Source organism: Marinobacter azerbaijanicus, assembly GCF_030250645.1.
Taxonomy (GTDB): Bacteria; Pseudomonadota; Gammaproteobacteria; order Pseudomonadales; family Oleiphilaceae; genus Marinobacter; species Marinobacter azerbaijanicus.
The window spans coordinates 573958-631628 of record NZ_JASSVS010000002.1; the positions used below are offsets into that span (position 1 = coordinate 573958).

A 57671-nucleotide genomic window follows, 5' to 3' on the forward strand; every position below is an offset into this window, starting at 1 on the left:
TCGGACATCCCCCGACGGGCACCCCCAGGGTGTGGTTGTATGGGACGTCCAGGTTCACAACCAGAACGACGAGCTGGTTGCGAGCTACGACATCCTGACACTGGTTGCCAAGAAGCCCGAGTAACACCGGGCTGACCTGCTTTCTCCCTGTCTTGGACCCCAGGGAGAAAGTCACAGGCAAATAAAAGGGGGACAGGTTTAACGACCTGTCCCCCTTTTATTTGCGCTTTAAAACTTCAGGCAATTACATTCCCAGATACGCCTCACGGACTTTCTCGTTGCTGAGCAGTTCCCGGCCAGTGCCTTCAATCACCACTTTTCCGGTCTCAAGCACATAACCACGGTCGGCCAGCGCCAGCGCCTGGGAGGCGTTCTGCTCCACCAGGAAGATGGTTATCCCTTCCTTCTTGAGCTCCTTGACGATGTTGAAGATTTCCTCAACGATCAGGGGCGCCAGCCCCATGCTCGGCTCATCCAGCAACAGCAGCCTGGGCTTGGCCATCAGTGCGCGCCCCATGGCCAACATCTGCTGCTGGCCACCGGACAGCTCACCGGCCAGGTTATGGCGTTTCTGGCGAAGAATGGGGAACCTGGTGTACATCCGCTCGATGTCGTCCATTACCTCAGCCGTTCTGCCGCGAGTGTAAGCACCCATCAGGAGGTTGTCATGGACACTCATGTCCTTGAAAACCTGTCTGCCCTCAGGCACCTGCACAATCCCCTGAGCCACGCGCCGGTCGGTGCTTATCTTGCTCAGGTCTTTACCCTCGAAGCTTATTGATCCCCGATCCACCGGCTGAAGCCCGGAGATTGTCATCAGTAATGTGGACTTGCCCGCGCCGTTGGCACCCACCAGGGAGACAATCTCGCCACTGTTGATACGGATATCCACATCATGGAGAACCTCGATCTGGCCATAGGAGGTGACAAGTCCCTTGATGGACAGCATTTCCTCTTCTGCATGAGGAGCGGTTACCCGGTCTGCGTGCTTGAGTCCCAGCCCCCCGAACTTTTCCGGAGTGTAACTGACAATCTGGTGGCGCAGTTCCCGGAATTCTTCCCGGACCCGCTCACCAAACAGAGGGTCGTTTTCCACATCCCGCGCTTCGATAATCCGCTGCCAGTCGTCCTCGGTCAGCAGCTTCCGGGCCCGCGGAATAACCACGCCCTCTTCCTTGCGGATATGTTTGCGAAGGGCCTCCGTGAAACGTGCGAGGGCATGACTGAACTCCTCACGACCTTCCGGCCAGCGTTTTTCGCACTCCGCCAGCAGTTTACGCAACTCCACCAGCTTCTCATGCCCGACCACGTAGCCCCTGGCCAGCTTCTCCAGCAGGGGTGCCGTCTCGGGAGACTTCTCACTGAGCCGCTTGTAAAGCTCGATGTCCGTGGGAGTACTGTGGACCCGCTGGGAGAAGTGCTCAATGTAATCAAAGATCGTGGTCAGCAGCCGCTCATCCGGCCGCTGGTCGTTGAGATTCATATCACTCAGAAGCTGATCCAGCAGGTCCAGGACCCGCCACAGCGCCTGATGCTCATGAACAATAATTCGGACGGCCTGCTCGCTGCGTGACTGGGCAGGCGCCATTTCAGTGGTTTGCTCGCTCATGTGAAATGTCTCCTTGCTCAGCCACCGAGATAGGCGGCGATAACGTCCGGATTCTGACGGATTTCCTCGGGCGTGCCCTCGGCCAGAACGCGACCATAGTTAAGCACCAGCAAACGGTCGGATATTCCCATCACCAGTTTCATATCGTGTTCAACCAGCATCACGGTTATGCCCTGATCTGCAATTTTACGGATCAGGTCTTCCAACGCTGCGGTTTCGGTTGCGTTAAGACCTGCTGCCGGTTCATCCAGCAGAATGACCTTGGGTTCAGCCGCCAGGGCCCTGGCAATCTCGAGCCGCTTCAGCGCACCGTAGGACATCGCAGAGGCCTCTGCGCCCACGTACTCGCCACAGCCCACGTATTCCATTAGATCAGCTGCGCGTTTGTAGGCAGTCTTCTCGTCCCGCAGCAAAGCCGGTAACCGGAACAAGGTGGTGAACAGGCTGCTTTTGAACTGCAGGTGACGGCCGAGCATCACGTTTTCGATAGCGGTCATGTTCATGCAGATCTGCATCTGCTGAAAAGTCCGGCACATGCCCCGTTCCGCAAGCTGGTTCGGTTCCAGTTTGGTAGTATTCTCGCCATTCAGCCGGACCTCACCCTTCGTGGGGACGTAGAGGCCGGTAATCAGGTTGAACAGCGTGGTCTTGCCGGCACCGTTGGGGCCGATGACCGAATAGACCTGCCCGGCCTCAACGGCGAAACTGACGCCCTCCACAGCGTGAACGCCACCAAAGGCCTTATCCAGCCCTTTTACTTCAACCAGCGCTGTCATGCCTCACCTCCCGCTTTCTTGCGCATTCTTTTGGAAACAATTGCGGTTAGCGTGGGCAACAGGCCCTTGGGCATGAAAATCATCGTCAGCATCAGGATCAGGCCGAACATGACGGTTTCGAGTTCCTGGAAATCCGCCAGCACCTGCGGCAGGAGGGTCAGCACTGCAGCCCCCAGAATCACACCAAAGGTAGAGCCCATGCCGCCCAGAACAACCATCGTTATAAAGAGAATGGAAAACTCGAAGCTGGCCACCGCCGGGGTGATAAAGCCCAGAAAGTGGGCGTAGAGGCTGCCCATCAGGCTGGCGTAGATAGCGGAAATCACAAACACTAGGCTTTTATACTTCGCAGTGTTCACGCCAACGACACTTGCCGCGACCTCGGACCCGTGCACCGAGCGCAAGGCACGACCTATCGGTGACTCAATCAGATTGAGCGCAAACCAGACAGCCACCAGCAGTATTACGCTGGCGAAGATATACCAGGCCTCGAAACCTTCAATCTCAAGGCCGAACAGCGAGTACCGGGCAAAAGAACTCAGTTCCCAGCCGAATACCTCAAAGGCGGGTACCGGCATACCGTCCGGACCACCTGTCAACGCACGTTCGTTGTTCAGAATAATAGCGATTATGAAGCCCACAGCAAGCGTTGCCATGGACAGGTAATGCCCCTTGAGACGCAAAATCGGGCGCCCCACAACCCAGGCAATAATGCCAACCATGATGGCACCCACCAAAAGTGCCGGTACCGAGGGCCAGCCATAGGTTCCCGTTGCGATACCGGTGAAATAGGCACCAAGACCAAAGAAGCCAGCGTGACCGAGACTGATCTGGCCGGCAAAGCCAACCAGAAGGTTAAGGCCGACAACCGTGGCGGCAAGAATTGCAATCTGGGTAACCATTCCATATTGAAACGAGTTGCTCAGAAAGGCCGGAATAATAACGAGAATGAGCGCGAGGAACACCAACCCACGGAGACGCGACTGCATAAAACGGTTCAACATCAGACACGCTCCACAACTTTGGGACCAAAGAGTCCGCGGGGCATGAAGAAGAGCACCAGCAGGATCATGGAAAACGCCACCGCATCCTTGTAATCGGAGGAGATATACCCGGCCGCCATGGCTTCAACAATGCCCAGCGCAAGGCCGCCAACAACGGCACCCACACCACTGCCAAGGCCACCGATGGCCGCTGCAACAAAGCCCTTCAGGCCCAGGATGATTCCGATGTCGTAGGACGTAAAGGTAATTGGCGCGACCACGATACCGGCAACGGAGCCGAGCAGTGCAGACACCAGAAAGGCCAGCATCAGCACCATCTGTGTCCGGACGCCAACCAACCGGGCAGCCTCCTTGTTCATCGACGTCGCCAGGATGGCTTTGCCTGTCAGGGTCTTGGTGAAGAACAGCACAAGAGCCACTACCACAACGGCACCGACCCCCAGAACCCAGAGGCTCTGGCTGTTCAGAACAGCACCGAACACGCGAATGGGCTCATCGCTGCTGAAATTCTGCATCACATGGTATTCCTTGCCCCAGACAACCTGGGCAATACCACGAATAAAGATGGAAGCACCGATCGTGATAATGATCAGTGTTACTACATCCGCCTGCTTTGCCGGTGCAATGGCGAAGCGCTGAAGCGCTATGCCCAGAATCCCGGCAAGAATAATGGCAAGAACAATGGCAAGTACCATTGGTACGCCCATGGCCGTCAACGAGACAGTCGCCATGCCTCCAATCATCAGGAATTCGCCCTGGGCGAAGTTGATGACATGACTGGCGTTGTAAATAAGGGTGAAACCGAGAGCAATCAGGGCGTAAGTCGCACCGATGGTGATCCCGGTGAACAGGTACTGTAAGAATTCTGCGAGCATAGCGATGGTTCCGGTCGAACATCGGCCGGCGACTTATCCAGAAGGACCGCCGCCGGCCGCGAGACAGGTGAAAGGGATATCAGTCGATCAATTTCCATTCGCCGTTCTGGACTTCCAGAATGCGGAAGGATTCCGGATCAAGGCCGTTGTGGTCATCCGGTGACATATTGAACACACCGGTTACGCCGACATAGCCCTTGATGTTTTCCAGCGCGTTACGAACGGCTTCCGGATCGGTCGAGCCAGCTTCTTCCATGGCGCGAACCGCCAGCATCAGGCCGTCGTAGGCATAGGCACCGAAAGTAGACACCTTGGAGTCCCAGCGGGCTTCGTATTCAGCCTTGTAGTTCTGAACCACGTCTTTCTGGGGATCGTCGTCCGGCAGAGAGTCCGGCACCAGCAGCGGAGATGCAGGCAGGCGCAGGCCTTCGGCAGAGGAGCCCGCCAGCTCGAGGAAGCTGTCAGAAGCCACACCGTGAGACTGATAGAACGGGAGCTCCATACCCAACTGGTCATAGTTGCGGGTTACGATGGCCGGACCCTGACCAAAACCGAAGTTCAGTACAGCTTCCACACCCTTTGTGTTACGGATATTGGTCAACTGGGCGGTCATGTCTGTATCAGATCCGCTGTAGGTAACATCGGCCACGACTTCCATGCCCATCTTTTCAGCCACTTCCAGAGTCTGGCTACGACCGGAGCTTCCGAAACCACCTGTGCCGGAGATCAGGCCGAACTTGGTAATGCCGCGTTCCTTCATGTCGGTCAGAATGCGCTCTGCCGCCATGCGGTCGGTTTGGGGAGTCTTGAATACCCATTTCTTGACCGGGTCTGTAATAACAACCGCACCGGCCAGAGAGATGAACGGCACTTCTGCCTGCTCGATCAGTGGCACCGCTGCCATGGTGGCACCGGTGGTGCTCCCACCAACGATGATATCCACCTGATCAGAGCGAATCAGACGGCTCGCAAAGTTACGGGCGGAAGAGGCATTGCCTACGTCGTCATAGTGGATCAGCTCCAGCTGACGTCCCAGGACACCGCCTTCTTCATTAATTTTCTCGACGTACATCTCGAGTGTTTTCAACTCGGGATCGCCAAGGAAAGATGCCGGACCTGTTACTGACAGGAACGACCCGATTTTGATTGGTTCGGCTGCCTGGGCGCTCATCATCATGAGACCTGCAGCAGCTACCGCTGCGCATTTTCCTGCGCGACGCATCATAGTTTTAAGCATTGTTTTTGTTCTCCCGAATTGTGCAGGGGCTTGAGTATGTTTTTTCCTTCATCCCTGATTACTGCAATCCTTCTTCGCTCCCGGTAAAATTCGATACCATTGACGAATATCAAACGAATTTATTGTATCATAACTTTTATGTCAACCGATTTCAGGGAGCCGATCACGGCTCTCCAAGTAAAGCTGACACTGGCACAACGCGCCAGCACCGCCAGCAGAAAGACAAACCTTTACCTGACACGCAAGACCCGCATAATACGTGCAACCTGTTTCATTGATTATGATTTGCGGACCCGGAACCATGACTGCAAAAAGCCAGCTAGAACTGCTCGTCAAGAATTTTCAGAAAAAACGGCCACTTCGCGCCGGTTCTCTCATCATTACCATCTATGGCGACGCCATCGTTCCCCGCGGTGGCAATGTCTGGCTGGGCAGCCTGATGAAACTGGTAGAGCCCATGGGCATCAGCCAAAGACTGGTCCGCACTTCGGTATATCGCCTGGTTCAGGAATCCTGGTTGCAGACTGAAAAGGTGGGGCGCTGCAGTTATTACAGCCTGACTGGTCCCGGGCTGCGCCGGTTTGAGCAGGCTTTCCAGCATGTTTACAATCTTGATACAGAAGAGTGGAGCGGGGGGTGGTGCCTTGTGTACCTGAACCAGCTGGCCCCGGAACTTCGACAGAAAGTCCGGGAAGAGCTCAAATGGCTCAGTTTCGGCAGCATGGCGCCAGGTCTGATGGAGCACCCGAGATTTACCCGCAACGAATTGATTCCCATGCTGCAGGAATGGGGAGCGCTGGACGACACCATCGTCATGCAGACTATGCCCATGGAACAGAAAAGTCCCAGGGCGCTTCGTCTGCAGGTCCGTGAGAGCTGGAACCTGGACGAGCTGGGAGGTCGGTACCGGCGTTTTCTGACGCAGTTCCGTCCCCTGTGGCGCGAACTACAGTCCGAAGACACCCTCAACCCCGAGGAATGCCTGATTCTCCGGGTCCTGCTGATTCACGAGTACCGTAAAATCCTGCTTCGTGACCCTCTGCTACCCGATGAACTGTTACCGGGTGACTGGGAAGGACGAAGTGCGAAGCAGCTTTGTCGCAACCTGTACCGCAAGATCTATGTGCGGGCTGAACAGTGGCTCGACGAGACTCTGGAGAATGCTTCCGGCCCGCTGCCAGGGCCCAGCGAAAAGTTCTACAAACGCTTCGGAGGCCTTCGCGATGCAAGCACCCTCAACGAAGCCGTGTCTGAGATGGAATAACCGGTCCCCGAAGCCGGTTATTCAGGCGGCTACAAACGGGCCCCTGAAGGCTTGCCCTGGCCCCGCTGTTCCATTTTTCGCGCCAGATGCAACATCACCACACCAAGCGCCATCACAATCATGGTAAGCCAGAGCCCGTTGGTGTAGTTGCCTTCCACATCGGCAAGGTAGCCCACAACGGCGGGTGCCAGCATCTGAGCGATACCATAACTGAATGTTAGCCTGCTCATCGGCCGGGACGGATTCTCCGGGAAAACACGACCCACCATAGCCAGCATCATGCTGACAATACCGATAAAGCTGGCGCCATAAATCACGGCACTGAGCATCACGCTTGCCATTTCGGTGCTGACAATCAGCATCAGAATACTGACAGCGTTGAGGGTGTAAGCCAGGTACAGCGCCAGCCATTGCCCCCAGCGACGCGAGAACACATCCCACAGCCAGCATGCCGGCGTGGCGGCGAGACCGACAATCAGCCAGATCAACCAGCCGTGCCCCCTGAGCTGTGGCATGGCCTCCGCGATAGCCACCAGGAAAGTGGCCGTCACCACATAGCCCACACCTGCACAGAAATAGGCCAGCTGTAATATGCGAATGAAGCGACTCCGCTCACCCCCCGCCTTTTTACCTGCGGTTTGCGGCAAGGCGCAGGCCCGGTAGTCCGGCATCCAGCGCCAGGCCGGAACCAGAAGCACCAACGCCACCAGTCCGTAGATCACCCACTGCGTATCCCAGGTAAAGGCATCCTTGATCAGCTCGGCCACTACCGCCGTAAGAACAATGCCGAGCCCGATACCGGAAAAGAATACGCCCAGCTCGGATTTCTGATTGTGTTTGATCAGCCAGCTCATTAACAGGCCGGCCCCCAACAACATGCCGGCCGAGGTGCTGAGCCCGGAGATAAATCGCAGCACGAACCACAGCCACACATTGGTGGTGTACCCCATAAGAACCGTCGAAACCACTGCAACAACAAGGCCGATCTGGTACAGCCTTACCTTGAGCCCAAGATCGCTGATCCGGGTGATAAGCAGCGCTCCGGTCAGGTAGCCGGCGTAATTCACCGTTGCCAGCATCCCCACCACGGAGGTGCTCAGGCCAAGCGCGGCGACCATCTCGGGGATCATTGGCGTGTACGAGAACCGGGCAATGCCCACCATGACCACAACCGCGATCACACTGGCGACCAGCACTTTCATCGTTTCTATTGGCTTCACGGGGATTCCTTACTTCGAAGACAGGGATGGCCGTTGGTATTATCGCTACCCAAATACCGTTACCGTTTGCCGACTCAGGGCTACCAGCTCTCCGCGAGCAGTCCAGACCCCCGCATGAGTGTGGCCGTATCCGGCACTTGCCTCATCGATCGTCGCCTTGTACAGCAGCCAGTCTCCCGGCTCCAGAGCCGGCCTGGGATGCACGATATCAAGCGCCCAACTCAGGGAACTGGTTTTCACCCGTTCTTTCACATAGGGCAGGACCGCAGGCGGCCAGGCATCAACGAGGGCAATAATGTGGGCGTCTGAAAAGGTTTCCGGCGTCTTCCTGAACTGCATCCAGCCACCAAGCTCTCGACCACCTTTGCCGCTGAATGGAAGATTGCCAAATGCCCACCGCATCTCGATCTGCTGGATGAATTCCGGTGTAACGCCCGCAATATAGTCCAATCCCCTGCACTGGCCCACCGGTTTCACTTCCGGCGCCGGCAAGGCGTCAACCTGCACCTCTGAATCCCTCTCGCCTCCAAAACTGGCCATCGCCACCAGCTTTGGCTCCCCGCCCTGGACAATCCGGCCCATTACCTGGCTGACAGCCTTGCCTTCCCGCAGAATTTCGGCGTCGACGGCTGCCGGCTCATCCGGCGTTACCGGCCCCACGAACGACACCTGCATGGATCGCATGGGGCGCCCCGGAGCAACCACATGAGCCATCCGGTCAAACACCAGCGCCGCACTTACACCACCAAAAGAGGCACGCCCCTGACTCCAGGTTGACGGGATGGTGACCTCTCCATCCTGGGCGACGGTTTCCATTAATCTGTCAAAATTCATCAGCCTGCCTCATTAGCATCCTACCCGAAACAATCCGGAGATTGCCGAATATCCGCCGTGAACGCAACTGCCTGCCCGGCAACTACCTACAGCACCGCTGGTATTAGCCGTGTTAAAGATCCAAGAAACCAGTTATAATCCCCGCCACATCATGCATTGCATTGCAATGCTCTACCCTTCGAATTCCGAGTACATTAATGTCTGAATTGTCTTTTGCCGAACTCGGCCTGGATCCAGCTGTCCTTGAAGCTGTTGCCGCCGTCGGTTACGAAAAACCTTCCCCCATACAGGCCCAGACCATTCCTGCGCTGTTGGCTGGCAAGCATCTTCTGGGCGTCGCCCAGACGGGTACCGGCAAGACCGCAGCCTTTGCTCTGCCCCTGCTGAGCCGTATTGATGCTTCCCTTATGGAGCCTCAGATTCTGGTGCTGGCACCCACACGAGAACTTGCCATACAGGTGGCCGAGGCCTTTACCACCTACGCCAGCAAGTTCCGCAACTTCCATGTACTGCCGATATACGGCGGTCAGGATTTCTTCCCGCAGATCAAGGGCCTGCGCCGCGGTGCCCAGGTGATCGTGGGAACCCCCGGCCGAATGCTCGACCATCTGCGCAAAGGCACCCTGAAGCTGGACAGCCTGAAGGCGCTGGTGCTGGACGAAGCTGATGAAATGCTTCGTATGGGCTTCATCGATGACGTGGAAGCGATTCTGGCGAAAACACCGGAAAACTGTCAGCGCGCGCTGTTCTCCGCCACCATGCCGCCGCAGATCAAGAAAGTCGCCCAGACCTACCTGCGCGACGCCACGGAAGTCAAAATCGAGAGCGAAACACGCACGGTTGAGCGTATTTCCCAGTTCGTGCTGCCGGTTTATGCCGAGCGCAAGCTGGATGCCCTGACGCGGATTCTTGAAGTGGAGCCCCTGGATGCCGCCATTGTTTTTGTGCGCACCAAAGCTGAAACCACTTTGCTGGCAGAAAAACTCTCGGCCCGTGGCCACGCAGTGGCGCCACTGAATGGCGATCTGAACCAGCGTCAGCGTGAGCAGACGGTGGAAGATCTCAGGCGCGGCAAGAAAGATATTATTGTTGCGACAGACGTAGCGGCACGCGGCCTGGATGTGCCCCGTATCACTCATGTCATCAACTACGATGTGCCCTACGACACCGAAGCCTACATCCACCGTGTTGGCCGTACCGGCCGTGCCGGCCGTGAAGGCAAGGCGATTCTTCTGGTAACACCCCGTGAGCGCAGCTGGTTGCGTACGCTTGAGCGTGCCACCAACTCGCCTATGGAGTCTTACCAGCTGCCCTCGCCTGTAGAACTCAAGAAAATGCGCGAAGAGCAGTTTGAAACGCAGCTGATGGGTTTTGCAGAGGATGGCAAGCTGGCGAAGGCCATGGCCCTGCTGGATGAAATTGCCGAGCGCAACAACATGGACACGGCCATGGTTGCCGGTGCCCTGGCCTGCTGGCTGGAAGCGTCCCAGCCAGGCTCACTGCCGCTGGAGCAGCCGGAAGCCTTGCCGGAGATTTCAGCCTCTGCACCACCACGCCGTGACCGCAAGGGCGGCGGCGGTCGTCCGGGTGGCAAGCCAGGGTACAAGCCTGGCTTCAAGAAAGGCCCCAAGGGGCGTGGTGGCCCGGGCCCGAAGGGCAAACCACCTGGCAAAGGCGGCAAGCCCGCCGGTAAGCGCCCACCCCGTCAGGCCTGATCTGGCCCCTCAGGGCTTGCTCAGGCGCTGATAGACTACGAAGCTGTAGTCATATGGGTTGTTGTCGGACGCGGAGAAATCCTCCCGTCCGATTTCTTCCCACTCATCCCAGTTCACTTCCGGAAAGAACGCATCTCCCTCCACCTCAGCGTGCACCTGGGTTATGTAGATTCTGTCCACCATTGGCAGCGCTTCGGCGTAGATCTGCCCGCCACCGATAATCATGACTTCGTCCCCACCCTCGATCTCGGCCTGAGCTTCGGCTTTGACCAGTGCTTCGTCCAGTGACTTCGCGGCCACTGTCCCCGACGGCGCCTCCCATTCCGGATTCCGTGAAATCACCACGTTCATCCGCCCGGGCAATGGCCGGCCAATAGAGTCCCAGGTTTTCCGCCCCATGATGATGGGCTTGCCCATGGTCGCCTGCTTGAAGTACTTCAGATCTCCTGGCAGATACCATGGCAACTTGTTATCACGGCCGATGACCCGGTTTTGGGACATGGCTACTATCAGGGCTTTCCTCATTGGCTGTTTGTCCTCTTGCTTGGGATTGCTTGGGAGTTTTGCCGGCTCTCTGGTTTTGTGGCTGCAAGAGGGCGGGAAAGAGTGTCCAAAAAACGCCTCAAGGCATCCATGCGCGGCTTGGGCTCCGCCATCCATGGCTCCGCACATTTTTGGACACTCTTTCCCGCCCTCTCGCGATTCGACAATGCAGTTAGCTGATCCTTGATCACCGCAGGAGAGCACATTTGTTAATGCTTAAATCAGAATAGCTGCCCCAATCTGGTCTGGCCTTCCGGAAAATCGAACTCAATTGTTCGGCCGCGGGGCAGCGGGTGGGGCTTTCAGGAAATGTGCGGAGCCATGGATGGCGGAGCCCAAGCCGCACACGGACGTCTCGAGGCGTTTTCCTGAAAGCCCCACCCGCTGCCCTGCAGACTCCAGAACAACCGGGCCGGAGACCAGGCCAAAGAGTCAAACCGCAATAGGCGCCTTGATCCCAGGATAAGGCTCATACCCGTCAAACTCGAAATCCTCAAGCTCGTACTCAAAGATCGACGCGGGCTTCCGTTTGATCACAAGTTTCGGCAATGCCCGGGGCGATCTTTTCAGCTGCTCGAAGACGATATCGTCGGTCAGGTGGTTCTGGTACAGGTGGCAATCACCGAATGTGTGCACAAACTCGCCAACACCCAGATCGCATTGCTGGGCGATCATGTGGGTCAGCAGGGCATAGGACGCAATATTGAACGGCACACCCAGGAACAGATCGGCGCTGCGCTGGTAGAGCTGGCAGGAGAGTTTGCCGTCGGCGACGTAGAACTGGAACAGGCAGTGGCACGGGGCCAGCGCCATGCGGCCCTGGCGGACATTGTCCTGGGGACCGATGGATTCATCCGGGAGCTCAGCCGGGTTCCAGGCAGAGACAATCAGCCGGCGGGAGTTGGGCTTGTTACGAATCTGGTCGATCACATCGCTGATCTGGTCTACGGTGCTGCCATCCGGGCACTGCCAACTGCGCCACTGTTTGCCGTAGATAGGTCCCAGATCGCCGTTTTCCAGTGCCCACTCGTTCCAGATGGACACCTTGCGCTCTTTCAGCCAGTTGTTGTCTGTAGAGCCCTGCAGAAACCACAGCAGTTCCTGAATGATGCTGCGCAGGTGGACTTTCTTGGTGGTAACAAGAGGGAAGCCTTCCTGCAGGTTGAAACGGATCTGGCGGCCAAACACGGAGCGGGTGCCAACGCCGGTGCGGTCACCACGGTCCATGCCGTTGTCTACCACGTCTCTCATCAGGTCAAGATAGGCTTTCATTCGACGTTTCTCCGATAAGCAAAAACGATCAATCCGGCACCGGCCAGTATCATCGGGAATGACAGTACCTGCCCCATGGTGAGCCAGTCGAAGGCCAGGTACCCCAATTGCGGATCTGGTTGGCGGACGAACTCCACCAGGAAGCGGAAGACGCCGTAACACGCCAGGAACAGGCCGGACACGGCCATACGGGGCCGGGGCTTTGAGGAAAACCACCACAGAATGATGAAGAACAGCACGCCTTCGAGAGCGAACTGATAAAGCTGTGACGGGTGGCGGGCCAGGGCGTCGGGGGCGGTGCGGAATACCATGCCCCAGGGCAGATCCGTGGGCTTGCCCCAGAGCTCGCCGTTGATGAAGTTGCCAATGCGCCCGGCACCGAGGCCAACCGGCACCAGCGGTGCGACGAAATCGGCGATCTGCCAGAAGGTGCGGTCCACTTTACGGCCGAACCACCACATGGCGAACATCACGCCCAGAAGGCCGCCGTGGAAGGACATACCGCCCTCCCAGACCCGCAATAACATCAATGGGTCCGAGGCGAAGGCTCCGAAGTTGTAGAAAATCACATAGCCAAAGCGACCACCCAGTATGACCCCCAGGGCAATGTAGAACAGCATGTCGCCCATCTGGGTTTCATTGATAGGTGACCAGGGTTTGCGGGTGCGAATACGACCCAACCACCAGCCTACGAGGAAACCAACCAGATAGGTCAGGCCATACCAGTGTACTTTCAACGGCCCGATGGAGATGGCCACCGGGTCGATTTGCGGATGCTGGAGCATCAATTACCCCTCAGGTCATAGCAGAAAACGGATACCCACCACGATCAGTACCATGGCAAATATTTTTTTGAGTAGTGCTGCGTCCAGACGGTGGGCCAGGTTGGCGCCAACCCGGGCGAACAGCACACTGGTCAGGACAATACCCAGAAACGCAGGAAGGTAAATAAAACCCACACTGAGCTCCGGCAGGTGGGGGTTCTGCCAGCCAGTACCGATGTTGGTCAGTGCCCCAGCCACGGCAATGGGCAGGCCACAGGCTGCGGAGGTTCCCACAGCCTGTTGCATGCGGACGTTACACCAGCTCAGGAAAGGGACCGTCAGCGTGCCACCGCCGATACCGAAGATGGCGGATGCCCAACCGATACCAGCACCTGCTCCACCCAACCCGACAGCCCCGGGCACATCACGACCCGGCCTGGGATTGACCTCCAGCAGCATTTTAATCGCCACCAGAATGACAAACACGCCAATGATCAGCTCCAGAGCGTCTCCACTGAGCATGGAAGCTGTCCAGGCGCCTATTATCGCACCGACGACAATACCGGCAACCATGGGTCGAAAAACGTCCCAGCGAATGGCCTGATGCAGGTGATGGGACCTGATTGAGCTCCCCGAAGTGAACACGATGGTTGCCAGGGATGTGCCAACGGCGAGGTGGGCGACAATTTCATCGCTGATTCCCTGAAGGCCGAAACTGAAGATCAGCACCGGCACAATAACCAGGCCGCCACCAATTCCAAAAAGGCCAGCCATGGTGCCCGCCAGGGCGCCCAATGCCAGATAAAGACCAGTTACAGCAATCAGGGTCATACTTAGCCACACGCAGAGAACAGAACAGGCTGGTATGATACACACCGATGCCTCTTTGTTCACTCGTGATGGATGAGCCCGCCTCATGTGCCTGATTGTTTTTTCCCTCCGACAGCATCCAGACTTTCCACTGGTAGTAGCTGCAAACCGCGACGAATTTTTTCAACGCCCCACCGCCGCCATGGACTGGTGGACCAGTGAAACCGCAGGACGGGAGGTTCTTGCCGGTCGTGACCTGCTCTCAGGAGGCACCTGGCTCGCTGTCGACATTCATGGCCGGGTTTCGGCTGTTACCAATGTGCGGGAAGCTTCCCTGGTGCCAGGCCCCAGGTCCAGGGGTGAGCTGCCCCTGATGGCCCTTGCCGAAGACCCTGGAACACTCGAGCCCAGACTGCAGGAACAAAAGGACCAGTATGCTGGCTTCAATCTGGTGAGCCTGAATACCCAACACGGCTGGTATTTCAGCAATCACGACGCCAGGCCCGGACGCCACGTCCACCGGGGCACCTACGGTCTCAGCAATCACCTGCTGCAAACACCCTGGCCCAAGCTGCTCCGGCTGCGCAACTCGGTTACCGGACTGCTGGAAAGCGCAAGCGCCAGAGCGACAGAAGAATTCCATGACAACCTGATCGAGCGCCTGTATGACACCACTCCGGCTCCCGATCATGAACTGCCGGACACGGGGGTTGGTATTGAAAGGGAGCGATTTCTGTCATCCCCGTTCATCATCGGCAGCAATTACGGCACCCGCGCGACAACGATTGTAACGGTGAGCACCTCGGGCGAGATCCGGGTGACGGAGCAGGTTTGGGCGCCAGAGGGCAAAAAGGAGGAGGCCAGATCATTCTGCTGGCAGCGGCCGGCCTGAAGCTTTGATATAATCCGCGAAATCCCGCGAAGCAACCGGAGGCCCCATATGGCCGGTGAAAAAAGCACGGCGTCCATCGCCGACTTTGAAAAGTCCCTGGATGAGCTCGAGAAACTGGTTCGTGACCTGGAACAGGGCGAACTGTCCCTGGAACAGTCATTGTCGGCATTTGAACGGGGCGTCAAGCTCACACGGGAATGTCAGCAATCGCTCAAGACGGCTGAACAGCGAGTGGAGCAGTTGGTTGAAAACAGCGATGGCACCCTGGGAACCAGACCCTTTACACCGGACGAACCTGCCTGATGTCAACACCGAAAACGCGCCTGACGACGTTTCTGGAGAAGTGCCGTAACCGGATCGACGCGGATCTGGAGAAGCAGCTCTCCACCTCTGGCAACGGCTCCGATCGACTCCAGCAAGCCATGCGCTACAGCGTATTGGGCGGCGGCAAGCGCATCCGCCCGGCGCTTTGCCTCGCGGCAGCCGCAGCGGTTGGCCAGGACGAAGAAAGCGCCATTGTTCCTGCCTGTTGCCTGGAACTGATTCACGCCTACTCGCTGATTCACGATGACCTGCCAGCAATGGACGATGATGAGCTGCGCCGGGGCCGCGCCACCACGCACATCGCCTTTGACGAAGCCACCGCGATACTGGCAGGTGATGCCCTGCAGACGCTGGCATTCGGCTTGCTGGCAGAGGCACCATGGCTGGACAACCACACTCGATTGGCGATGATACGGGAACTGGCCTCCGCCAGCGGACATCTGGGCATGGTAGGTGGTCAGGCCATAGACCTCGAGTCAGTGGGCAGGAGTCTGACCATAGAACAGCTTGAGAAGATGCATCGCCACAAGACCGGCGCCCTGATTGCGGCCAGCGTACGGCTGGGCGCACTGACCGCTCCTAATGTGACGGAGAACCAGTTGCACGCCCTTACCATTTATTCACAAACCCTGGGGCTGGCATTCCAGGTTCAGGACGATCTGCTGGACGTTGAAGGCGATACTACGGTCATCGGCAAGCCCCAGGGGTCAGACGTGGCGCGAGCCAAGCCTACCTACCCCTCATTGCTCGGAACCGCCGGCGCCAGGGATTACCTGTCCCAGCTCCTGGACGCCTCTCTGGCAAGCCTGGAAGGCTTTGGCACGGAAGGTGACATACTCAGGGACATGGCCGGTTATGTCGTCGCCCGTACCCATTGATCCACAGCGGTGCTCGCATGCACACTGACCGTGAAGGACTGAAAGGGTCCGACTGGCCCGATCAGTATGAAACCGGGTGCCTTCATCCCCTATAATAGACTTCACATTTCGAAACACCCGGAAAAGACCCGAGCAGATGCAGGATACATATACTTTCAAGGAAATCCCGTCCCAACGACCGAACACGCCGTTGCTGGACAGGATCGACACTCCCGGGCAATTGCGTGAGCTGGCAGCGGATCAGTTGACCCAAGTCGCAAGGGAGCTTCGCGCGTTCCTGCTGTGGTCGGTGGGGCAGACCGGCGGCCATTTCGGGGCCGGCCTTGGCGTTCTGGAACTGACTGTCGCCCTACACTACGTATTCAATACGCCCGAAGATCGTCTGGTGTGGGATGTCGGCCACCAGGCCTATCCACACAAAATCCTCACCGGTCGTCGTGAACGCATGAACAGTATCCGCCGCAAGGGTGGGCTGGCAGGGTTCCCGAAACGGGCCGAGAGCGAATACGACACTTTCGGTGTAGGGCATTCCAGCACCTCGATCAGTGCCGCTCTGGGTATGGCGATTGCCTCGCGCCTGCAGGGGGCCGGACGCAAGAGCATTGCTGTCATCGGTGACGGCGCCATGACGGCGGGGATGGCCTTTGAAGCCCTGAATCACGCCGGCCACCTGCATGCCGACATGCTGGTGATTCTCAACGACAACGACATGTCCATCTCCCACAACGTTGGGGGGCTGTCGAACTATTTTGCCAAGTTACTGGCGAGCCGCACCTACAATCAGGTGCGCGACAGTAGCAAGCGGGTACTGCAGGGAACACCTCACCTCATGGCGCTGGCGCGCAAGACCGAGGAACACTTCAAGGGCATGATTGCTCCGGGCACTCTGTTCGAAGAGCTCGGCTTTAATTACATCGGCCCTATCGACGGTCACGACCTGCCCCTTCTGGTTGAAACCCTTGAGAATATCCGCGAGCTGGATGGCCCGCAGTTTCTTCATGTGGTAACTACCAAGGGCAAAGGCTTTGCTCCCGCCGAAGCCGACCCCATTGGCTACCATGCCATCAACAAGATTGAACCAGTGCCAGCCAGCAAACCTGAACCGGTAGCTCCCAAGCCGTCGAAACCGAAGTACGCCAATGTCTTTGGCCAGTGGCTATGTGATGCCGCAGAAGCGGACGAACGGATCGTGGGTATTACCCCGGCCATGTGCGAAGGCTCGGACCTGCTGGCATTCTCCCAACGTTTTCCGGAGCGGTATTTTGACGTCGCCATTGCCGAGCAGCACTCTGTCACCCTGGCCGCCGGCCTTGCCTGCGATGGAGCCAAGCCCGTGGTTGCCATCTACTCCACATTCCTGCAACGCGCCTACGACCAGCTGATCCACGATGTGGCCATCCAGAATCTGGACGTGCTTTTTGCGATAGATCGCGCTGGCCTGGTGGGCGAGGATGGCCCGACCCATGCAGGGGCATTTGATATCAGTTACCTGCGCTGCATCCCGAACATGATCGTGATGACACCGTCTGATGAGAATGAAACCCGCCAGCTACTGCATACCGGCATGCTCTTCGAGGGCCCTGCTGCGGTACGTTACCCGCGTGGAACCGGTCCTGGCGCCGAGATTGTGCGGGAACTGGCTCCCCTGCCCATTGGCAAGGGACGGATGGTGAAAGAGGGTTCAGGTATTGCCATCCTGAACTTCGGCACCCTGCTGACACCTGCCCTGGAAGCCGCCAGAGCCCTGGGCGCGACCGTGGCGGATATGCGATTCGTCAAACCGCTGGACGAAGAGCTTATTCTGGCACTGGCGGAGCGGCATGACTTGCTGGTGACGATCGAAGAAAACGCCATTGCCGGCGGTGCTGGCAGTGCGGTGACGGAGTTTCTGAACAGTGGCGATGTCAGCCAGCCCGTATTGCAGATCGGCCTGCCCGACACCTTCATCGACCACGGCAAACACGGCGAGCTGCTGTCGTCCTGTGGCCTGGATGCAAAGGGTATTCAGGGTGCTATTGAAACCCGCCTTGAACGAATGAAATACAATCAGTCTCTCAAGGCGGTTCAGTAGGCAGATTACAAACCTGGATCAAAGGGCGGGGTCGTCGTCCTGGTGGGTCTCAAACCAGTGACCAAGCTTGCTTTGCTTGGTATTCAGGTAATGCTCATTATGCGGGTTGCGCCCCACATGAAGCGGCACACGCTCTGCAATGTCGATGCCCAGGTCGGTCAGTGCGTCCACCTTGCGGGGATTGTTGGTCATCAATCTGAGACTGCTGATCCCCAGATGCTCCAGCATATCCCTGCACATGCTGTAGTCCCGCAGATCCGCCGCGAAGCCTAGCTGCTCGTTGGCTTCAACCGTGTCAGCCCCCTGATCCTGCAGGTTATAGGCGCGAATCTTGTTCAGCAGACCAATACCCCGGCCTTCCTGGCGCAGGTACATCAGAATGCCCCGGCCTTCGCGGGCAATGCTGCGCAGCGCTTCTTCAAGCTGGTAACCGCAATCACAACGCATGCTGTAGAGAGCGTCACCGGTCAGGCACTCCGAATGAGTGCGCGCCAGCATCGGCTCCGGGCTGTCAAGATCACCCAGCGTCAGCGCCACATGTTCCTTCCCGGTATCCGGCTCTTCGAAGCCGTGCATGTCGAAAACGCCGAAAGGGGTAGGCAACCGGCATGTCTGGATGTAACGAACGGCCACAGTGCTTCCTCGTGGTTCAGTCAATCGGGCCGCGCATTCTATCACGTGGCCACCGTCCTGGCGTAGTCTCTGCACGGTCTCTCCTCCGGTATCACTGATTCGTACAGAACTTACGAAGCGGAGTCTGATGCAGACCAGTGACCACTGCGGCCACCTTTCTTTTCCAGCAGACGCACATTGTCCACAACCATGCCCCGATCAACGGCCTTGCACATATCGTAGAGTGTCAGTGCTGCCACACTGGCGGCAGTCAGGGCCTCCATTTCAACACCCGTCTGACCGGAGAGCTTGCATAGTGTGGCGATGTGAACAGAGGCGCCATCTGCGCCAGGAGTCAGCTCTACTTTTACGGAGGTCAGGTTCAACGCATGACACAGTGGAATCAGATCATGGGTTTTCTTGGCGGCCATAATGCCTGCCACTCGAGCAACCGCCAACACATCCCCCTTGGGATGCTGCCCCTCGACAATCATCGCCAGCGTTTCAGGCGCCATCCTGATCAGCGCTTCCGCTCTCGCCTCGCGTTCGGAGACCGCCTTGGACGTAACATCCACCATACGCGCGGCGCCCTTTTCATCAAGATGTGTCAGTTTACTCACAGTGCCTCTCCAGGATCATTGATGTAATTGTTTACAGGGACATCATACCAGAGCATGCAAGACACGCCGCCTGCTCAATATCAGGTCGATGGCCACCAGAAGCTGATGCCGGCAACCCCCTGGCCTCCGCGGGAGCGCGCTTCGGCAATGTCTGGCAACGAGAGCCCCCCCAGGGCATAAACAGGAACGCCTGAGGCAGCAACCAGCTCCTGAAAACGGTTCCAGCCCATTCCTGACGCGCCAGGATGACTGGGGGTAGGCCTGACAGGGCCGAGAGTAATGAAATCAGCCTGCAACTGGGTTGCATGGGCGATTTCTTCCGCGCTGTGACAGGAAACCGCCAACAGATAATCACCAGAAACGGGACGAACGGAATGCTGCCTCGCTTGATGCCAGGGCAGATGCAGGCCACATGCCCCAGGGAATTGCTCAAGCAAGGATGGCGCGCCATGGAGCATCAGCTTCACATTATTGGCAATGCAGGACTCCAGCGACCAGGCTGCAAGCTGAGCATACGTGTCGTCACTCAACTCCGGTGCCCGAAGCAGGCAGAGCTCCGGCCCCGCACTATGGAGCGCCTGCTCCAGCTGCTCCAGGTACGCTTCTACACCGGCGGCGGCACCGGTGATGGCGTACTGGCGCGGTAATCGCAAGGCCCGGATAATCGGTCGGTTGGCAGCGGGGAAGTCGCTATCGGCCAGCTTGCCAACCTCGACCCAGCGCACCTTCTGGCCTTCGCGGCCCTCAGGGATACCCTCGGCTGATGAGGCTTCCCAGACATCAAGAAACACCCGCTTGTCACCGTAGTCGTGGCGAACCTCAATGACTGGCTCAAGGGCCTCAGGCGCGATCCGTAACCCGGTTTCCTCGAAGATTTCCCGGACCAGCGCCTGCTGAACGGTTTCACCGGCCTCGACCTTGCCACCGGGAAACTCAAGCAGTCCACCCTGATGAACGTGGTCCGGACGACGGGCGATCAGCACTTTCCCCTCGCGGAAGATAACCCCCACGGCGACGTGTATTTCCCGAACAGTCGTCATGATCAGGTGCGGTATTCAGCATTGATGGTGACATAGTCGTGGGAAAAGTCGCAGGTCCATACCCGCTCCATTACATCACCACGCTTGAGGTCGATACGGATGGTAATTTCCTCGCTATCCATCACCGCCTGCCCCCTGGACTCGCTGTAATCCTCGGCACGGCCGCCATTGCGAACAAGACAGACATCCCCCAGCCAGATCTCCAGGGCATCAAGGTCCAGCCCTTCGACACCGGCACGGCCTACAGCCGCCAGGATACGGCCCCAGTTGGGATCAGAAGCAAACAGGGCTGTCTTTACCAGAGGAGAGTGCGCAACGGTGTAGGCAACGTCCAGGGCCTCCTCAGTGGAGCGCGCCTGGCTGACTTCGATGGTGACAAACTTGGTCGCGCCCTCGCCGTCCCGGACAATGGCATGGGCCAGCTCGAGGAACACCTCGCGCAGCGCCTCCCTGAGCTTTGGCAGAAGAGGACTTCCGGAGGTAATCTCGGGGCCACTGTACTGGCCGCTGGCGATCAGCATGCAGGCATCGTTGGTTGAGGTGTCGCCATCAATGGTAATACGGTTGAAGGACTTCTCTCCGAGCTCGGAAGCCAGGGACGACAACACGTCCGGAGCAATGGTCGCGTCGGTCGCGATGAAACCCAGCATTGTCGCCATATTGGGGCGAATCATGCCCGCCCCTTTACTGATACCGGAAATGGACACTGTATGGCCGTCCAGATCGACCTGACGGGTCGCCCCCTTGGGACGGGTATCCGTGGTCATGATTCCGGATGCCGCTTCCACCCAGTGAGACTCCGATACATCGGCCAGTGCCTGGGGCAACGCGTCAACAATCTTTGTTACAGGCAGGGGCTCACCAATCACACCCGTGGAGAAAGGCAGTACGGCACTGGCCACCACACCGGCCTGATCCGCCAGCGCCTGACAACAGGCCAGGGCATCCTTCATACCCTGCTGACCGGTACCGGCATTGGCGTTACCGGTATTGATCAACAGGTAACGGGGCGCATCACTGGCCAGGTGGCTCCGTGTGACGTGAACAGGGGCAGCGCAGAACTGGTTGCGGGTAAAGATCCCCGCCGCGCGGCTGCCCGGGGCCAGCTCGATTACTACCACATCCTTCTTGCCCGGCTTCTTGATGCCGGCGCTGCCAATACCCAGCTTGACGCCGGCCACCGGGAAAAACGTCGGCAAGGTTCCTGGACCAACGGCCATCTTCACTCTCCTTTCTTCAAAAGCGGTTACCAAACGAAAAACCCGCAGCCTGAATCAATCAGGGTGCGGGCCGTTGTACTACTGGTCAGTGCCGGGAATCAGCTGACCTTTCCGCAGCACTGCTTGTATTTCTTGCCGGACCCGCACGGACAGGGCTCATTGCGCCCCACTTTTCGGTCCTGTCGCACGAAGGTCTCTGGGGTGCCCTGTGGCTGGGCACCGGAGCCGCTGGAATTGTCGTCCTGCCTCTGCCCGGTAATACTGGTTTCGTCATGGCGCAGACGAGCCTGGGCAAGTTCACGTTCAAGCTCTTCCTTGCGGCGACGCTCAACCTCTTCCATCTCCTCGCGGCTCTGCACGCGAACATGGGACAGAACCCGCACCACATCGCGCTTCATGGTCTCCAGCATGGTCTCAAACAGGTTAAAGGCCTCGCGCTTGTATTCCTGCTTGGGGTTCTTCTGGGCGTAACCACGCAGGTGAATACCACGGCGCAGATGATCCATATTTGAGAGATGCTCTTTCCACAACGTATCAAGCACCTGCAGGAACACCTGCTTCTCGAACTTACGCATGGGTTCAGAGCCGGCCAACTCCTCCTTGGCCTGATAGGCCGCGACGATTTCGTCCAGTATCCGCTGGCGAAGATTCTCCTCGTAAAGCTTGCTGTCCTCGTCCAGCCACTTCTGGATGGGAAGATTAATGGCCATCTCTGACTGAAGCTGGTTTTCCAGGCCGGCAACATCCCACTGCTCGGGCATGCTCTGGGGCGGAATGAATTCACTGACCAGAGAATCAACCACATCTTCACGAATGGTCTTGATCATGTCGGAAATGTCTTCCGAAGACATGACTTCATTACGCTGATCGTAGATGACGGTCCGCTGGTCGTTGGCGACGTCATCATATTCCAGAAGGGTTTTCCGCATATCAAAGTTGCGGCCTTCCACCTTGCGCTGGGATTTCTCGATGGCGTTGGTCACCATGCGGTGTTCGATGGCCTCGCCCTTCTTCATGCCCATCGCCTGCATCAGGCTCTTCACCCGGTCCGGGGCGAAGATCCGCATAAGGTTGTCTTCCAGGGACAGGAAGAAGCGTGATGAGCCCGGGTCACCCTGACGACCGGCACGTCCACGAAGCTGGTTGTCGATACGACGGGATTCGTGGCGTTCAGTGCCGATGATGTGCAGGCCGCCGGCCTCCAGCACCTGGTTATGACGCTCCGTCCACTCCGCCTTGATGCGAGCGACTTCCTCTTCGGTGGGGTTGTCCAACCCCGCCACCTCGAATTCCCAGTTACCACCGAGCACGATGTCGGTACCTCGGCCCGCCATGTTGGTGGCAATGGTCACGGCGCCCGGGCGACCCGCCTGGGCAATGATCTGGGCCTCGCTCTCATGCTGCTTGGCGTTGAGGATCTTGTGGTCAATCCGCGCCTTCTTGAGCAGCATGGACAGCAACTCGGAAGCCTCGATGGAGGCCGTACCCACCAGAATCGGCCGGCCCTCGGCGGTGACATCCTTGATTTCATCAATAATGGCGTGGAACTTCTCTTCCTGGGTGAGATAAATCAGGTCGTTATAGTCAATCCGCTGGATTGGTTTGTTGGGCGGAATAACGACCACATCCAGACCATAGATCTGACGGAACTCGAAAGCTTCAGTATCGGCAGTACCGGTCATCCCGGCCAGCTTGTCGTATAGCCGGAAGTAGTTCTGGAAAGTCGTGGAGGCCAGGGTCTGGCTCTCTGCCTGGATACGTACACCTTCTTTTGCCTCAATGGCCTGGTGCAAACCCTCACTCCAGCGGCGGCCCGGCATGGTGCGCCCCGTGTGCTCGTCCACGATGACCACCTGGTCGCCCTGGACGATATAGTCCACGTCTTTCTGGAACAGATGATGAGCCCTGAGCGCGGAATGAACGTGGTGTAGCAGGCTGAGGTTGGCTGCGGAATAGAGGCTCTCGCCTTCCTTCAGCAGGCCCCGTTCCAGCAACAGCTCTTCCACCTTTTCGTGACCGCTTTCGGTCAGCTCTACCTGGCGGGATTTCTCGTCGATGGTGAAGTCACCGCTGGGTTCACCCTCCTCTTCGCTCACTTCGCCCTGCTCAAGGTTTGGCACCAGTTCGTTGATGGCCAGATAGAGTCTCGAACTGTCTTCGGCCGCCCCGGAAATAATCAGCGGCGTGCGTGCCTCGTCAATCAGGATTGAGTCCACTTCATCGACAATGGCGAAATGCAGGCCACGCTGCACCTTGTCCTCGGTGCTGAACGCCATGTTGTCCCGCAGGTAATCAAAGCCGAACTCGTTGTTGGTACCGTAAGTAATGTCAGCCTGGTAGGCGGCACGCTTCTCTTCCTGGGGCTGGCCGGCAACGACGACACCTACCTGGAGGCCGAGAAAACGGTAGAGTTTGCCCATCCACTCAGCGTCCCGCCGAGCCAGGTAATCGTTTACCGTAACCAGGTGAACACCCTTACCGGTCAGCGCATTCAGGTAGACAGCCAGTGTGGCTACAAGGGTTTTACCCTCACCGGTTTTCATCTCGGCTATCCGGCCTTCGTGCAGCGTGATACCGCCGATCATCTGTACGTCGTAATGACGCATGCCCATCACCCGGCGACTTGCCTCGCGGGTAGTGGCAAAGGCTTCCGGTAGCAAGGCATCGAGGCTTTCGCCTTCATCATAGCGGCGACGGAACTCCGCGGTCTTGCCCTGCAACTCGGTGTCCGACAAATTGCCATACTGTTCTTCAAGTTCGTTAATGCGCGAGACAGTTTTGCGCATCCGCTTGATTTCTCTGGCGTTCTTACTGCCGAACATCTTGGTTGCAAGCTTTGTGAACATAGACCACTGCTTCTTTGATTAAACGGAGGAAGCCGGCATTCTAACCTTATTTCGCGGCAGGACAAAAGTCAGGCCTCACAGAAGCCTGTCACAACGCTGAAAAGATTGAAAAAAGAGTACCGGAGGGACAACCGGAAGGGACATCAGACGCCGCCTGGGGCGACTGACAGAACGACTAGCGGCTGGCTCGTTTTATATAGGTTTCAGGATTCTCGGACTTGCCGTTACGAATCACCTCGAAATGCACGTGCGGGCCCGTAGAGCGCCCTGTGCTTCCCATCAGCGCCAGAACCTGGCCTTTCTGGACCACATCTCCCACGTTCACCTTGATGGTCTTGGCGTGAGCATAACGGGTCAGCAGGCCATCACCGTGATCCACCTCCACCAGATTGCCATAGCCATAGCGCTCATCGGCATAGGTGACCACACCAGCGGCGACGGAGATGATATCGCTGCCGTCCTTGCCTGCAAGGTCGACGCCGGCATGCCATGTGCGCTTGCCGGTAAATGGATCAGAACGGTAACCATACTTGGACGACAGCCAGCCCCAGGTAATCGGGCGGCCCTGCACGTAGAGTTCTTTCTCAAGCTTCTGTCGGGAGGTGACCATATCCAGCATGCGCAACTGTTGTTCCCGGTCTTCAATGCGCTTTGCCAACTGATCAATCATGCTGGTGAGCTCCGGGGCCGTGTAGGAGTCGCCATCCAGACTGTCTTCCGGGCCACCGACTGCAGCCGGCTGATCAAAATCGAACTCATCACTGGCCACAAGGCCGGATTCCACGAAACGCTGCCCGAGCGCATCAAGCCGTAGTAAGCGCCCCTGCATTTCACCCAGGCGAAGCGTAAGCGCATCCACCTGCTGCTGGACATTCTGCTCCAGTTGGGCGAGCTCGTTTTTCTGCTGTTTCAGTTTTGAGCGCCACTCGGCTACCAGTTCCGACTCCTCGGGCTCGATCGGCTCGACCTGCCCCAAAGCCACCTGATATCCAGACCACCCTGCCAGTACCAGCAGCACGGTTACGAAAAACACCAGGCCAACCGCGATCGGACCATTTATCGAAACTGCACGGGATTTCCCATGGCGCTTGCCAACGAAGATAATGTTCATATCGTCTTCTGGTTTCATGGGGACGCAACCTGATCCTGTAGTGTTGCATCCCGAGTGTTCTGACTGGGCCTGCCGGGGCATCCTTTGCCAGATTGCGGAGTTCCTCTCCGACTACTCAATCCTGGGCAGCATAGACCGCGTCTGAAAACGCATGTGCCATCCATTGCAACGACTACGTTTGATAAAATAGCAGCCACCCGTGGACACACACGCACCAGACAATGTAAAACGAGTGTAATACAGGCACTGCCTATTAACCGTGCCGAAGTGTAACCAATCGTTACCGTTGTCGTCGAGAACTACTGATTGCCATGAAAAAGAAAACTGACCTCGAATTGACACCGGACAGCTTTTCCAGGGCCCCAAACCTGCGGGAGCTGATGGCAAAGGCGCAGCATCATGCCCGGGCCGAGCAACTGGTTATCGCAGCACTGCCGGAAAGCCTTGCCAAAGGTACCCGCTTTGTCAGTTGCAAGGAGGGAGAGCTGATACTGTCTGCTGCAACGGCCACCAACGCCAGTCAGATCCGTTTCCGGCAGCACGAAATCATGGAGGCGCTTCGCAAACAGGAACTGTTTCGCTTCGTCTGGAAACTGAAGGTCAAGGTTGCCCCACCCAGGTTCCACGAACGACCCAAAGTCAAGATGACACCCCTGAGTAATGAAAATGCCCGGCTCCTCAGAGAAGAGGCCGGGCACACGAAGGACAAACAATTACGCGAGGTTCTCGAAAAACTCGCAAGCCACGTCCGGGACTAAGGCGTCCTGCCTCAGCCCGCCGCCAGCACAGGTTTCATATAGGAAATCGGGGCAGCGGCCTCGTCATCGAAGGTCACCACTTCCCATGCATCCTCTTCTGCCCTGAGCTTGCGCAGCAGCTTGTTATTCAGGTCATGGCCGGATTTGATGCCACGAAACTCGCCAATCAGGCTGTTACCCAACTGGTAGAGATCACCGATGGCATCCAGCAGTTTGTGCTTGACGAATTCATCGTCGTAACGCAGACCGTCTTCGTTGAGGATCTTGTAGTCATCAACGACGATGGCGTTATCCACGCTTCCGCCCAATGCCAGATTCATCGCCCGCAGTTTCTCGATGTCACGCATGAACCCGAAAGTCCGTGCGCGGCTGACTTCCTTCACGAAAGACGTGCTGGAGAAATCAACGGTCGCCGTCTGGGCGCGCCCCTTGAATACAGGGTGGTCAAAGTCGATGCCGAAGCTCACCTTGAAGCCTTCAAACGGCAGCAGGGTCGCCTTCTTGTCACCTTCTTCAACCGTCACTTCGCGCTTGATGCGGATGAAACGTTTGGCCGCGTCCTGCTCGGCAATGCCGGCAGACTGCAGAAGAAACACAAAAGGACCGGCTGAGCCGTCCATAATGGGCACTTCCGCCGCACTGAGTTCGACGAAGCAGTTATCGATCCCGAGACCAGCCATGGCTGACAACAAATGCTCTACTGTTGCAACCCGGACACCGTCTTTCAGAAGTGTCGTGGAAAGCATGGTCTCACCCACGTTTTCAGCACACGCACGGATATCAACCACAGGGTCGAGGTCAGTGCGGCGGAAAACGATTCCCGAGTCCACTGGGGCCGGCTTCAGGGTCAGGTAAACCTTTTCACCCGAATGGAGGCCAACACCAGTGGCTCGGATGGTGTTTTTGAGTGTCCGTTGTCTGATCATCGGTACATATTTCCGTCACATAAATGCGGTATAGTCTGGGCAAAAATCTGCCCGGAGAATACCAGAAGTTGAAACTGAATACCATTTAACCAATCGTAACGCTTCGTAATCCACGATTGGGCCCCGGCCCCCTGGGCCAGACTGATAGTCAGTACACGTCAATCCGCGAACATAGTTCCAACTATTAGCGTGTTTGCAAGAGATTATCAGTCAGCCTGACGGCGAAGGAATGCGGGAATATCGAGATAGTCGACTCCCTGCTCTTCACTGTCCTTGCTCTGATCAACCGCAACATTGCCATGAGCCACTGCCCTGCGACGCAGCACAGCCGGACGATCAAGCTGATTGTAATCCGTTGTGCCATCAAGGCTGCGGGTGTTATCCACGACCTTGGTGGGCTTTTCACGGTCCCCACCCAGGCCGGTTGCAACCACCGTCACCTTGAGTTCGTCGGTCATGTCCGGATCGATTACCGTACCAACCACAACCGTGGCGGAATCAGATGCAAATTCGCGAACAATATCGCCCACCTCGGAGAACTCGCCCAGGTTGAGATCCATACCCGCAGTGATGTTGACCAGAATACCCTTGGCTCCCTGCAGGTTGATGTCTTCCAGCAAAGGACTGCGTATTGCGGCTTCTGCAGCTTCGCGGGCCCGGTTCTCGCCAGTGGCACGCGCTGTGCCCATCATGGCATTGCCCATTTCTGACATGACCGTCTTTACGTCGGCAAAGTCGACGTTGATCATTCCGTTACGGGTAATCAGATCAGCGATGCCCTGAACGGCGCCGAGCAGAACGTCGTTGGCAGAGGCAAACGCGTCCAGCAGGCTTGTTTTCTTGCCCATCACCGCCAACAGCTTTTCGTTGGGAATGGTAATCAGGGAATCAACGGTTTCTTCCAGTTCCTTGAGCCCCGCATCGGCCACGCTCATGCGCTTGCCACCTTCGAACATGAACGGCTTGGTGACCACAGCTACGGTAAGGATGCCCAGCTCGCGGGCCACTTCAGCCACTACAGGAGCTGCGCCCGTGCCTGTTCCACCACCCATGCCGGCAGTAATAAAGACCATGTCGGCACCTTTCAGCGCCTCGGCAATACGGTCACGGTCTTCCAGAGCTGACTGGCGTCCCACTTCCGGATTGGCACCGGCACCCAGCCCCTTGGTGATGTTGCCGCCAAGCTGGATAATCTGACGTGCGTCCAGGTCCGTAAGCGCCTGGGCGTCCGTATTGGCGCAGATGAACTCCACACCTTCAATATCACTGTTGAGCATGTGGCGAACGGCGTTACCGCCACCACCGCCAACTCCCACTACTTTAATGACAGCGTTCTGCTGGACATTATCGACGAGTTCAAACATTCCCCTACTCCTTCGTGCTGTTTATCAGCCTTTTCCAGACTGATTTTTCGAGATTATGATTTTCGAGATACCTTCGTGTACGTCTTCTACTGGCGACCGTCAGAAATGACCGGTAAACCAGGCTTTCATGCGCTCAAACAGCGTGGGTGCTTCTTCACCCTTAAGCGCCGGCGCCCGCCCCAGATCCATCTGGCGGAAGCCATGGATCAACAACCCCACGCCGGTGGCGTAGATCGGGTTGTTGACCACCTCCGTCATGCCGGAAACCGCCTGCGGACAGGCCAGCCTTACCGGCATGTGGAAGATTTCCTCGGCCAGTTCCACCACACCTTCCATGGTGGAGGAACCGCCGGTAATCACGATGCCGGCCGGGATCAGGTCTTCAAATCCCGAACGGCGAAGTTCTGACTGCACCAGGGTGAACAGCTCTTCGTAGCGGGGCTCCACCACCTCGGCCAGCGCCTGGCGGGAAAGATCCCGTGGCGCCCGGTCGCCCACACTGGGCACCTTGATGGTCTCGTCCGCGCCGGCCAGCTGTGTCAGGGCGCAGGCGTATTTGATCTTGATTTCCTCGGCATTCTGCGTAGGCGTACGCAGGGCCATGGCAATGTCGTTGGTCACCTGATCCCCGGCAATGGGTATCACCGACGTGTGGCGGATTGCGCCGCCGGTAAACACCGCGATGTCCGTGGTTCCACCGCCGATATCCACAACACACACGCCCAGCTCCTTTTCATCCTCGGTGAGGATGGCGTGGCTTGAGGCAAGCTGTTCGAGGATGATGTCGTCCACTTCAAGGCCGCAGCGCTTTACGCACTTTTCGATGTTCTGGGCGGCATTCACCGCACAGGTCACCAGATGCACTTTCGCTTCCAGGCGAACACCAGACATGCCCATGGGTTCCTTGATGCCTTCCTGGCTGTCAATCACGAACTCCTGGGGCAGGATGTGAAGAATCTTCTGATCCGCCGGAATAGCCACCGCCTGGGCAGCGTCGATCACCCGGTCGATATCTGCCTGGGTTACCTCCCGGTCACGAATAGCAACGATGCCATGGGAGTTCAGGCTCTTGATGTGGCTGCCGGCAATGCCCGCATACACCGAGTGAATCCGGCATCCAGCCATCAGCTCCGCTTCCTCCACGGCCCGCTGTATCGCCTGGACTGTGGTTTCGATATTGACAACCACGCCACGCTTGAGTCCGCGGGAGGGGTGCGAACCGATACCCACCACCTCAATGGTCCCGTCCATTTTGCGCTTGCCGACAATCGCAACCACTTTCGAGGTTCCGATATCGAGGCCGACAATCATGTTTTCCGTTTCAACCGATGACATGTATTCCACCAAACCGTAGGTCTGAATTTTGCGTTGCTATGATTTTGACCGGGATGCCGTTTCTGTCGACTTCCACTGAACCGCTACCCCATTGCTGTAGCGGGCATCCACCCGGCTGACTTCGTCTGAACGTGAAGCCAGCCGTTCCTGATAAACCGTAATAAAGCGCTCGAAGCGCTGCTCGACCTGGTCGCGACCCAGAACCACTTCGATGCCGTTGGCCAGGGTCAGCGTCCAGGCACCGCGATGCTCAAGACTCAGGCCGGCGAATCCGAGATTGTGACCGGTGAGCCTGTCCGACATCGTCCGGGCCATGCTGATAACCTCTTTAACCCGCTCGTCAGGGCCAGCCAGCCGCGGCAGCTTTCCTGCCACTTCGGGGTTATCCGGGGTAAACAGCTCGCCGTTGCGACTCACCAGCCGACCACCATTCCAGTAGGCCAGCGGTTTTTTTTCACGGATCTCAACCTGCAACCGGTCGGGCCAGACACGCTTGACGGCAGCTGACTCCACCCAGGGGCGCTGCTCCAGGCTCTCCTTGATTTGCGAAAGATCGGTAGCGAAAAAACTTCGACCAATCCATTTTCCGGTGCTGCGCTCCAGGGCAGTGCGGTTTTCACCCACCAGGGAGCCAGTCACGTCGATGGCCATGACCTGACGATCCATGGCGTTCAGCACTTCGCCGGTTCCCCAGGGCACCAACGCCGCCAGCAAAACAATACCCGCGCCCATTAACGCCTGCCCCCATGGCATGGCAGCCAATACAGCTTTCAGCAAACCAAACCGGTCCCTCTCCGGCCCAAGGGACGTTGCCCCCCTGCGCTTCGGTGGGTCGGACGGTACCGCCCGGCTCCGGATCAGCAGCGTCTCAAGCATCGTGCGCCTCCAGCGTGTCGGTCAGGATTCTCACCACCAACTCTTCGAAACTTATACCAGCCGCCCTTGCCGACATGGGGACCAGACTGTGGTCCGTCATGCCCGGCACCGTGTTAACTTCCAGCAGCCAGAAATCACCCTTGCTGTCCTGCATGATGTCCACCCGCCCCCAGGTGCGGCAGCCCAGTACCTTGAAGGCGTCCAGCGCCAGGTGCTGGAGTTTCAGTTCGCTATCCGGATCCAGGCCACAGGGGATCTGGTAGCGGGTATCGTCAGCCAGGTACTTGGCGTCGTAGTCGTAGAACACATGGTCCGTGCTCAGACCGATGGCCGGCAGTGGCTGATCCTGGAGCAGGCTAACCGTGAATTCCGGCCCTTCAATCCACTCTTCGACCAGAACCAGTGGATCCAGAACTGCCGCCTCCTCATAGGCCTCAATCAGCTCCTGCCGGCTGGCCACCTTACGAATACCGATGCTGGAGCCTTCCCTCGAAGGCTTGACGCTCAGAGGCGGGGCCAACGTCTGCAATATGCTGTCTGCCTCATCAACCGATCCCATAGCCCGGAACTTTGGTGTTGGCAGCCCACACCCCTTGAACACATACTTGGTCCGCAGCTTGTCCATAGCCAGAGCGGAAGCGAGAAGATCGCTGCCAGTAAAAGGTATACCTGCCTGGGACAGGATTGCCTGGATGGTGCCGTCTTCACCGCCGCGCCCGTGTAGTGCAATGAACACCCGGTCAAACTGCGGGTCTTCCACGGTTTTGAGCAGGCACCCCTGAACATCCACTGCATAAGCATCGACACCAGCCGACAGCAAGGCGGACAACACTGCCTGCCCACTTTTCAGCGAGACCTCGCGCTCAGCAGAGTCCCCCCCCATAAACACGGCGACTCGACCCAGCGCCCTGATGGTCTCCATGTCAGCCTGATAGCCGTGTGTGTCCACCCGGTTAATGTCACTCATCAGCAATCACTCCCGCTGCCGCCAGCCGCGCGGCAACACCACCAATATCACCAGCCCCCTGCGTGATCAGCAGGTCGCCATCCCGCAGGTTATTGGCGAGCAGGGTTTCAATTTCGCTATTGTCTTCCACAAAAACCGGCTCAACGCTCCCGCGCTGACGAATACTGCGGCACAGCGCACGGCTGTCGGCGCCATTAATTGCCGGCTCACCCGCGGAGTAGACTTCCATCAGTAGCAGGCCATCCACTTCCGACAACACGCGTACGAAGTCCTCGTAAAGGTCCCTGGTCCTGGTGTATCTGTGGGGCTGGTACAGCATTACCAGCCGGCGATCGGGCCAGGCGTCGTGGGCAGCACGAATAACCGCCTCGACTTCCGTTGGGTGGTGGCCATAGTCGTCAATCAACGTAATGGTGCCTTTGCGCGTCTTATAGTCGCCATAAACCTGGAACCGGCGACCAACACCGGCGAAGCCCGCCAGGCCCCGGCATATGGCGGCATCTTCCACGCCTTCGTCGGTGGCGACGGCAATGGCTGCCAGTGCGTTCAGCACGTTGTGGCGGCCCGGCATTTTCAACTCCACTTCCAGATCACTGCGCCCTCCCGGGCGACGGACAACAAAGCGCGTCCGGAGCCCGTCGGACTGGATATTTTCGGCGCGGTAATCGGCGTCCGGATTGTCGATGCCATAGGTAATGATGGCGCGGGAAATCCTTGGAATAATTTCCTGCACATAATCGTCATCCACACACATCACGGCGACACCGTAAAAAGGCAGATTGTGAAGGAAATCCACAAAGGTCTGCTTCAGACGCCCCACATCGCCGCCATAGGTATCCATGTGATCCGCTTCAATGTTGGTAACCACGGAGATAACGGGGGTCAGGTGGAGGAATGACGCATCGCTTTCGTCCGCTTCTGCCACCAGATAGCGGGACCCACCCAGCTGCGCGTTGGTGCCGGCGCTGTTGAGCTTGCCGCCGATGACGAAGGTGGGGTCCAGGCCGGCTTCCGCCAGTACGGAAGCAATCAGGCTGGTGGTGGTGGTTTTACCGTGAGTCCCGGCCACAGCAATGCCGTGGCGATAGCGCATGATTTCCGCCAGCATTTCCGCCCGGGGCACAATCGGCACCCGCCGGCTGCGTGCTGCGGCAACTTCCGGGTTCTCCCCTGTCACCGCCGAGGAAACCACTACCACATCGGCCTTTGCGCTGTTGTCCTCGCGATGGCCGATGAACACCTCAATGCCCATGGCTGACAGCCGGTCGGTCACCGCGCCTTCACGGATGTCCGAGCCAGACACTTCATAACCCTGGTTCTTCAGCACTTCGGCAATACCGCTCATGCCGGCGCCGCCAATCCCCACAAAATGGATATTGCGGATACGGCGCATTTCAGGCACCTGAAAGACCAGCGGGGGATTAGTGGACTCAGCCATTGGCGGCCTCCAGACAGTAATTCACGACTCTCTCCGTTGCATCAGGGCGGGCCAGCGTCTTTGCCGCCTTCGCCATATCGATAATCCGGGCGCGATCCTTTCCCAGGTCCGTCAGGGTTTCCGCCAGCAGATCCGCTGACAGTTTTGGCTGCGGAATCAGGATCGCGCCCCTGGCATTCACCATTTGCTGTGCGTTCCGGGTCTGATGATCGTCCACGGCATGGGGAAACGGCACCAGAATCGCTCCAACTCCCGCAACACACAGCTCGGAAACCGTCAGAGCACCAGCGCGGCAGAGCACGATATCCGCCCAGCCATAGGCTTCCGCCATATCCTTGATAAAGGGCTCCACAGACGCTTCCACCCCATGCTCGCTGTAGGCTTTCCGGGCCTCATCTGTATTCTTTTCACCACACTGGTGACGAACGGTCGGGCGCTCGGATTCCGGCATCCTGGCCAGGGCCTCAGGCAATGTCCGGTTAAAGATCTGGGCGCCCAGGCTGCCCCCGACCACCAGTAATCTGAGTGCGCCGGCGCGGCCCGACATCCGTTTTTCCGGTTCCACCAGGGATGCCAGGTCCTGCCTGACCGGATTGCCGGTGCAGCGGGTTACCACATCGGCACCGAAACTGCCGGGAAAGGCCTCCAGCACAGTAGTAGCGAAACGCACCAGAATCCGGTTGGTCATACCGGCAATGGCATTCTGCTCATGGATCACCAGCGGCGACCTGGTAAGCCAGGCGGCCACTCCACCAGGCCCGGTCACAAACCCACCCATCCCGATAACACAGTGGGGGCGTATACCACGGACAACAGAAAACGCCTGCGCCAGTGCCCGCATCAACCGGAACGGCGCCATCACCAACGCCAGCCGGCCCTTCCCCCTCAGGCCCGAAATCTGGATCAGCGAAAGCGGTATGTCGGTTTCACCAATCAGCCGTTCTTCCATACCACCCCGGGAGCCGAGCCAGAAAACCTCATGACCTTTCTCCTGGAGTTTCCTCGCTGTTGCCAGTGCCGGAAACACATGGCCACCGGTGCCTCCGGCCATCATCAGAAAGCGCCGTCTATCAGTCATAAACTGCACCTCCCCTGGCCGCCGGTTTACGGGACTTCTCGACCACCACCTTCTCGCGGTCGAGCCGTTCCATTTCCACCCTTGCCAACACGCCGATGCACACGGCGGTAATCATCAGGCTTGAACCGCCGTAGCTCACCAGTGGTAGTGTCAGTCCCTTGGTTGGCAGCAACCCGGTGCTGACCGACATGTTGATGCTGGCCTGCAGCCCGATCAGCAGGGTTATCCCGTAGGAAAAACAGGCGGCAAACGGCATGTCCGCCTTCTCTGCTCTTCTGGCAATCACGAATCCGGTGACCACAAGCACTGTGAACAGACCAAGCACAATCAGAGAACCCAGCAGCCCGAACTCTTCGGCGATGATTGCGAAGATGAAATCCGTGTGCGCTTCCGGCAGGTAGAACAGCTTCTGCACTGAATTACCGAGCCCGGTACCTGCCCAGTCACCACGACCGAATGCAATCAATGACTGGGTGAGCTGATACCCGGTATCAAACTGGTCTTTCCAGGGATCGAGGTAACTCACAACACGCTTCAACCGATAGGGCTGGGTGAATACCAGCACCGCCCCCATAACCACCAATACACCGATCAGTGGCATGAATCGGCTTAGTCGCACACCACTCAGGAAGATCATGCCGGCGGCCGCGGCCACCAGGACCACTGTGGCGCCGAAATCGGGCTCGATAACCAGTAGCACGGAAGCAATACCGAGTACCCCGAGCGGTTTCAGGAATCCTGCCCAGGTGTTCAGTAATTCATCCCTTCGGCGCACCACATAGCCTGCCAGGTAGGCGATGAGGCAGAGTTTTGCGATCTCGGACACCTGGACATTGAAGAAACCGAAAGAAATCCACCGGGTCGAACCGTTCACGGTGCGTCCGAGCGGCGTCAGCACCAGAAGCAGCGACAGCAGACCAATACCCAACAGCAGCCACCCGCTGCGTTCCCACCAGGAGATCGGCACGTTTACGGCAACCAGGGCAAACATGCAGCCGATACCAGCGAAAATAAGTTGCCGGATCACGTAGTGGTAGCTGTTGCCCATGGTTTCCGCCGCCATGTCCATGGACGCAGAGGAAATCATCACAATGCCCGTCACCAGCAATGCTGCGGAGCTGATAATCAGCAGCGGCAGCGGGCGCAAGTCGCGGAAAAGGCTCTGGTGGTTGGGGAGAGACAGGTCAGCGTGCATCACAACCCCTCCACCTGTTTACGGAAACTGTCACCGCGGTCGTTGTAATCACGAAACATGTCGAAGCTGGCACAGGCTGGTGACAACAGCACCCTGTCCCCGGGCTCTGCCAGACTTGCTGCCTTCCGGACTGCATCCTCCATAGTGGCGGCATTAATAGTCTCGACCTCACCGCCAAGGGCGGAGGCAATAAGCCCTGCATCGGTACCTATCAGCACTACCGCTCTGCAATGAGCCGCGACCGGCTCCGCCAACGGTGAGAAATCGGCACCCTTGCCTTCCCCGCCGGCAATAAGAACAATCTTCCCGTCAACCGGAACCAGGCTTTCGATGGCGGCGACGGTGGCACCCACGTTGGTGCCTTTGGAGTCATTGATGTAATCCACATCACCAACTCTCCGGATAAACTCACAGCGGTGGGGCAGCCCCCTGAAATTCCGCACTGTTTCCAGCATCAGGTTCATTGGCAGGCCCGCTGCGTGCCCCAACGCCAGAGCCGCCATCACATTGCTGATGTTATGCCGGCCCATAAGCCCCAGCTCATCCGCAAGCAGCAGGTTATCGAAACCGAACGTAATCCAGATTCCCTCGTCGTCATCACGGGTGCTGAAGGTATCCGGATTCACACGGTGGAACCCGAAACACAGGAACCGGAGGTTGTCCCGCGCCATCGGAGTACTGAGGGCATCATCCAGATTCACCACCGCATTCCTGCAGCCGTTGAAGATCCGCTGCTTGGCCTGGAAATACGCCATCTTGGTGGGGTAACGGTCCATATGGTCATCGCTGACATTCAGGACAGTTGCCGCCAGGGCATTGAGTTCGTGGGTTGTCTCAAGCTGGAAACTCGACAGCTCAAGCACATAGAGGTCGGCGTTGCGCCCAAGTAGATCCAGTGCAGGCGTGCCGATATTGCCGCCCACTTCCACACGGCGACCGGCGGCCCTTGCCATTTCTCCCACCAGCGTGGTCACGGTGGTTTTACCGTTAGAGCCGGTAATGGCAATAATTGGCGCATCCGCCGCTTCAGAAAACAGATCAATGTCACCACGGATAGCCGCGCCTTTTTCCGCCGCATGACGGATCGCGGGTTCGGCAATGCCGATCCCGGGACTTACTACCAACTCGTTGAAGCCGGCGAACAGCTCGCTATCAAAATCACCGAGATACACAGGGACTTCAGGCCATTGAGCTCTGAGCTCATCCAGACCGGGAGGTGCCGCCCGACTATCAGCCACAGCTACGTCACGGCCTTTTCCGCACAGATAGCGCACGCAGGAGAGCCCGGTTTTACCAAGCCCTACGACCAGCGTGCGACGATCTGAAACGATGACACCCATGGTGTTCTGCTTCCCTATCTCAGTTTCAGGCTGGCGAGGCCAACCAGTACGAGTACAACGGTGACAACCCAGAAGCGCACAATAACGCGCGGCTCTGGCCAGCCTTTCAGTTCAAAATGATGATGCAGCGGCGCCATGCGGAATATCCGTCGACCGGTCAGACGGAAAGACGCTACCTGCAGAATCACGGAAATGGTCTCCATCACGAACACACCACCCATAATGAACAGGACGATCTCCTGCCTCACGATGACCGCCACCACACCCAGGGCCGCGCCCAGAGCGAGAGCGCCCACGTCCCCCATGAACACCTGGGCGGGATAGGTGTTGAACCACAGAAAGCCCAGCCCCGCACCCACCAGTGCGCCGCAGAATACGATCAGTTCCCCGGTTCCCGGCAGGTGGGGGATCAGCAGGTATTCGGCAAACTGCGCATGGCCAGACACATAGGCAAAAATGCCCAGGGCGGCGGCCACCATGACGGTGGGCATGATTGCCAGTCCGTCGAGGCCATCAGTGAGGTTTACCGCGTTACTGCTGCCCACGATCACGAAGTAACTCAGCAGAATGAACAGCACTGGCCCCAGAGTCAGCGATACGTTCTTCAGGAAGGGCACGTAGAGCGAGGTTTCCTGGGGCAGCGATGAGCTCATGAACAGTGCAATTGCTGCCGTAGCACCAATCACCGACTGCCAGAAATACTTCCAGCGCGCTGGCAAACCGCGGGGATTACGCTCTACTACCTTGCGGTAGTCGTCCACCCAGCCGATGGCGCCGAACAGCAGAGTGACCAGGATGGCCACCCAGACATAACGGTTGCTCAGATCCGCCCACAGCAGGGAACTGACACCCACCGCCACCAGAATCAACGCGCCACCCATGGTGGGTGTCCCGGCCTTGCTCAGGTGCGTCTGTGGTCCATCATCACGCACAGCCTGTCCAATCTGGTACTGGCTCAGCTTGCGGATCATCACCGGCCCAATAAGCAGAGATATCAGTAGCGCCGTCAGCACCCCGAAAATCCCGCGGACCGTCAGATACTGGAAGACCGTCAGCGCGGAAAAGTATTGTGATAGAGCCTCTGTCAGCCAGAGCAGCATGTGTTACCCACCTTTTCTTTTATTCCCTCCACCACGCGGTCCATGGCAGAACTGCGAGAACCCTTGACCAGCACCGTCTGTGACTCGGCAGGCCCCTCAAACAGACGACGTACAGCGTCGTCATGGGTCGCACACACCTCAGCGGCATCTCCGAACCCCTCAACGTACCCTTCACAGCCACTGCCCACGACCAGCAGACGTTCGATGCCACGGGCCCTGGCAAATTCACCGACTTCCCGGTGCAGTGCCAGACTGTCGGCGCCCAGCTCTGCCATGGCTCCCAGTACCGCAACACGGCTACCACTGCGCGCCGCCAACACACCCAATGCTGCTTTTATGGACGCAGGGTTGGCGTTGTAGCTGTCATCAATAACCGTCAACCGGGGCGACAGCTGAAGAATCTGCAAACGCCCCTTTACAGCCTGCACGGAGGCAAGCCCTTCCTGCATGGCCTGGTCACTGGCACCCAATTCACGGGCAGCCGCGATCGCCAGCAGTGCATTGGTAACGTTATGTTCACCGTGTAATGGCAGGCTCACATCACAAACCCAGCCTTCGGGGCCACGGGCACCAAAGGTCAGCGAATCGCCATCATCACGGACATCATCGGCAAAGTAATCGCCACCGGCGCTGGCCTGCCTGCTGACACCGATTACCCGGCGACCACCGGCTCTCTGCCGCCAAACTTCAAATGCCGGATCGTCCCTGTTGAGAACCACGAGCCCGGATTCCACAACGCCGTCAATGATTTCACCCTTGGCCCGTACGACGTTGTCATAACCACCGAACCCCTCCAGGTGGGCCTGACCGGCGTTGGTCAGGATCGACACATTTGGGCGCACAATGTTCACTGTGTGGGCGATTTCATTCAGTCCACTGGCACCCAGCTCTATCACCCCGTACTCGTGCTCCGGGGCAAGCCGGAACAGGGTCAGGGGAACACCAATGTGATTGTTGAGATTGCCCTCGGTGACCAGGGTATTGCCGACACCGGAAAGAATGGCGGCAACCATTTCCCGCACCGTGGTTTTGCCACTGCTTCCGGTGATGGCCACAAACCGCGCCGAACTGACGTTTCGGTTCCCGGCAGCCAGTCTTGCCAGCGCCTCGATAGTGTCCGGCACCTGTATTTGCGGGAGCGAAACGTCAGGATCAGCCTTGTCCACAACCGCCCCTACGGCGCCCGCCTTTTCAGCGACAGCGAGGTAATCATGTCCGTCGAAGTTTTCACCTCTCAGCGCCACAAACAGGTCACCTCTGGCGATGCTACGGGTATCGGTCGAGATGCCCTGGAACGCCAGCCCCTCCAGGCTGCTTCCAGCTGCTACTCCGTCCAGCCATTTCAATGCCTCTGTCAGGGTGAACGCCTGCATCATGCGACACCTCCATTCAGTGACAGTGCGTGACGGACCTGCTCGGCGTCACTGAACGGAATGCGCTGGCCTGCCACTTCCTGCCAGGCTTCATGCCCCTTGCCAGCAATCAGCACGATATCCCCTTCCACGGCCGATTGGATGGCCTGGCGAATAGCCTCCGCACGATCGTGAACGACCGTTACCTTCTCGGGGTGAACAAACCCACTGACAATGTCCGCTACGATGGCTTCCGGAGCCTCTGTACGGGGATTGTCATCAGTCACGATAACCACGTCCGCTGCGTTTTCCGCTTCCCTGGCCATCTCCGGGCGCTTGCCGGTATCGCGATTTCCGCCACAGCCGAAAACACAGAACAGGCGGCCACTGACATGAGGGCGTAACGCCGCCAGCGCACTGTTGAGGGCATCGGGAGTATGGGCATAATCCACAACCACACGGACACCGTTACCCCCGGTGAATGGCTCCAGCCGGCCCGGCGGCGGCGACAGGCGCTCAACCGCAAGCTGGACCCGCTCCACCGGCACGCCAAGACTCAGTACCGCCGCCATGGCCGCCAGGATGTTGCTGACATTGAAGCTTCCCAGTACCGGCGCGGAGATTTCAAACCGGCCCCAGAGTCCATCAACACTGGCAGAAAATCCGTCAACAGAAGGGGAGAATTCCGTCAACCAAAGCTCAGTCTGGGCTTCATGCAGGCTGTAACGGACGCGATCGCACTTGCCCTCAAGCTGCTCATAGAGCTGCCGTCCAAAAGGATCGTCAAAATTGACCACAGCGAAGTGCAGCTCTTCACGCTCAAACAGCCGCGCCTTTGCCGCCCCGTACGCCTCCATGGAACCGTGGTAGTCAAGATGGTCCCTGGTAAGATTGGTAAAGACCGCCCCGGTCATCGTCAGGTTATCAATCCGTCCCTGATCAAGAGCATGGGACGACACCTCCATCGCTACAGCACGCCCGCCCTGGGCAAGAATCCGTGACAGGACGCGATTTATCTGCACAACATCAGGTGTTGTATGGGAGCCTTCCTGCAAGGCACCGTGCATGCCGTATCCCAGCGTACCTATGACACCACAGGGAGTACCGGTTTCCTGTAACAGTGTTGCTACGTAGTGACTCACCGAGGTTTTTCCGTTCGTGCCGGTCACCCCTATCAGACGCAACCGCTGGGACGGGTGCTCAAAGAACCGGTCCGCGATTTTTCCGAGCTGTGCCCGCAAATTCGTCACCGGGACAACCAGCACGCCCTCATGCTCATGGCATTCATCCGGTTCCGCTACTTCCAGCAGGATAACTGTGGCACCGGCATCAATGGCCTGTTCAATGTAATGATCTGCAGGCGTTCGGGCCCCCGCCAGGGCAATAAACGCATCGCCTGCCCTGACCTCCCGGCTGTCGGTTTTCAGGCCGTGGATCGTGACATCAAACACCGATGGCACCGGCGCGATTCCCTGCAACAATGTGCTGAGTGATGTAATACACATAACCCTAACCCCGCTCCCCGGGTAGCCGACGTGACGTATCCGTCTCGCCCAGCTCCAGTTCCGGCTTTACGTTCAGCAACCGCAACGCACCTCCCATCACCCGGGCGAATACCGGCGCTGCCACTTCACCACCGTAATATTCTCCGGACTGAGGAGCATCGACAGCCACTACTGTGACAATCCTCGGATTGTCGATCGGAGCCATACCCGCAAAAATCGCTTTGTACTGGCTATCTTCGTAACCGTCCTTTCCAACCAGGTGGACTGTTCCGGTTTTGCCTCCAGCTGAATAGAATCCGGGCTGCGCGCGTTTTCCGGTGCCATTCTCCACCACTTCCCGCAACATCTTCCTGATCTGGAATGAGACGTCCTCAGACAGAACTCGTTCCCCAACAGGTTTTTCCTCAGCCTTCAGCAGGCTCAGGGGATAACGAATACCTCCGTTGGCCAGCACCATATAAGCCTGCGCAAGTTGAAGTGCATTGACGCTCATGCCATACCCGTAAGACAGTGTCGCTTCTTCCACAGGCCGCCACTTGGGCGGTGCCGGAAGCACACCAACGGCCTCTCCCGGGAAGCCGATACCTGTTGGCTGGCCCAGACCGAGGCGGGCATAGAGGTTCCGTATGGTGTCTCCTCCCAGCTCGGTGGCAATTTTGCTGATGCCCACGTTGCTCGATTTTGAAATCACGTCGGTCAGACTGATCACACCATAATTCCGGTGATCACGGATCGTAAAACGACCAAAGCGCCGATACCCCGGCGCTGTGTCTATGGTGCTTGTGGCTCTGAACTTTCCGGACTCCAGAGCTGCTGCCATCGAGATCGGCTTCATTGTGGAGCCGGGCTCGAAGAGATCGGTAATTGCTTTGTTCCGCAAACGGTCAGGACTGAGCTGGCTTCGATCATTGGGGTTATAGGAGCCCTGATTCACCATGGCCAGCACTTCACCGGTATCCACATCCAGCATTACCAGGGTCCCGCCTCTGGCATCGTGGGCGCTGACTACTGCCTTCAGTTCCCGGTAAGCCAGGTACTGCAACCGCAGATCAATACTCAGTTCAAGGTCGCGACCGGGTCTTGCATCACGTATGAGGGTCAGGTCTTTGATGACCCGCCCACGATTGTCCTTCAGGACCCGCTTGCGACCGCTCTCACCGCTCAACCACTGGTTGTAGGCCAGTTCAATCCCTTCCTGACCACTCTCATCAATATTGGTGAACCCGACAACATGAGCGGTCACCTCTCCAGCCGGATAATACCGACGGTACTCCTGGCGGCTGTACACCCCGGGTATGTTCATCGCTAACACCTGCCGCGCGATTTCTGGCTGCAGCTTGCGACGCAGATAAATAAACTCCCGGCCTGCGTATTTCCGCAGGCGCTGGCGAAGTTTGGCCTCCGAGAGTCTCAGTAACCGCGCGACATTTGTCAGGCGCGGTTCATCGGCATCAATTTCAGAGGGATTGGCCCAGATGGTCTGAACCGGCGTACTCACCGCCAGCGACTCGCCATGACGGTCCGTCACCACACCCCTGTGGGCATCAATACTTTCTACCCGTATGGTTCGCACATCGCCCTGCTTACGCAGGAACTCGTTGTCCACCACATGCAGGTCTACCAGGCGCCATGCCAGGGCACCCACCACCACCAGGAAAACACCCAGCACGGTGCCATACCGCCAGGCTCCAAGCCCGGCAGCCAGTCGCTGGCCCCATGTTGCTGTCTTTCCCTGATCCGACAATGTCTTCACCTTACGGTTTATTATTCTCGTTTATCGCGCCCCGACGAGGGGCGCCATCAATGGCACCAGGACAATATCCTGCTTGCCTGGCACAACCATGCCAAAACGCTCCGACGCCAACCGCTCGACCCTGCCATGAGCACTCAGGGCACTTTGCTCCAGCAACAGCTGACTCCATTCCCGCTGGTAGTTGTCGCGCTGTTCCTGTAATTGGGACAGGGTGTTGAATAGCTCCCGGTTCTCATGGGCACTGACCACAACCCCCAGCGAGGACACGATCAACAGCATCACCAACCCCATGGATATCAGCACCGACTTCTGCTGAAGTGCGGCAAAAACCTGCTGAGACAACCTGACTGCCGTGGCTACACCGTCCCTGACACGCTGTTTGTTCAGCCGTGCTGTTTTTGTTGGTTGCTCAATGGCTACCGCGCCCATGATTACGCGCTCCCCTGACTATTCTGTTCCGGTATCCGTTCGAGTACGCGCATTACCGCGCTTCTCGCCCGTACGTTGTCACTCACTTCTTCCGTATCCGCTTTGCTGGCCTTCCCAATCAACCGGAACGCCGATGCTTCCTGTTCCGCTGTAACCGGCACACCTTTCGGCATCCGTGGGCCACGGGCCAGATCCCGCATAAACCGCTTGACCAGACGGTCCTCCAGCGAGTGAAAGCTGATGACTACCAGCCTTCCCCCGGGCATCAGTTTTTCAGCCGCAGCACTGAGCCCGATCTCCAGGTCTTCCAGTTCCCGGTTGATAAAGATCCGGATTGCCTGAAAGGTCCGGGTGGCCGGGTGCTTGTGCTTCTCTTTCCTGGGAACCGCCTCGCTGACCAGTGAAGCCAGTTGATGGGTTGTCTCCAGCGGCTGTTCCTTTCGGCGCTCCACAACGAGACGGGCGATACGGCGGGAGAATTTTTCCTCACCGTATCGCCAGATCACGTTTGCGATGTCTTTTTCGTCCGCCTCGGCCAGCCACTGCGCCGCACTCGGCGCCTGCCCCGGGTCCATTCTCATATCCAGTGGACCATCCCGCATGAAGCTGAAACCCCGGGTGGCGTCATCCAGTTGCGGAGAGGAAACACCCAGATCCAGTAGAACGCCATTCACCGTCTTCCACCCCTGGGCATCAGCAGCTTCTCCCAGCTCGGCAAAAGAGCCGTGAAACGGCAGAAAGCGTGGGTCTTCAATCGCCAGGTCACGGGCTACCTGAATGGCTTCCGGATCCTTGTCGATGCCCAGCAGCTTCCCACCTGGCCCAAGCTGGCCGAGAATCAGACGACTGTGGCCACCACGACCGAAGGTGCCATCGATATAGACGCCATCCGGATCGTTAATGAGCAGATCGACCGCCGAGTCCAGGAGCACCGAGCGGTGCCGGTACTGCCCGGGAGGCTCCTGCCTGCGGTCAGTAGTCATAGCGACAACGCCTCCATTTCTGGTGGCATCTCGTCTTCGTCTGATGACTCATCAAGCCATGCAAACCAACGCTCTTCGCTCCAGAGTTCCAGTTTTTTGCCCTGGCCAATCAACATCAGTTTTTTCTCGAGCCTGGCATAACTGCGCAATGTGGGCGGCACCAGAATGCGGCCGGCGGAGTCCAGTTCCAGCGGCGTGGCATGCCCCAACAACAGACGCTGAAGCCTGCGGGCAGCCTTGTTCATGTTGGGAAGGGCTTCGATCTGCGGTCTCAATGCCTCCCACTGCGGCTCCGGGTATACCAGCAGACAGCGCTCTTCGTCGGCATTGGCCGTCAACACGATGCGACCGCCACAGGCATGCGCGAGTTCTTCACGCACCCTGGCGGGGATCGCAAGGCGACCCTTCGCATCCATATTGATGGCATGACTGCCAAGAAAATTGCTCATCTGCACCTATTCCGGGGTTTTGAAACCACAAATATCCACTAGAAACCACTTTTTCCCACTTGTGCACACTATAGAAACACGCAATACACAATGCAAGCGCCGCGAACAACGCCACACCCGGGAAAGTTCCTTTTATGACAAGAGGTTACAGAACAAGATTGGCAACAGACTGGAGATTACGGAAAAGAAAAACCTAAAAATCAATCACCTGCAGAGAGAACTGAAGATGACAAGTGAGCTGTAAGATTTTTTGGCTATAAAAGCCTGCTGGTGAGAATGACAAATTTCACATAAAGCGGAAAAGAAAAAAGAGCTCGCCGGTAAGCCGGGTTCTGTCTGGGACAGTCATTCATCTAGGGCCTGCGTCACCGCAGGCCTCAAGCGACCTACCCGAATCCAGCGCGGGCCACGCCATTGGATTCCTATTTGGTCTTGCTCCAGGTGGGGTTTACCATCGCCGTGAACTGTTGCCAGTCACGCGGTGCGCTCTTACCGCACCATTTCACCCTTACCGGTGACCGCGAACATGTCACGGCCACTTAGGCGGTATACTTTCTGTTGCACTTTCCGTCGGCTCACGCCGCCCAGGCGTTACCTGGCACCTTGCCCTATGGAGCCCGGACTTTCCTCCCCCGGTAAAACCGGCGGCGACTGTCTGGCGAGCTCGGGCAAGACGATACTCCAGCGCCGGTTGACAGGCAAGGAAAAACGAACCCGTGACCATGGATTGCGGGATAATGTATCGATGACTGGCCACTATTCGGCCTTCAACTCCAGCGCACGCTGATAGAGTTCGTTCTTGGAGCTGCCAGTCAACTGCGCCGCCAGCTTCGCCGCTTTCTTAACCGGCAACTCGGTCAACAGCAGCGCCAGCATCCGGTCCACTTCATCTGATCCGGCAGACAACTCTTCCGCACTGGCACCGTGGACCATCACCACAAATTCGCCACGACTACCATGGGGATCCGCCTCAATCGCCTCCCTGACCCGGGTCGCCTGCCCCGCATAGAACGTCTCGAATGTCTTGGTAAGCTCCCTGGCCAGAACCAGTTCACGACCAGGACCCATCACCTGCTCGATATCCCTGACAGCATCAACAATCCGATGGGGTGACTCATAGAACACAAGGGTTGCCGACTCCCTTGCCATTCGCTCCAGCGCTGCCTTCCGCGCACCCTGCCTGGCCGGCAGAAACCCAGCAAAAAGAAACCGGTCCGTCGGCAGTCCCGCCGCGCTCAATGCTGAAATAAGTGCACAGGCGCCGGGCACCGGCGTCACGCGATAGCCCTGAGACCTGGCTTCCCGGACCAGAACAAACCCGGGATCCGAGATCAGCGGGGTCCCGGCGTCGGAAATAAGAGCCACATCCTGGCCTGCTGAAAGCTTTTCCAGCACCTGTTCGGCCTTATCCCGCTCATTGTGCTCGTGCAGGGCCATCATGGGTTTGCTGATACCCAGATGCTGCAACAGCCGACCGCTATGCCGGGTATCCTCCGCAGCAATCACAGCCACCCGTGATAAAATGGCGGCGGCCCTGGGGGACATGTCGTCCAGGTTACCGATTGGCGTGGCGACGATATACAGCGTGCCGCCCTGATCTATCAGTGTGTTTTCTGAGCTCACGATTCCTCTCTTTGCCCCTGTGCATGACACCAACTTCATGTGAATTCACTTTGGAGCTGTTAAACTTGCGGCCTGACAAAGCAAACCATTCATGGGAAGCCCGGCGGGAACGAGGCTTCCGGCATGATGCCGCCGATTACCCGGCGCCACAAGCGTAATAACCCGGAGTATTGTGAGCCAGCCATGACCAAATACCGCCTGAACGTGAGAACCGCCGCCCTCCTTATGGTGATGGCACTGCTGTTTTCGGGTTGCGCCAGTGTGAACCTGGACTCCCACGTCGCCGAGACAGCCAGTGAGGCCATAGACATCGCTGCCGACGAAACTGACCGGCAAGAAGCCCATACCTACCTGTTGCGTGCCGCAGACAGATTCCAGAACCGGAACCAGCACCGCGACGCCAGAAAAATTCTGCAAAGCGAGCAGTTTGCCGCAGCGGATGAGGCAATCGCCAATCAGCGGGTACTTCTGTCCATGGCGAGCGCAACGGCTCTGGACGACACCCAGTGGGCAGTGGATATCACATCGGAGATCAAGCCGGACCACTTCCTGAACTATGACCAGAATCTGATTGACCGGGCGGCCAGACTGCAGGAAAAAAACTATCGCCTTGCAGGCAACAACCTGGCGGCGGCGATTACCCTGATCCTGCTGGCAGAATCTGACGCTCAGGCTGACACCCAGTCTCTCCATGATGACATCTGGCAGAACCTGAAACAGACCCCGGATTCCCAACTGGCTGACGAGCGGGATCTTGCTATTGGCTATGAAGCTCAGGGCTGGCTTGAGCTGGCCGGCATACTCAGAGAACCGGAAGCCAACCTGGATGAACAGGGCAGAATGATCCGCAACTGGCAGAACAACTGGCCAGACCATCCCGCAGCAACAACACTGCCGGCAGAGCTTCAGCTCATTGCCAGCCTGGCGGAGACACGCCCGGAACGGATCACTCTTGCCATTCCACTCAGTGGCCCTCTGGCCAGTGCCGGCGCGGCCATCCGTGACGGTTTTTTTGCGGCATTTTACGAGGATGAGTCCGCGGACCGGGAGAAGATCTCTCTGCGGGTGGTAGATACATCCGACCGCCCCTTTCCCCAGATTTATGAAGAGCTGACAAACGAGGACCAGGATCTGATCGTCGGCCCACTCGAAAAAGACGCACTGGCGACACTGTCAGACATGGACTCCTTGCCAGTTCCTGTTCTTGGCCTGAATTACCTGCCGTCAGGCATGGAGCCCCCATCCGGACTTTACCAGTTCGGCCTGTCGGCAGAGGACGAGGCCCGGCAAATCGCCAATCGGATGACCGCTGAGGGCATTGAACAGGTCCTGGTACTCATTCCCGCAGGCGAATGGGGCGACAGGCTTGAGACTGCCCTGCTCCAGCGCCTGGAACAGAACGACGGTGTGGCACTGGACATCGAACGCTATTTCCGGGAAGACAACCTGAGAGCCGTGACTGCCGACCTGCTGGGAATCACCGTTTCCCGCGATCGCGCCATCGATGTTGAACGCACCGCTGGTATCAATGTGGAATTCGAACCCCGGCGTCGCCAGGATGCAGACGGCATTGTCATGGTTGCGGAGCCTACCATTGCACGCCAGTTCAAGCCGTTATTCGCCTTCTATTTTGGCGGCAATCTGCCGGTATACTCACCCTCCATGGTCTATGAGGGCAGCCCGGATCCATCCCGGGACCGAGATCTGAACGGTGTCATTTTCACCGACACGCCCTGGATACTGAAAGATGACAATCAGTTCCGTAGCATTGTAAAAGAGGCGATGCCGGATATCAGAGGCCAACTTGGCCGCCTGTTCGCAATGGGGGCAGACGCCTGGAACCTCAGCAAACGCCTTCCCCTGCTAAAGCATGTCGACGGGGCAACCATTGAAGGGCAGACAGGAAAGCTGACCATGACCCCTGAGGGCAGCATCCATCGGAAACAGCTGTGGGCGCAATTCCGTAACGGTACCCCGGAGCGACTGCCCCCGCTGGAAAAGCCCTCGACTATGGAAACCCAGAAAACAACAGAACTCCCCCAAGCGGAACAGTAACGGCAGGGATCTGCCATGGATGGCACCCAGAAAACCCGAAAATCGACCGGCAATCATGCAGAAGGTGTCGCAGCCCGCTACCTCATTAGCCGCGGGGTCGACATCCTTGAGCGCAACGTATTCAGCCGCGGGGGTGAAATTGACCTTGTCGGTATTGATAATGGAACACTGGTGTTTTTTGAAGTTCGCTTCCGTGGGCACGGCAGCCTTGCTGGCGCGGCAGAGTCCATAACTCCTTCAAAACAGAAGCGACTGATCAGGGCTGCCTCGTTCTATCTCCACAGGCATGGTCAGTGGAACACTTTCAGCCGAATCGACGTTGTTGCGATCGCACCGGGCGAACGCAGCAAATACCGGATACAATGGATCAAAAATGCGATTCAGGTTTGATTATGACGGATACCGAGCAACAGATAAATCAGTGGTTTGCGAATCACATGGAGCACACCGCCCATGCTGCAAGCTCGACAGCCCCCGACATAGAGAAAGCCTCGGATGCTCTCGTCGGCACCCTGCTCAATGACGGAAAGATTATCACCTGCGCCAATGGCAACGCCAACATCCTTGCTCAGTACTTCTGCACAGCACTGCTGAATCGGTTCGAGCAGGATCGTCCCGCACTACCGGCCATCAACCTTGGAGCAGACGCGACAACCTACTCTGCGATCTGTCGCGACAACCGTTTCAACGACACCTTTTCCAGGCAGGTGAGGGCCATAGGCAAAGCCGATGACCTGTTAATGGTCTTTGTTGATGATGGACACAAGGCTAACCTTATTCAGGCCATACAGGCGGCACATGACCGGGAAATGAACGTGGTGGTGCTCAGCGCCAAGGAAAAGACCGATATCACCTCGTTACTACACCCCGAAGACCATGAAATTGCCCTCGACAATCTCTCTCCAACTGCAGCTGCCCCGATCATGCTTTTGGTTATCAATGCCCTTTGCGGGCTGATCGACGAAAAACTCTTTGGCGGATAAGAAAAAAGCCAGCTGGTGATACCAGCTGGCTTTTCGGGTCGATCACGACTTTCATTATCCAACAGCGCTATTTCACAACCTTCAGCGTTGGCCGGCCACTGGGCCGATCTCCGTTCTGCCCACCATCTCCCGCACTGTCCCCATCCTTGCTTCCAGGACCCTCGGGATCCGGAGAACCGGGCTCACTACCAAACACCATACCCTCGCCATTTTCCTTGGCATAGACTGCCATGACCGCTTGCAGGGGAATGAACACCTGCATGGGCACGCCACCGAAACGCGCACTGAACTCAAGCGCACCGTTACCAATCACCAGGCCACGTACGGCCCCGGGACTGATGTTGAGCACTATTTGCCCGTTTGCAACGTGCTCAGTCGGGACCTGGACCCCCTGAACCCCTGCATCAACCACAATGTATGGAGTGCAGTCATTATCGAGAATCCACTCATTGAACGCCCTGACGAGATACGGGCGGCTCGATGTCATGGTTATCTTGCTATCAGGCACTGCATTTCTCCTGAACCGGTTTCAGGCTCTGCAAATCAGCTGCGGATATCTTCTTCCAGGTCCGACAGGCTCGCCTTGAACCCTTCACGACTGAAGATGCTATCCATATACTTTTGAAGCGGTTTTGCCTGCTTTTCATTGAGCTCTATGCCCAGTGACGGCAAACGCCACAGAATCGGAGCGATACAGCAATCCACAATAGTGAACTCTTCCGACAGGAAAAATGGCATTTCTCCAAACAGCGGCGCAGTGGCCAGCAGGCTTTCGCGAAGCTCCTTGCGAGCCACATCCGATGCCTTGGCATTGGGCTGTGCGAGAATTTGATCTACCAGCCCGCACCAGTCTTTCTGAATGCGATGAATCATCAACCGACTGTTGGCCCGGGCAACCGGATACACCGGAAGCAATGGCGGATGCGGAAACCGCTCATCCAGGTATTCCATCATGATGTTGGGCTCGTAGAGCACAAGGTCACGATCTACCAGTGTCGGCAGGGCATTGTAGGGATTGAGATCGGCCAGCTCCCCGGGAGGGTTGTCTGGATCGACATTCACGACGTCAACCGTTACACCCTTTTCTGCCAGAACAATACGGACTCTGTGGCTATAATGGCTGGCCGGGTCCGAGAAAAACGTCATTGATGACCGCTTGGTCACAACGCCCATAGAACTACCTCACGATTTGACTAACCGAATTGACCCTGAAAAACGCAAAAATCCAGCGGGCCGGCAATTGCCCGCTGGAGCTCAGGGATAAGGATTATACCTGAAAACTCAGTGTACGTCCTTCCAGTACTCGCGATTAAGCAGGTAGGCAAAGATAAAGAAGATCGCCACAAAAATCAGGACGAAGATACCAAGCCTTTCTCGCTCAACCTTTACCGGGTCCCCCATGTAAGACATGAAATTGGTCAGGTCATACATTGCGATATCGAATTCCGCTGGCGACATGCTACCTTCGGTTTCCCATTCGGGACAAATGTCGGCATTACGGACGTCTCCACTGAGAGGATCAACACTTGCCCCCTCACCGATTCGCGGCTCAACAGCGCACAAGCCTTGCAGATCCGCCATGACATGAGGCATACCAACATTGTCGAAGACCACGTTGTTCACACCCAGGGGACGGTTTTCGTCCTTGTAGAAGCCGCGCAGATAAGAATAGATCCAGTCCTCGCCACGGAGACGGGATTCCAGAGTAAGGTCGGGCGGCGGTGCACCAAACCAGTCAGCTGCCATATCCTTACTCATGGAATTCTTCATCAGCTCGCCGATTTTCGCGCCTGTGAAGATCAGATTTTCCTCATACAGCTCCTGGGGAATGCCCAGGTCCTCCGATACCCGCTTATAGCGAGCGTACTCCATGGAGTGACACCCCATGCAGTAGTTGGTAAACAGGGCCGCGCCCCGCTGGAGGGATTCCTTGTTGGTATGGTCCGGCTCCATCGTATCCAACTCAACGGATGGTGCGGCTGCCAGCCCGAGAGCCGGCAGGATCACTATGAAAAGACCAACTATCAGCTTTCTCATTATCCTGTCACCCTCTCTGGAACTGGCTTGGTTTTCTCCATGCGCGTGTAGAACGGCATGAGAATAAAGTAGAGGAAGTAGAACACTGTCAGAATCTGAGCAACGGTTGTACGACCCGCTGTTGCAGGAACGATACCGAGATACCCCAGGACTACGAAACTTACAGCAAAGATCGCCAGGGCAATCTTGCTCAACCACCCCTTGTAGCGCATGGAGCGCACCGGGCTTCTGTCCAGCCAGGGCAGGACAAACAATATGGCAATGGCGCCACCCATGACCACGACACCCCAGAATTTAGCATCCAGACCGAAGAGATCAACGGTGACCGCTCGCAGCATCGCGTAGAACGGCGTGAAGTACCACACCGGCGCTATGTGATCCGGCGTCTTGAGCGGGTTTGCAGGCTCAAAGTTCGGCTTTTCAAGGAACAGACCACCCATCTCGGGGAAGAAGAACACCACGATGAAAAAGATAAAGAAGAATACGGCCACGCCCATCAGATCGTGAACAGTGTAATAGGGGTGGAACGGGATGCCGTCTTTGGGCACGCCGTTTTCATCCTTGTTCTTCTTGATGTCAATACCGTCGGGGTTATTGGAGCCCACTTCGTGCAGCGCAAGGATATGCAGAACCACCAAACCAAGAAGGACAATCGGCAATGCAACAACGTGCAACGCAAAAAAGCGGTTCAGGGTAATGCCGGAAATCAGGTAATCACCACGAATCCACAGTGACAGGTCATCGCCGATCACGGGAATGGCACCGAAGAGGTTCACGATTACCTGCGCCCCCCAGTATGACATCTGTCCCCATGGCAGCAGGTAGCCCATGAAAGCTTCAGCCATCAGCACCAGGTAGATCAGCATTCCGAAAATCCAGATCAGCTCACGGGGCTTCTGATAGGAGCCATACATCAGGCCACGGAACATGTGGAGGTATACAACCACAAAGAAGGCGGAGGCGCCGGTGGAATGCAGGTAACGGAGCAACCACCCCCACTCCACATCACGCATGATGTATTCCACGGAGGCAAAAGCGCCTTCCCCGGAGGGGTTATAGCTCATGGTCAGCCAGATACCGGTAATCAGCTGATTGACCAGCACCAGCATGGCCAGCGAGCCAAAGAAATACCAGACGTTGAAGTTCTTGGGGGCGTAGTACTTTGCAAGGTGCTTGTTCCACGCCTCTACGATCGGAAGTCGCTCGTCGACCCAATTCACTAGCTTATTCATTATGCTGCCCCCTCAGGATCAAGACCGACGGTGATCGTATTCTCGTCGTCATAGCGGTAGGGAGGCACCTCGAGATTCTGTGGTGCCGGCTGATTCGGGTAGACACGACCGGCAAGGTCGTACTTTGAACCATGACACGCGCAGTAAAAGCCGCCCAGCCAGTCTTCGCCAAGGTCAGCGGGGGCCACTTCAGGCCGGAACTGGGGCGAACAGCCTAGGTGTGTACAGATGCCGACAACAACCGCATATTCTTCCTTGATGGCACGAAGCTCACCCTCAATATACGCTGGCTGTGCCGCATCTTCCGAAAGAGGGTCCTTGACCACATCATTCAGTTCGAGGATGTTTTCGTTCATTTCCTCGGTGCGACGAATAATCCACACCGGTTTGCCTCGCCACTCAACAGTCATCTGCTGACCCGGCTCGAGCTTGCTGACATTGACGGTTACCGGTGCACCGGCTGCTTCCGCTTTGGCACTGGGATTCCAGGATGCTACGAAAGGCACGGCCGCACCGACGACGCCGACACCACCCACCACAGACGTGGCACCGATCAGAAACCGGCGCCTGCCTTGGCTCACGTCGCCATTACTCATTATGGTTATCTCCCATCAGGCGACATGCAGCCCTGCTTAAAGGGAACCTGCACATCGAAAAGGACTTCTCTCAACCCAAAAATATAAGCGCTCAAATGGTAATGAAATTACCCTGCCCTTACAAGTCGGAAAGGTCTCGCGCCGGCCCATTACCTGTTCCGGATCAAATTGATATTCATTTCCCGTCCACAAAAAAACCCGGCCAACGGACCGGGTTCTTCGGATCTGCTCCAGCGAACTTAACGCTTGGAGAACTGAGGACGCTTACGCGCCTTGCGCAGACCGACTTTCTTACGCTCAACTTTACGAGCATCACGAGTAACGTAACCCTCTTTACGCAGAGCGGGACGAAGAGTCTCGTCGTAATCCATCAACGCACGGGTCAGACCATGACGAATCGCGCCTGCCTGACCACTGCTTCCACCACCCTTAACGGTGATATTGATATCAAACCGATCGGTGGAGTCGGCAACCACAAGAGGCTGACGAACGATCATGCGCAGAGTGTCACGACCGAAAAACTGGTCAATGGAACGACCGTTGATAGAGATGTTACCGCTTCCCGGCTTGATAAAGACCCGAGCCGTGGAGGTTTTGCGGCGACCAGTACCGTAATTTTGTGCTACAGACATATCCGCCTTCCGTTAAATGTCGAGTTCTTTGGGCTGCTGGGCTGCATGAGGATGCTCAGCTCCGGCATAAATTTTCAGCTTCTTGAACATGGCACGCCCGAGCGGGCCATTGGGAAGCATGCCTTTGACAGACTTCTGGATGATTTGCTCAGGAGCCTTGTCGACCAGCTTCTCGAAGTTGATGGACTTGATTCCACCCGGAAAGCCGGTGTGACTGTAGTACATCTTGTCAGATGCTTTTTTGCCGGTAACCCGTACCTGACTGGCATTGATAACCACGATGTAATCACCAGTGTCGACATGAGGGGTATACTCAGGCTTATGCTTGCCCCGCAGACGACGGGCGATTTCAGTTGACAGACGACCCAGCGTCTTGCCGGCTGCGTCTACAACGTACCAGTCACGTGTTACTGTTTCTGGTTTCGCACTCAGAGTCTTCATTGATTCCGCCTTGAACGCTATATAAGAAACGTTAAAAACCACCACCGGTAAATGCTTGGCATCCGGAGGAGGTCTTTTACCTGTATGTTAAGCGGCAGTGACATCATTCGGGGCTGAGATGATGGCATCGCCTTGAAAAGCCAGGGCGCGAAGTATAGCCGAACCAAAAAAGAAAGCCAACCCTGAAACAGGGTGTTTCGTTATTCACGTACCCCGAAGCACAACCGGGGGAAACCCGGGGTTAACGCTCGGATGCGCCAACTTCGTTCCACCCATAGAGGCGCTGCACATTGCCAAGCAGCGAACGTGCCAGATCTTCACGGCTGGCATCTCGCAACTCGGCTAGTGCATCGAAGATCAATGGCAGGTAACCCGGCGAGTTACAACCCGGGGCCACGCCCTCAGGCGCCATATCCGGCGCGTCTGTCTCCAGCACCAGCGCATCGACCGGCAATCGGGCAATGGTCTCACGCGTCTTCCGCGACCGAGGGTGGGTTATAACACCACCCACTCCGATAAAGCAGCCCAGATCGATCAACTTCGATGCCTGCTGGTAACTACCCGAAAATCCATGCACAAGTACCCTGCCCGCAAATTGCTTTCGGCGAAGCACTTCATACACTTCATCGTGGGTCTTCACGGAGTGCACTACCAGCGGAAAGTGCGCCTCGCTTGCGATATCGACCTGCGCTTCAAACCAGGGGTACTGGTCTTCCAGTGTTCCATGCAAACGGTCAAGACCACACTCGCCCAATGCCACGCAACGGCCAGGATGCTTTACAAGTGCGTCACTCAACGCATTAAGGTCGTCAGAGCTGTGTTCGCCGACATACCAGGGATGGATACCGAGACAGTAGTACAGGCCCTCGTGCTCCGAGGCAACGCGGCTTACCCGACTCCAGTCACTGCGACGCACACCCGGAATAACCAGGTTCGACAAGCCGGCGCAACGAGCCTCTTCAAGCACAGCCGCCCGACGCCCGTCGAATTCAGGGAAATCGAAGTGGCAATGTGCGTCGATAAGCCTCATTCATCGCTCCAGCCGTCTAGTGCTCACGGGTTTTGTGGAAGCTGATATCCGGGTAACGCTCCTGGGCCAGCTGCAGATTGACCATGGTAGGCGCTATGTAAGCAAGACGATCACTGCCATCCAGCGCCAGGAAATCATTGGCCTTGCGCTCGAATTCATCCAGCTTACGTTCGTCAGATGCTGTCACCCACCTCGCAGTGGCAACGTTGATTGGCTCGTAGACCGCATCAACCTTGTATTCACTTTTAAGGCGGCTGACCACCACATCGAACTGAAGCACACCAACCGCACCTACAATCAGGTCATTATTGCGCAATGGACGGAAAACCTGCACCGCGCCCTCTTCCGCGAGCTGAATCAGGCCTTTTTGCAGCTGCTTGGACTTCAAAGGGTCTTTCAGGCGGATCCGGCGGAACAGCTCCGGCGCAAAGTTGGGGATACCGGTAAACTTCATATCCTCGCCAGAGGTGAAGGTATCCCCCAACTGGATTGTGCCATGATTGTGCAGGCCAATAATGTCACCTGCAAAGGCTTCATCAGCATGCTCCCGGTCTCCCGCCATGAAGGTTAGTGCATCGGAAAAACGGACCTCTTTACCGATGCGGACGTGGCGGGCCTTCATGCCCTGACTGTATCGCCCTGAAACAATCCTCAGAAAGGCTACCCGGTCACGATGTTGTGGATCCATATTCGCCTGGATCTTGAATACAAAACCGGAAAACATGTCTTCTGCCGGCTCAACCAGGCGCAGGTCGGTTTCCCGCGGCTGCGGTGGCGGGGCCCATTCCACCAGCCCGTCAAGCATATGGTCCACCCCGAAATTCCCCAGAGCCGTACCGAAAAACACCGGCGTCAGCTCACCTGCCAGGAACGCGTCCAGGTCGAATTCATGGGATGCCCCTTTGACCAGCTCGATCTCATCCCTCAGATCCTTGGCATAAGCACCCAGAACCGCATCCAGTTCCGGATTATCGATACCGCTGATTACACGCGTTTCCTGAATCATGTGCCCTTGCCCGGACTGGTAGAGAATTACTTCGTCCCGGGCGAGGTGATAGACGCCTTTGAAGTTCTTACCCATGCCTATGGGCCAGGTGATCGGCGCACAGGCAATTTTGAGAACATCCTCGACCTCGTCCATTAACTCCACGGGGTCACGGGTTTCGCGGTCAAGTTTGTTCATGAAGGTAAGGATTGGCGTATCCCGCAATCGGGTGACTTCCATCAGCTTGATGGTCCGTTCCTCGACACCTTTTGCGCTGTCGATCACCATCAGGCAGGAGTCGACGGCGGTCAACGTCCGGTAAGTATCCTCGGAAAAGTCCTCGTGGCCCGGTGTGTCCAGAAGATTGACCAGCCGGCCACCATAGGGAAACTGCATTACTGAGGTGGTGACGGAGATTCCACGCTCTTTTTCCATCTCCATCCAGTCGGACTTTGCGTGCTGACCGGATTTTTTTCCCTTTACCGTACCAGCCTTCTGTATGGCATGACCGAACAGGAGCACTTTTTCTGTAATCGTGGTTTTACCGGCATCCGGATGCGAGATGATCGCAAATGTGCGGCGATGGGATACTTCGCTGGCAAGGCTCGTCATAATTGGTAAAAACCTGAATCGGAGAGACTGTAAAAACGGTGGCCATTATAAGGATAATAGCCCATTCAAGCGAATGCATGCCTGAACCAGCAGGTGCTAGGGTGGACCAGGTGAATCACAGCGGCTATCAAAGGACAATGCCATCACCAAAGCATCCTCACGCTCCCGTCCCCCGGGGTAGTAACCGGGCCTGCGGCCAATGACGGAGAAGCCCTCACTGGCATACAGGTTCATTGCACCGGTATTGCTGTCGCGTACTTCAAGAAGAACCTGAGACATCCCGTCACGCGCGGATTCGGCCACCAGGTGCCGAAGCAGGCGCCGGCCCGCACCTGACCTTCTCTGGGAAGCGGCAACACACAGATTCAGAAGATGAGCCTCGCCCGCCATATAGGCGACCACGGCATAACCTGACAGCCTGTCGCACATCTCCAGGGCCCAGAGACGATAATCCGGACGAAAACAGCCACGGAAAACCGACTCGCTCCAGGGAAAGGAATAGCCCTGGCACTCAATATCAAGCACTTCCGGCAGATCATCCTGACTCAGGGGCCTGATCGTCATATCACCGACGTTGACCTCGCGGTAGATATCCCGGAACACAAATCAGACTCCAACAGCAGATTTGAGTTGCCGCCAGAGTTCCCGCTTGTGAGCCGGGGCAGCGGCCAACCCGGCAAGACTCTGGGGGAAATCGACCGCGCAGGTGCCCAGGGCACTGTCCAGCCAATGGGAGCGATCCGGGAACAAATCATCCACAAGCACCCCCAGTAAAAGCAGCTTTCTGGCACCGAATTCTTTGCTGACCGACCGGAGAACGCTGTGAAGGTCATCCACGCTGTTGCCTGGTACCCGAGGGTTGCCAAAAACCGGCCAGCGGATATGACGTGACTCTTCTACGACCGACTCTCCCAACGCAGCGAGAATGTTTTCAGCCAATGCCTCCTGCAATCGCACACTGGCCTCATCAGAAATGCCACTAACGAGGACCATACGCTCCGAGACCCAGAAGCCCAGGCGTGCGTCAACCTGAACCTGTTGGCCAGACTCAGGGGCTGAT

56 protein-coding genes, 1 other RNA gene and 1 pseudogene (2 of these 58 only partly in view) are annotated in these 57671 nt (G+C 57.3%); 11 read left to right on the forward strand and 47 right to left on the reverse strand.

The window, feature by feature from the left end:
• Positions 1 to 124: the 3' end of a phenylacetic acid degradation bifunctional protein PaaZ gene (paaZ, locus tag QPM17_RS06150; RefSeq protein ID WP_285389690.1), read on the forward strand. The gene continues 1922 nt to the left of window position 1, outside the view; only the last 124 of its 2046 coding nucleotides appear in the window; its start codon lies beyond the left edge, outside the window; it ends in the stop codon at positions 122 to 124.
• 120 nt (positions 125 to 244) lie between these two features.
• On the opposite strand, the gene QPM17_RS06155 is transcribed toward paaZ, so the two are convergent.
• The 6 genes and pseudogenes from QPM17_RS06155 to QPM17_RS06180 all read right to left on the reverse strand — a co-directional run bounded on the left by QPM17_RS06155 (position 245) and on the right by QPM17_RS06180 (position 5501).
• Positions 245 to 949 carry an ABC transporter ATP-binding protein gene (locus tag QPM17_RS06155; protein WP_285389775.1) on the reverse strand — a complete coding sequence of 235 codons (705 nt, stop codon included), beginning with the start codon at positions 947 to 949 and terminating at the stop codon, positions 245 to 247.
• 210 nt (positions 950 to 1159) lie between these two features.
• A pseudogene (locus QPM17_RS06160) lies at positions 1160 to 1609 on the reverse strand (hemerythrin domain-containing protein); the annotation flags it as partial.
• A 17-nt stretch (positions 1610 to 1626) separates the two neighbouring features.
• Entirely contained in the window at positions 1627 to 2385 is a 759-nt protein-coding gene (locus QPM17_RS06165) for an ABC transporter ATP-binding protein (protein ID WP_285389692.1), read from the reverse strand.
• Entirely contained in the window at positions 2382 to 3389 is a 1008-nt protein-coding gene (locus tag QPM17_RS06170) for a branched-chain amino acid ABC transporter permease (RefSeq protein WP_285389694.1), read from the reverse strand. The genes QPM17_RS06165 and QPM17_RS06170 overlap by 4 nt, the downstream gene beginning before the upstream one ends.
• Positions 3389 to 4264 (reverse strand): branched-chain amino acid ABC transporter permease, encoded by an 876-nt coding sequence (locus QPM17_RS06175; RefSeq protein WP_285389696.1) that lies wholly within the window; start codon positions 4262 to 4264, stop codon positions 3389 to 3391. Before QPM17_RS06175 ends, QPM17_RS06170 begins: the two co-directional genes overlap by 1 nt.
• Positions 4265 to 4343: 79 nt before the next feature.
• Entirely contained in the window at positions 4344 to 5501 is a 1158-nt protein-coding gene (locus tag QPM17_RS06180; protein ID WP_285389698.1) for an ABC transporter substrate-binding protein, read from the reverse strand.
• 301 nt (positions 5502 to 5802) lie between these two features.
• On the opposite strand from QPM17_RS06180, the gene paaX reads away from it, so the two are divergent.
• Complete coding sequence (gene paaX / locus QPM17_RS06185) at positions 5803 to 6765, forward strand: phenylacetic acid degradation operon negative regulatory protein PaaX (protein ID WP_285389699.1); 963 nt, start codon at positions 5803 to 5805, stop codon at positions 6763 to 6765.
• A gap of 29 nt (positions 6766 to 6794) precedes the next feature.
• Here paaX and QPM17_RS06190 read toward each other — a convergent pair whose 3' ends face one another.
• Together QPM17_RS06190 and QPM17_RS06195 are read right to left on the reverse strand one after the other, a co-directional pair.
• Positions 6795 to 7985 (reverse strand): YbfB/YjiJ family MFS transporter, encoded by a 1191-nt coding sequence (locus QPM17_RS06190; RefSeq protein WP_285389700.1) that lies wholly within the window; start codon positions 7983 to 7985, stop codon positions 6795 to 6797.
• Between the two features lie 45 nt (positions 7986 to 8030).
• Positions 8031 to 8819 carry an acyl-CoA thioesterase gene (locus QPM17_RS06195; RefSeq protein ID WP_285389701.1) on the reverse strand — a complete coding sequence of 263 codons (789 nt, stop codon included), beginning with the start codon at positions 8817 to 8819 and terminating at the stop codon, positions 8031 to 8033.
• 197 nt (positions 8820 to 9016) lie between these two features.
• Between QPM17_RS06195 and QPM17_RS06200 the strand changes: the two genes are divergently transcribed.
• On the forward strand, positions 9017 to 10534 hold the full coding sequence (locus QPM17_RS06200) for a DEAD/DEAH box helicase (protein WP_285389702.1): 1518 nt from the start codon (positions 9017 to 9019) through the stop codon (positions 10532 to 10534).
• Between the two features lie 9 nt (positions 10535 to 10543).
• On the opposite strand, the gene QPM17_RS06205 is transcribed toward QPM17_RS06200, so the two are convergent.
• From QPM17_RS06205 to QPM17_RS06220, 4 genes are all read right to left on the reverse strand, one after another.
• Positions 10544 to 11059, reverse strand: coding sequence for a dihydrofolate reductase (locus QPM17_RS06205; RefSeq protein ID WP_285389703.1), 516 nt, complete (start codon positions 11057 to 11059; stop codon positions 10544 to 10546).
• A 450-nt stretch (positions 11060 to 11509) separates the two neighbouring features.
• Entirely contained in the window at positions 11510 to 12349 is an 840-nt protein-coding gene (locus QPM17_RS06210) for a thymidylate synthase (protein ID WP_285389704.1), read from the reverse strand.
• A complete protein-coding gene (gene lgt / locus QPM17_RS06215) occupies positions 12346 to 13134 on the reverse strand; it encodes a prolipoprotein diacylglyceryl transferase (RefSeq protein WP_285389705.1) in 789 nt (262 codons plus the stop codon). The genes QPM17_RS06210 and lgt overlap by 4 nt, the downstream gene beginning before the upstream one ends.
• Before the next feature lie 15 nt (positions 13135 to 13149).
• Entirely contained in the window at positions 13150 to 13944 is a 795-nt protein-coding gene (locus QPM17_RS06220) for a sulfite exporter TauE/SafE family protein (RefSeq protein ID WP_285389706.1), read from the reverse strand.
• A gap of 85 nt (positions 13945 to 14029) precedes the next feature.
• Between QPM17_RS06220 and QPM17_RS06225 the strand changes: the two genes are divergently transcribed.
• The 4 genes from QPM17_RS06225 (at position 14030) to dxs (ending at position 18088) form a co-directional block, all read left to right on the forward strand.
• Positions 14030 to 14815, forward strand: coding sequence for an NRDE family protein (locus QPM17_RS06225; RefSeq protein ID WP_285389707.1), 786 nt, complete (start codon positions 14030 to 14032; stop codon positions 14813 to 14815).
• 48 nt (positions 14816 to 14863) lie between these two features.
• Complete coding sequence (locus QPM17_RS06230; RefSeq protein WP_285389708.1) at positions 14864 to 15118, forward strand: exodeoxyribonuclease VII small subunit; 255 nt, start codon at positions 14864 to 14866, stop codon at positions 15116 to 15118.
• Positions 15118 to 16017, forward strand: coding sequence for a polyprenyl synthetase family protein (locus QPM17_RS06235; protein WP_285389709.1), 900 nt, complete (start codon positions 15118 to 15120; stop codon positions 16015 to 16017). Before QPM17_RS06230 ends, QPM17_RS06235 begins: the two co-directional genes overlap by 1 nt.
• 136 nt (positions 16018 to 16153) lie before the next feature.
• A complete protein-coding gene (gene dxs, locus QPM17_RS06240) occupies positions 16154 to 18088 on the forward strand; it encodes a 1-deoxy-D-xylulose-5-phosphate synthase (RefSeq protein ID WP_285389710.1) in 1935 nt (644 codons plus the stop codon).
• Between the two features lie 18 nt (positions 18089 to 18106).
• Here the strand turns inward: dxs and ribA are convergent, their stop codons facing one another.
• From ribA to QPM17_RS06270, 6 genes are all read right to left on the reverse strand, one after another.
• On the reverse strand, positions 18107 to 18721 hold the full coding sequence (ribA, locus tag QPM17_RS06245; RefSeq protein ID WP_285389711.1) for a GTP cyclohydrolase II: 615 nt from the start codon (positions 18719 to 18721) through the stop codon (positions 18107 to 18109).
• Positions 18722 to 18831: 110 nt separating this feature from the next.
• Positions 18832 to 19320, reverse strand: coding sequence for a cyclic pyranopterin monophosphate synthase MoaC (gene moaC / locus QPM17_RS06250; RefSeq protein WP_285389712.1), 489 nt, complete (start codon positions 19318 to 19320; stop codon positions 18832 to 18834).
• An 80-nt stretch (positions 19321 to 19400) separates the two neighbouring features.
• On the reverse strand, positions 19401 to 20360 hold the full coding sequence (locus tag QPM17_RS06255; RefSeq protein WP_285389713.1) for a Nudix family hydrolase: 960 nt from the start codon (positions 20358 to 20360) through the stop codon (positions 19401 to 19403).
• A 2-nt stretch (positions 20361 to 20362) separates the two neighbouring features.
• A complete protein-coding gene (gene argJ / locus QPM17_RS06260) occupies positions 20363 to 21580 on the reverse strand; it encodes a bifunctional glutamate N-acetyltransferase/amino-acid acetyltransferase ArgJ (RefSeq protein WP_285389714.1) in 1218 nt (405 codons plus the stop codon).
• A 98-nt stretch (positions 21581 to 21678) separates the two neighbouring features.
• Positions 21679 to 24426: a preprotein translocase subunit SecA gene (gene secA, locus QPM17_RS06265; RefSeq protein ID WP_285389715.1), complete on the reverse strand. Its 2748-nt coding sequence runs from the start codon at positions 24424 to 24426 to the stop codon at positions 21679 to 21681.
• 175 nt (positions 24427 to 24601) lie between these two features.
• Positions 24602 to 25555 carry a M23 family metallopeptidase gene (locus tag QPM17_RS06270; RefSeq protein ID WP_285389716.1) on the reverse strand — a complete coding sequence of 318 codons (954 nt, stop codon included), beginning with the start codon at positions 25553 to 25555 and terminating at the stop codon, positions 24602 to 24604.
• A gap of 293 nt (positions 25556 to 25848) precedes the next feature.
• Between QPM17_RS06270 and QPM17_RS06275 the strand changes: the two genes are divergently transcribed.
• Positions 25849 to 26295, forward strand: coding sequence for a DciA family protein (locus QPM17_RS06275; protein ID WP_285389717.1), 447 nt, complete (start codon positions 25849 to 25851; stop codon positions 26293 to 26295).
• An 11-nt stretch (positions 26296 to 26306) separates the two neighbouring features.
• Here QPM17_RS06275 and lpxC read toward each other — a convergent pair whose 3' ends face one another.
• From lpxC to rsmI, 18 genes are all read right to left on the reverse strand, one after another.
• On the reverse strand, positions 26307 to 27221 hold the full coding sequence (gene lpxC, locus QPM17_RS06280; RefSeq protein ID WP_250091080.1) for a UDP-3-O-acyl-N-acetylglucosamine deacetylase: 915 nt from the start codon (positions 27219 to 27221) through the stop codon (positions 26307 to 26309).
• Between the two features lie 206 nt (positions 27222 to 27427).
• Positions 27428 to 28585 (reverse strand): cell division protein FtsZ, encoded by a 1158-nt coding sequence (gene ftsZ, locus QPM17_RS06285; RefSeq protein WP_285389718.1) that lies wholly within the window; start codon positions 28583 to 28585, stop codon positions 27428 to 27430.
• 99 nt (positions 28586 to 28684) lie between these two features.
• Complete coding sequence (gene ftsA / locus QPM17_RS06290; protein ID WP_285389719.1) at positions 28685 to 29920, reverse strand: cell division protein FtsA; 1236 nt, start codon at positions 29918 to 29920, stop codon at positions 28685 to 28687.
• 36 nt (positions 29921 to 29956) lie between these two features.
• Positions 29957 to 30796 (reverse strand): cell division protein FtsQ/DivIB, encoded by an 840-nt coding sequence (locus tag QPM17_RS06295; RefSeq protein WP_285389720.1) that lies wholly within the window; start codon positions 30794 to 30796, stop codon positions 29957 to 29959.
• Complete coding sequence (locus tag QPM17_RS06300) at positions 30789 to 31763, reverse strand: D-alanine--D-alanine ligase (protein WP_285389721.1); 975 nt, start codon at positions 31761 to 31763, stop codon at positions 30789 to 30791. The genes QPM17_RS06295 and QPM17_RS06300 overlap by 8 nt, the downstream gene beginning before the upstream one ends.
• Positions 31756 to 33201, reverse strand: coding sequence for a UDP-N-acetylmuramate--L-alanine ligase (gene murC, locus QPM17_RS06305; protein WP_285389722.1), 1446 nt, complete (start codon positions 33199 to 33201; stop codon positions 31756 to 31758). The genes QPM17_RS06300 and murC overlap by 8 nt, the downstream gene beginning before the upstream one ends.
• Positions 33194 to 34279 carry an undecaprenyldiphospho-muramoylpentapeptide beta-N-acetylglucosaminyltransferase gene (gene murG / locus QPM17_RS06310; RefSeq protein WP_285389723.1) on the reverse strand — a complete coding sequence of 362 codons (1086 nt, stop codon included), beginning with the start codon at positions 34277 to 34279 and terminating at the stop codon, positions 33194 to 33196. Before murG ends, murC begins: the two co-directional genes overlap by 8 nt.
• Positions 34272 to 35474, reverse strand: coding sequence for a putative lipid II flippase FtsW (ftsW, locus tag QPM17_RS06315; RefSeq protein ID WP_285389777.1), 1203 nt, complete (start codon positions 35472 to 35474; stop codon positions 34272 to 34274). The genes murG and ftsW overlap by 8 nt, the downstream gene beginning before the upstream one ends.
• Complete coding sequence (gene murD, locus QPM17_RS06320) at positions 35474 to 36814, reverse strand: UDP-N-acetylmuramoyl-L-alanine--D-glutamate ligase (protein ID WP_285389724.1); 1341 nt, start codon at positions 36812 to 36814, stop codon at positions 35474 to 35476. Before murD ends, ftsW begins: the two co-directional genes overlap by 1 nt.
• Positions 36815 to 36828: 14 nt before the next feature.
• A complete protein-coding gene (gene mraY, locus QPM17_RS06325; protein ID WP_285389725.1) occupies positions 36829 to 37914 on the reverse strand; it encodes a phospho-N-acetylmuramoyl-pentapeptide-transferase in 1086 nt (361 codons plus the stop codon).
• A complete protein-coding gene (locus QPM17_RS06330) occupies positions 37899 to 39290 on the reverse strand; it encodes a UDP-N-acetylmuramoyl-tripeptide--D-alanyl-D-alanine ligase (protein WP_285389726.1) in 1392 nt (463 codons plus the stop codon). The genes mraY and QPM17_RS06330 overlap by 16 nt, the downstream gene beginning before the upstream one ends.
• Positions 39287 to 40771, reverse strand: coding sequence for a UDP-N-acetylmuramoyl-L-alanyl-D-glutamate--2,6-diaminopimelate ligase (locus QPM17_RS06335; RefSeq protein ID WP_285389727.1), 1485 nt, complete (start codon positions 40769 to 40771; stop codon positions 39287 to 39289). Before QPM17_RS06335 ends, QPM17_RS06330 begins: the two co-directional genes overlap by 4 nt.
• Before the next feature lie 4 nt (positions 40772 to 40775).
• Positions 40776 to 42515, reverse strand: a complete 1740-nt coding sequence (locus QPM17_RS06340; protein ID WP_285389728.1) for a peptidoglycan D,D-transpeptidase FtsI family protein — start codon at positions 42513 to 42515, stop codon at positions 40776 to 40778.
• 30 nt (positions 42516 to 42545) lie between these two features.
• Positions 42546 to 42953, reverse strand: a complete 408-nt coding sequence (gene ftsL, locus QPM17_RS06345) for a cell division protein FtsL (RefSeq protein WP_285389729.1) — start codon at positions 42951 to 42953, stop codon at positions 42546 to 42548.
• Between the two features lie 2 nt (positions 42954 to 42955).
• Positions 42956 to 43936 carry a 16S rRNA (cytosine(1402)-N(4))-methyltransferase RsmH gene (gene rsmH / locus QPM17_RS06350; protein ID WP_285389730.1) on the reverse strand — a complete coding sequence of 327 codons (981 nt, stop codon included), beginning with the start codon at positions 43934 to 43936 and terminating at the stop codon, positions 42956 to 42958.
• Entirely contained in the window at positions 43933 to 44385 is a 453-nt protein-coding gene (mraZ, locus tag QPM17_RS06355) for a division/cell wall cluster transcriptional repressor MraZ (RefSeq protein WP_027831048.1), read from the reverse strand. Before mraZ ends, rsmH begins: the two co-directional genes overlap by 4 nt.
• 305 nt (positions 44386 to 44690) lie before the next feature.
• Positions 44691 to 45052: RNase P RNA component class A (gene rnpB, locus QPM17_RS06360), an RNA gene on the reverse strand.
• A gap of 89 nt (positions 45053 to 45141) precedes the next feature.
• Positions 45142 to 46008, reverse strand: a complete 867-nt coding sequence (gene rsmI, locus QPM17_RS06365; protein WP_285389731.1) for a 16S rRNA (cytidine(1402)-2'-O)-methyltransferase — start codon at positions 46006 to 46008, stop codon at positions 45142 to 45144.
• 123 nt (positions 46009 to 46131) lie between these two features.
• Here rsmI and QPM17_RS06370 point away from each other — a divergent pair, with 123 nt between their 5' ends.
• Genes QPM17_RS06370 through QPM17_RS06380 form a run of 3 tightly spaced genes read left to right on the forward strand, consistent with a single transcriptional unit; the run spans position 46132 to position 49046 of the window.
• Positions 46132 to 48063: a penicillin-binding protein activator gene (locus QPM17_RS06370; protein WP_285389732.1), complete on the forward strand. Its 1932-nt coding sequence runs from the start codon at positions 46132 to 46134 to the stop codon at positions 48061 to 48063.
• 15 nt (positions 48064 to 48078) lie between these two features.
• Complete coding sequence (locus QPM17_RS06375) at positions 48079 to 48453, forward strand: YraN family protein (RefSeq protein WP_285389733.1); 375 nt, start codon at positions 48079 to 48081, stop codon at positions 48451 to 48453.
• A gap of 2 nt (positions 48454 to 48455) precedes the next feature.
• Positions 48456 to 49046, forward strand: coding sequence for an SIS domain-containing protein (locus tag QPM17_RS06380; RefSeq protein ID WP_285389734.1), 591 nt, complete (start codon positions 48456 to 48458; stop codon positions 49044 to 49046).
• A 67-nt stretch (positions 49047 to 49113) separates the two neighbouring features.
• Here the strand turns inward: QPM17_RS06380 and QPM17_RS06385 are convergent, their stop codons facing one another.
• The 11 genes from QPM17_RS06385 to QPM17_RS06435 all read right to left on the reverse strand — a co-directional run.
• On the reverse strand, positions 49114 to 49533 hold the full coding sequence (locus tag QPM17_RS06385) for a ClpXP protease specificity-enhancing factor (protein ID WP_285389778.1): 420 nt from the start codon (positions 49531 to 49533) through the stop codon (positions 49114 to 49116).
• Between the two features lie 56 nt (positions 49534 to 49589).
• Positions 49590 to 50219 (reverse strand): glutathione S-transferase N-terminal domain-containing protein, encoded by a 630-nt coding sequence (locus tag QPM17_RS06390; RefSeq protein WP_137437372.1) that lies wholly within the window; start codon positions 50217 to 50219, stop codon positions 49590 to 49592.
• 108 nt (positions 50220 to 50327) lie between these two features.
• Positions 50328 to 51083 (reverse strand): cytochrome c1, encoded by a 756-nt coding sequence (locus QPM17_RS06395; protein ID WP_285389736.1) that lies wholly within the window; start codon positions 51081 to 51083, stop codon positions 50328 to 50330.
• Positions 51083 to 52315: a cytochrome b gene (locus QPM17_RS06400; RefSeq protein ID WP_285389737.1), complete on the reverse strand. Its 1233-nt coding sequence runs from the start codon at positions 52313 to 52315 to the stop codon at positions 51083 to 51085. The genes QPM17_RS06395 and QPM17_RS06400 overlap by 1 nt, the downstream gene beginning before the upstream one ends.
• Complete coding sequence (petA, locus tag QPM17_RS06405) at positions 52315 to 52911, reverse strand: ubiquinol-cytochrome c reductase iron-sulfur subunit (RefSeq protein WP_285389738.1); 597 nt, start codon at positions 52909 to 52911, stop codon at positions 52315 to 52317. Before petA ends, QPM17_RS06400 begins: the two co-directional genes overlap by 1 nt.
• Positions 52912 to 53150: 239 nt before the next feature.
• The gene (gene rpsI, locus QPM17_RS06410; protein ID WP_114613350.1) at positions 53151 to 53543 is read right to left on the reverse strand and encodes a 30S ribosomal protein S9; all 393 of its coding nucleotides are present in this window, start codon (positions 53541 to 53543) and stop codon (positions 53151 to 53153) included.
• A gap of 12 nt (positions 53544 to 53555) precedes the next feature.
• Entirely contained in the window at positions 53556 to 53984 is a 429-nt protein-coding gene (gene rplM / locus QPM17_RS06415) for a 50S ribosomal protein L13 (protein WP_150993376.1), read from the reverse strand.
• A 241-nt stretch (positions 53985 to 54225) separates the two neighbouring features.
• Complete coding sequence (locus QPM17_RS06420) at positions 54226 to 55014, reverse strand: TatD family hydrolase (protein WP_285389740.1); 789 nt, start codon at positions 55012 to 55014, stop codon at positions 54226 to 54228.
• Positions 55015 to 55030: 16 nt separating this feature from the next.
• On the reverse strand, positions 55031 to 56611 hold the full coding sequence (prfC, locus tag QPM17_RS06425; RefSeq protein WP_285389742.1) for a peptide chain release factor 3: 1581 nt from the start codon (positions 56609 to 56611) through the stop codon (positions 55031 to 55033).
• A gap of 96 nt (positions 56612 to 56707) precedes the next feature.
• Positions 56708 to 57214 (reverse strand): ribosomal protein S18-alanine N-acetyltransferase, encoded by a 507-nt coding sequence (rimI, locus tag QPM17_RS06430; RefSeq protein ID WP_340366167.1) that lies wholly within the window; start codon positions 57212 to 57214, stop codon positions 56708 to 56710.
• Between the two features lie 3 nt (positions 57215 to 57217).
• On the reverse strand, positions 57218 to 57671 hold the 3' portion of the coding sequence (locus tag QPM17_RS06435) for a 2-isopropylmalate synthase (RefSeq protein WP_285389743.1). It continues 350 nt past the right edge of the window; only the last 454 of its 804 coding nucleotides appear in the window; the start codon falls outside the window, past its right edge — the gene reads right to left on this strand; its stop codon occupies positions 57218 to 57220.

Coding starts and splice junctions, on each gene's coding strand:
- QPM17_RS06155 (WP_285389775.1), bottom strand. CDS start 949: ATGCTGTCCATCAAGGGACTTGTCACCTCCTATGGCCAGATCGAGGTT.
- QPM17_RS06165 (WP_285389692.1), bottom strand. CDS start 2,385: ATGACAGCGCTGGTTGAAGTAAAAGGGCTGGATAAGGCCTTTGGTGGC.
- QPM17_RS06170 (WP_285389694.1), bottom strand. CDS start 3,389: ATGTTGAACCGTTTTATGCAGTCGCGTCTCCGTGGGTTGGTGTTCCTC.
- QPM17_RS06175 (WP_285389696.1), bottom strand. CDS start 4,264: ATGCTCGCAGAATTCTTACAGTACCTGTTCACCGGGATCACCATCGGT.
- QPM17_RS06180 (WP_285389698.1), bottom strand. CDS start 5,501: ATGCTTAAAACTATGATGCGTCGCGCAGGAAAATGCGCAGCGGTAGCT.
- paaX (WP_285389699.1), top strand. CDS start 5,803: ATGACTGCAAAAAGCCAGCTAGAACTGCTCGTCAAGAATTTTCAGAAA.
- QPM17_RS06195 (WP_285389701.1), bottom strand. CDS start 8,819: ATGAATTTTGACAGATTAATGGAAACCGTCGCCCAGGATGGAGAGGTC.
- QPM17_RS06200 (WP_285389702.1), top strand. CDS start 9,017: ATGTCTGAATTGTCTTTTGCCGAACTCGGCCTGGATCCAGCTGTCCTT.
- QPM17_RS06205 (WP_285389703.1), bottom strand. CDS start 11,059: ATGAGGAAAGCCCTGATAGTAGCCATGTCCCAAAACCGGGTCATCGGC.
- QPM17_RS06210 (WP_285389704.1), bottom strand. CDS start 12,349: ATGAAAGCCTATCTTGACCTGATGAGAGACGTGGTAGACAACGGCATG.
- lgt (WP_285389705.1), bottom strand. CDS start 13,134: ATGCTCCAGCATCCGCAAATCGACCCGGTGGCCATCTCCATCGGGCCG.
- QPM17_RS06220 (WP_285389706.1), bottom strand. CDS start 13,944: ATGACCCTGATTGCTGTAACTGGTCTTTATCTGGCATTGGGCGCCCTG.
- QPM17_RS06225 (WP_285389707.1), top strand. CDS start 14,030: ATGTGCCTGATTGTTTTTTCCCTCCGACAGCATCCAGACTTTCCACTG.
- QPM17_RS06230 (WP_285389708.1), top strand. CDS start 14,864: ATGGCCGGTGAAAAAAGCACGGCGTCCATCGCCGACTTTGAAAAGTCC.
- QPM17_RS06235 (WP_285389709.1), top strand. CDS start 15,118: ATGTCAACACCGAAAACGCGCCTGACGACGTTTCTGGAGAAGTGCCGT.
- dxs (WP_285389710.1), top strand. CDS start 16,154: ATGCAGGATACATATACTTTCAAGGAAATCCCGTCCCAACGACCGAAC.
- QPM17_RS06255 (WP_285389713.1), bottom strand. CDS start 20,360: ATGACGACTGTTCGGGAAATACACGTCGCCGTGGGGGTTATCTTCCGC.
- argJ (WP_285389714.1), bottom strand. CDS start 21,580: ATGGCCGTTGGTCCAGGAACCTTGCCGACGTTTTTCCCGGTGGCCGGC.
- secA (WP_285389715.1), bottom strand. CDS start 24,426: ATGTTCACAAAGCTTGCAACCAAGATGTTCGGCAGTAAGAACGCCAGA.
- QPM17_RS06270 (WP_285389716.1), bottom strand. CDS start 25,555: ATGAAACCAGAAGACGATATGAACATTATCTTCGTTGGCAAGCGCCAT.
- QPM17_RS06275 (WP_285389717.1), top strand. CDS start 25,849: ATGAAAAAGAAAACTGACCTCGAATTGACACCGGACAGCTTTTCCAGG.
- lpxC (WP_250091080.1), bottom strand. CDS start 27,221: ATGATCAGACAACGGACACTCAAAAACACCATCCGAGCCACTGGTGTT.
- ftsZ (WP_285389718.1), bottom strand. CDS start 28,585: ATGTTTGAACTCGTCGATAATGTCCAGCAGAACGCTGTCATTAAAGTA.
- ftsA (WP_285389719.1), bottom strand. CDS start 29,920: ATGTCATCGGTTGAAACGGAAAACATGATTGTCGGCCTCGATATCGGA.
- QPM17_RS06295 (WP_285389720.1), bottom strand. CDS start 30,796: ATGCTTGAGACGCTGCTGATCCGGAGCCGGGCGGTACCGTCCGACCCA.
- QPM17_RS06300 (WP_285389721.1), bottom strand. CDS start 31,763: ATGAGTGACATTAACCGGGTGGACACACACGGCTATCAGGCTGACATG.
- murC (WP_285389722.1), bottom strand. CDS start 33,201: ATGGCTGAGTCCACTAATCCCCCGCTGGTCTTTCAGGTGCCTGAAATG.
- murG (WP_285389723.1), bottom strand. CDS start 34,279: ATGACTGATAGACGGCGCTTTCTGATGATGGCCGGAGGCACCGGTGGC.
- ftsW (WP_285389777.1), bottom strand. CDS start 35,474: ATGCACGCTGACCTGTCTCTCCCCAACCACCAGAGCCTTTTCCGCGAC.
- murD (WP_285389724.1), bottom strand. CDS start 36,814: ATGGGTGTCATCGTTTCAGATCGTCGCACGCTGGTCGTAGGGCTTGGT.
- mraY (WP_285389725.1), bottom strand. CDS start 37,914: ATGCTGCTCTGGCTGACAGAGGCTCTATCACAATACTTTTCCGCGCTG.
- QPM17_RS06330 (WP_285389726.1), bottom strand. CDS start 39,290: ATGATGCAGGCGTTCACCCTGACAGAGGCATTGAAATGGCTGGACGGA.
- QPM17_RS06335 (WP_285389727.1), bottom strand. CDS start 40,771: ATGTGTATTACATCACTCAGCACATTGTTGCAGGGAATCGCGCCGGTG.
- ftsL (WP_285389729.1), bottom strand. CDS start 42,953: ATGGGCGCGGTAGCCATTGAGCAACCAACAAAAACAGCACGGCTGAAC.
- rsmH (WP_285389730.1), bottom strand. CDS start 43,936: ATGACTACTGACCGCAGGCAGGAGCCTCCCGGGCAGTACCGGCACCGC.
- mraZ (WP_027831048.1), bottom strand. CDS start 44,385: ATGAGCAATTTTCTTGGCAGTCATGCCATCAATATGGATGCGAAGGGT.
- QPM17_RS06370 (WP_285389732.1), top strand. CDS start 46,132: ATGATGCCGCCGATTACCCGGCGCCACAAGCGTAATAACCCGGAGTAT.
- QPM17_RS06375 (WP_285389733.1), top strand. CDS start 48,079: ATGGATGGCACCCAGAAAACCCGAAAATCGACCGGCAATCATGCAGAA.
- QPM17_RS06380 (WP_285389734.1), top strand. CDS start 48,456: ATGACGGATACCGAGCAACAGATAAATCAGTGGTTTGCGAATCACATG.
- QPM17_RS06385 (WP_285389778.1), bottom strand. CDS start 49,533: ATGACATCGAGCCGCCCGTATCTCGTCAGGGCGTTCAATGAGTGGATT.
- QPM17_RS06390 (WP_137437372.1), bottom strand. CDS start 50,219: ATGGGCGTTGTGACCAAGCGGTCATCAATGACGTTTTTCTCGGACCCG.
- QPM17_RS06395 (WP_285389736.1), bottom strand. CDS start 51,083: ATGAGAAAGCTGATAGTTGGTCTTTTCATAGTGATCCTGCCGGCTCTC.
- QPM17_RS06400 (WP_285389737.1), bottom strand. CDS start 52,315: ATGAATAAGCTAGTGAATTGGGTCGACGAGCGACTTCCGATCGTAGAG.
- petA (WP_285389738.1), bottom strand. CDS start 52,911: ATGAGTAATGGCGACGTGAGCCAAGGCAGGCGCCGGTTTCTGATCGGT.
- rpsI (WP_114613350.1), bottom strand. CDS start 53,543: ATGTCTGTAGCACAAAATTACGGTACTGGTCGCCGCAAAACCTCCACG.
- rplM (WP_150993376.1), bottom strand. CDS start 53,984: ATGAAGACTCTGAGTGCGAAACCAGAAACAGTAACACGTGACTGGTAC.
- QPM17_RS06420 (WP_285389740.1), bottom strand. CDS start 55,014: ATGAGGCTTATCGACGCACATTGCCACTTCGATTTCCCTGAATTCGAC.
- prfC (WP_285389742.1), bottom strand. CDS start 56,611: ATGACGAGCCTTGCCAGCGAAGTATCCCATCGCCGCACATTTGCGATC.